Origin of the sequence: Klenkia sp. PcliD-1-E, from assembly GCF_024124375.1 — a bacterium.
GTDB lineage: Bacteria > Actinomycetota > Actinomycetes > Mycobacteriales > Geodermatophilaceae > Klenkia.
In genome coordinates this window covers 1-57,671 of sequence record NZ_JAMXRZ010000003.1, presented here as the reverse complement: position 1 = coordinate 57,671, position 57,671 = coordinate 1, and the positions used below count along the sequence as shown (strand labels likewise).

The window sequence follows — 57,671 nt, the reverse complement described above, 5'->3', positions numbered from 1 at the left end:
GGCCTTGCCACCGCGCTTCTCCTTCAGGACCGCCACCTCGTGGACGAGCCTGATGACGTTGTCGTCGTTCATGGAGGCGCCGACCACGAACAGGTGGCGGGTCAGCAGCGTTGCTTGCAGGACCGCGGCCAGCGGGCGCTGCTCGGCGTCGTAACGAACGAACGATCGACGGTCCAGGACCACGGTGTCCGGCTCGCTGGCGTCCCCGTGCAGCTTGAGGAGCCACCGTCCCGAGTCGCCTTCTGCTTGCTCCCCCTTCGGGAGCAGCACTCGAGGCCGAGCGCCGGACGCGCTCTCGACGGCGCGTTCATAGAGGTCGTCGAAGTTCGTGGTGATCGCGTTGGCGACATCCAGGGCAGCGAGCAGTGCATGGCTGAGCGCGAACCGAGCCGGCGTGCCGATCACGTCGGCGACCCGCTCACCCAGCGAGTGCGTCTCGCCGCTCGACTTGCCGAATGCTCGCCGCAGCACCTCGGCGGCGTCCAGCGGGTTCATGCGGCCGAGGGCCCCGGCTCCACCAGGCAGGCGCACGTCCTCGGCCAAGCGCGCCAGCAGACCATTCCAGAGCGGGAGACCCGCAGCGACCCCTGTCCCGGCTCCCATGAAGAGCGCGAGCTGGCCGCGCCGTGCCAGGTCGCCCAGTCGACGAGCATCTTCCTGGAGGTGCTCGGCGAGTCCCCGCGCAGGAGCACTGCGCCGGAGAGACTGAAGAGCTGAGTAGTCGGAGGCCGCTCTCGCGACGATGACCACGTCCAGGCCGTGCAGTTCGGCTGCGTCCTGGCATGCCTTCAGCAGCTCCCCGACCACTTCACCGCGCTGACCATCGAGGCCACCGCCGTCCACCCCGAAGACGGGTACCGCCACCCTCCTCGGTCGCGCGGGAGTCAGGTGCTCGGCGCCCTGAGAAGCGATGGCATCCAGAACTTCGCGGACGCCATCAGCGACCCAGGACGGCCCTGCACTTCCTCGAGACCCGACGGCGAGCAGCCACCGCCCTGGCTCGCCGCCGGTACCCGACGCAAGTCGGGTCCATCGCCCCTGTGCATCCTCCGGTCGTGCGGCTGACCGATCCGCTTCGGACCTCCACCCCAACGCAGGCCACCACGACCTGCGAACGCCGGTGGCCCCCCGGCCATCTGTGGAGACGACGAGGTCATCGCACACGATGCCCTCGATGCTGCTGCGGACGACGAATACGTGACCAGTCACAGATCCTCCTCAGGTACCCATCGCTCATCCATGACGGCGGTCATTTCACAGGGTGGAGCGCGAGCGCTCTGAGCAGCTCTGCACCACCAACGGATGTCATCTACTCGTGCAGCATGACAACGACGATCGCACGCGGTTGCGCGCCGAACGCCGCGAACGGGTCCTGACGGAATTTGGACGCTGAGACGACCTGCGGCTGAGTGTCAGAGGCGATGCCGGATGGCGGATCGCTGAGGAGGGCGCTCCATCGCCCAGACATCCGCGTAGATGTTCTCCACGCAGGGCCAGATGCGCTCGATCCCTGCCTCCATCGAATCAATCGACTCGGCCCAATCGTCGTAGAGGACGAACTCGTGCGGAATGATCCGGCCGGACGCGTCCCTGCGACTGAGTGGATCGTCGATCCGGAAGGCAACCCGCGCCTTACCAGGTACGAACTGATTCCCATCACCTAGTCCACTGAAGGCCAGCTCGTAGTCGTGGAGTGGGTCACCGCGCCCTGCGCCGAGGAGGAACCGAAACCCCCAGGTGTGTCCCCGCGTGGCCCAGATGACGCACTCGGCGAGTGGGGACGAGGGCATCACTTCTGTGCCCTGAGGATGCGGTCCTCCACCCCCTGCTCCAGATCCATTTTGAACTGGGTCAGCATGGCGCGGAGGTGCTGGTTCTGGGCCCGGGCATGTTCGTTCACCTCCTTCAACTTTGGGCCAGCGACCTTGACCGCCGCCGCCAAGAGAGGCAGGACCTTCGCGAGGAAATCTGCACGCTTGTCGGCTTTGGCGAACTTCTTCAGGAGCTTGTCCACGCCCGAGAACTTCGCTCCGGTGAGAGCGGCAGCGATGACATCAGCACCGTCCGCCAAGGAGTCGACCACCTTGCGCGGAAGGGTCATCCGCTCCTCCCACAGCACTCGACGTTCCAGAGGCAGCAGAGAAGCGATGGGGAGGATGAGGTCTAGTCCGACACGACTGGTGACGTCGATGGCCGGACCACCTGACTGGGCAGCCCCCAGCTCGAACTTGGCTGACGAGAGCAGCATGAAGTCCTCCCCGACGGACAGCGCCTCCGGCGCCTCGACCAGATCGGCTATCGCGGACCTGAGTCTGTCCATGTCGTCTGCTGCAGTGCGGATGAGGAGGTCGCGGAAGTTGTCCACGTCCCACTCGCTGAGGAGGTCCGACTTCGACAAGCTGAGAATCCAGATCCGTGGGAACTCGACGAGCGGACCCTTGTCCCCCAGCAGGTCGGGCTTCAGTCTCACGAGCGATTGACGGAAGTTCCCGATCAGCGACTTGAGGTACCGCTCCTCTTCACCTCGATAGTCGAGCAGCTTCTGGCCATCGACGAGCAGCAGCGCGACATCGGAGCTGAGGAGGGTCCTGAACGTGTCGGTGCGACGTCGACGCTCCTCCTCGCTGTCCGGGTCCTCCTCGAACCATTCACCCGGGTAGTCGTGCCAGACCAGGTGCAGCTCGTCGAAGGGTCGCTTGCTCTGTGATTCTTGGTTGTCGTTCTTCAGCTTGATCGCGAAGTCGTACGTAGTGTTGGCGAAACGGGTCTGCGACGGCAGAGTCGAACTGTCCCGCATCCCCAGGTAGTTCTGGTAGAGGCGGTTGCCCTGCCCCGCCTTCTGCGCCACGACGTCCCACAGGTCGTTCTTGAAAGAACCTTCTTGCGTCGGCCCGAAGAAGGAGGAGACCAGAACGGTCTTCCCCGAACCTGACTCACCGAATACAGCGATGCTCTGTCGACGGATTCGAGGATAACCGGGCATGGCGCCAACCTATCCCGGCCGTCCGGACGGCGCGGCCGGGACGGACGAGCGTCGGGGTCCCACTTGGGCGCGAAGCCCGTTCTTCGATCTGCGGCCGAGGTCACACGTGCACCGGTACATCACAGAAGCTCACCGTTCCTCTTCGTAGCCGAGGTCCATCAGGCGCTGCCGGGCGACTGCAATCTCCCGACGGGAGAACAGCGATGCGAAGTCGGGGTCCACGACAGCCCATTCGACGCTGTGCTCGATCATGTCCTCCTGGTCCAGCCGCCGCAGGAGCCGAAGTGGCTCCGACCGGCCCACGATGTACTTCGCGAAGTCCACCGCACCCAGTGCGTCCAACCGTTCGCGGTACCACTCGTTCAGCAATGGGTTAGCGGCAGCGACACCCGAAGCGATCCTCGATCGGAAAGCCTCAGCCGGGTCGGGCAGCGCATCCGCAGCGTCCCGGCGGTGAGGCATCGCGGCTGACGGCGTCAAATTGCCGGACTGCACCCTTGCCGGGTCCGCCGCGATCAAGTCGGTGCCCCTGCGATGGACTGCTCCGGCCGTCTCCGCGCGCGAGACCGCGGCGGACACCGCGGACTGGATGTCTGCGCCGGCTCGACGCCACCGGTACAGGTTCCGCACAGCGGCCAGCACTGCCTCGTCGGTCATGACACCCGCATCGCGCACGAGCAGCGTCACCGCCAGATCCATCTCGGCGGGCGGGACGTGGCCGACCTTCCGAACAGCATCGTCGTCGGCCGGGACGCGGACGGTCTCCGCGGTCCGCCCGGAGATGCTGAGGAAGTCCCGGTCATCGCGGATGACGCGCAGGCCGTCGACCTGGACACGCGACAGCACCCAATCCACGTTGCCCTGGATGAGGGCACCCGCTCGGCCGATGTCCCAATCCGTCCTCAGGAGCTCTAAGAGCCGGTCCCGGTGCATCGGGGCCTCGGCCCTCAACACCCGCTCGATGTAGGCCCGCAGCGCCGGTCGGGACTCCGCCGCACCGGGCGCGAAGCCGCTGAACTCACCACGCGTGCGCCCGTAGCCGACTGCGCTCGGTAGCGGCACGGCCCACGCCGGAGGTGCATCGAAGTCGATCTCCTCCTCGATGACCTGCACCGGTGCCGACACTCGCGGCTGGGGCACGGTGGGAACTGGTTCATCAGCCACCGCAGCGTCGATGGCGGCCTTCAGACGTCGGATTGATCCGTTGCGATCACGCACCCAGGTGAGACCCCAGATGCGGTGCATCCGCCACCCGAGGCCCTCCAGGACTTGCTGCCTGAGACGGTCCCGATCACGCGCTGATTTCGCGGAGTGGTACTGGGCGCCGTCGCACTCGATACCCAGGACGTACTCACCCGGTCGCTCCGGATGCGTCACCGCCAGGTCGATGCGGTAGCCAGCGCTTCCCACCTGCGGTGTTGCCTGGTACCCCATCGACCGCACCACATCCAGCACGTCCTCCTCGAAAGGGCTCTCGGGTGCGGCGTCGCCGTCGACGGCACTGACTGCGAGGGCCGTTCGCCCACGGGCCGCGTAGTCGAGGTAGGCCTTCAAATGGGGAATCCCTCCCTGGTCCGGATCCGGGGCAGGGAATTCGTCGTTGGTGATCTGCGAGGCCCGGAACGACGAGACGACCTCTACCTTGCGACGGGCACGTGTGATGGCCACGTTGAGACGGCGCCAGCCGGACTTCTTGTTCAGAGGGCCGAAGTTCATCGTGAACTTGCCGTCGGCGTCCGGGCCGTAGCCGACGCTGAAGATGGTGATGTCCCGCTCGTCGCCCTGGACGTTCTCGAGGCTCTTCACGAAGAACCCGTCCAGGCGGTCCGTCTGGGTGAGCAGCTGACCCAGGACGGGCTCGTCAGCCGCCCGCCGCTCGAGGGCTGCGAGCACTGCGTCTTCCTGGGCGGCCGAGAAGGTGATGACACCCATCGACAGGCTCGGGTTCCGCACCACGTGGTGCAGGACCCTGTCCACGACCGCTTCGGCCTCGATGGGGTTGTCCCGCGTCGTCCCCCGCTGGTAGATGCCCTCGACCACGAAGCTCTCGATGCCCAGGTCGTCGGCTGCGAACGTTGCGCCCGGGAAGGTGTGCAGCCGGCCCTCGTACACGCGGTGATTGGAATACGTGATCAGCGATTCGTGCTGGCTCCGGTAGTGCCAGTCGAGCCCGAGGCTGGGAATGGTCCCGGCCGCCTTGGCGAGATCGAGCACCGAGCCGAAGGAGTCCGGCGCCGACTCGTCGTCCTCGGCCACGTCGTCGTCCGTCGAACCGAAGAAGTTGGTGGGCGGGAGCTGCCGCTGATCGCCGGCGACGATCAGCGCGGAGCCTCGGTAGACGCAGTTGATGGCGTCCCACGGCAGCACCTGTGAGGCCTCGTCGAAGATGACGACGTCGAACCGCATGTCGGCGGGCAGGTACTGGGACACGGCCAGCGGGCTCATCATGAAGCACGGCTTGAGCTGGCGAAGCAGTCCTGCCGTCTCGCTGATCAGTTGCCTGATCGGCTTGTGGCGGGACTTCTTCATCGCTTCCCGCTGGATGATCCCCGCAGCTGGCGAGTGGAGGGACGCCGGTCGCAGTGCGTTGCACGCGTCTACGACGTCAGCGAAGCGTTGTTCGACCAGTTGTGCGTCGAGGCCTCGAAAATGCTCGACCAGGGCATCCCTGTCTGCTGGAGTGTGCCGCTCCAGTCTGTCGTCCGACCGGACGATGGCGTCCACCCAAGCCAGCAGCACCGCTCGTTCGATGAGCGGCGCGACCTGATCGGCGGGGCGAGCCTGGTCGACGATCTCATCCACCACCTTGCCCAGCTTGACGGCGAACCACGCCCGCTGCCGGGTGTACTGCTCGAAGACAGGCACCTGGTTGAGTGCTGTGTCCGCCATCTCCTGCAGCAGCTCCACGGCTGCTACGAGGTCGGATGCAAGGTCGTCGGTCAGCTCTCGCCGGCGAGCGGGGACGAAGACCTCGACCAGCAGCGGGCGGTGCTCACTCCACGCCGTCAGCCGTCCTTCCAGTTCGGCCGAGGTGATGGTGAGGGAGTCGAGCGATTGCGCAACCACGGGCTCGGCCTTCCCACCGAGCAGCGCTCGCACCGATTCCGCCCAGGTGAGGCACCCCCCGAGGCCGGCCCAATCGGTGTCGATCCCGTCGTAGGCAGGACCGAGCTCTTCCCTGTCCGCATCGAAGGCCTCGAGGATCGCGGAGCTCGTGGCGTCCCGGTCCGCAGCCTCGACGAGGATGCTCCGGACCTCAGCCAGCGACAGATCACGACCCACGATCGTGGCCACGTGGTCGGACGCCTGCTGGACGGGGCGCAAGGCTTCGGCGAGGCCCTCCGCCCACGTGGCCAGATCGACGACCCGCAGGCCGGTCAGATGGTTGGTGAACTGTCCGAACCTTTGGTGGACCTCGCCCCAGAGCTGCGCGACGGCGTTCCTGAGCTCGGTCCCGATCGTGCTCAGCAGCGGGTCCGGCTGCCCGTGAGCGCCGAGCTGGTTGGCCAGGGCGGGGACGTCGAGGTCACGTCCCGCGATCTGGACGGCTCGTCGTGCAACTTCCAACGCGGCGCTGACGCGGTCGAAGTCCGTGTCGACGCTTCGGTAGTATGAGCCAAGGCCCGCCGCGCGGTCCTGCTCACCGTGCGACAGAGCGCGCTCTGCCTGCTGCCACGCAGCCGCCTCCTCCAGTCGCGCCCGCACGTCGGCGTTGGCCTTCCCCGTGACCGTCACGGCCTTCAACGCCCTGCGGTCGGCCCGGGCCTGGCTGGAGAAACGACCGAATCCTGTGTGCGACTCAGCAAACCGGCGATGGAGGGCATGGAGATCCAGCTCGAGGGCCGCAGGCGTGAAGACCTCGTCGATGGACGCTCGCCTCTCGCGCACAGTCACGACAAGAGTTCTCAGCACGGCCTCGGACTCGGCGAGGGCGGCGTGGAGGTGCGGGTTGAACCATTCGTTGAGCGGGCGCGCCGCCGAGGTGCCGAGAGCAGCCAGGTCGGCGAGGCGGTGCGCGACCTCCAGGCTGGGCCCATCCGCTCCGAACCCCAGATCCACCCCGAGTCGACGGGCATGCTGATCGATCTCGACCAGCCTCGGCGGCAGAGCCGTCAACCAGGCCACCAGCTGTGCGACCTCGCTCGCCACCACGGCGTCGCCGACCGCCCAGCCGAACCGGCCGTCGTCGTGCAGCCCCTCGGTCTGGACGACGAGCTCGCTCTCCAGGGCCCCGTGCCGCGGACCTGCAGTGCGCTCCAGCTCGGCCTGAGCAGCCATGAACTCCTCGACAGCCTGCTTGCGCGCCGTCAGACGGGCACGCTTCTCGCTCAGGGCTGCACCGTCCAGGCACAACCACTCGACGAGGGCGTGGCGCGGACGCTGCTCAGCCAGCGCCAGGAGGGAGATTCGACGGCGCACCGCGTCGTGCGAGCGCGGGAAGCTTCGACCGATCTCGGTGTCCACCGCGTCGACGAGGTCGACGAGCGACGATCCTGCGGCCGCGGCGGCGTGCGCCCTGCGCTGCAGGTCATCGACGTCGACCCGGGAGCCCGGCACGATGTCGAGATCTCGCCACAGGAAGTCCGGACCGGCGGTGACCGGATCCCAGACACGGCTCAGCCGTACCGCCCGATCGCGGATCTCGGCGAGTTCGTGCTCGCGTAGGTCGAGCCATCCCTCCCTGTAGGGCACGGTGACCCCCGTGTAGGCGGCCAGCTGGGTCGTCCTGCCGAGGACCTGGAACAAGGTCTGCCCGAGGAGCTCCCGCTGCTCGTTCATCGCGGCTGCGAACGCTGTGAGCTGCGTCCGGTCGGCGACGAGGGAGCTGCGTTGGGCACCGCTGAAGCCGGTCGACACCCGAGTCCGCTTGGTCAGGGCGGAGTGGAGCTGACCCGCGACTTGCTTGCGGGTCGCAGCATGGCTGTGCAGCTCCAGGATGAACGGGTCAAGTCCCTTTGCTGTCAGGCGGTTGCGGACGACGTCCAGCGCGGCGGCCTTCTCGCTGACGAACAGAACCGACTTGCCCGCCGCCATCAACTCGGCGATGACGTTGGCGATCGTCTGGCTCTTGCCCGTTCCCGGCGGGCCGTCCATCACGAAGCTCTTGCCGTCGCGAGCGGCGATGATGCAGCGCCGTTGCGTGCTGTCCGCATCCAGAATTGACATCATCTGCTCGGGTGGCAGCACCCGGTCGACGTCGTCGTAGATCGTGGTGTCGAAGGCGTAGTCCTGGCCCGAAGGTGCGTCAGGACCGAGCGCCAGCACCTGGACCATCGGGTCGGCGAGGACCGTCGCGCCGTTCTCCTGGAGGTCTCGGTAGATGGCCTCTTTGTGGAAGCTGAACGTGGTCAGCACGGCGCGCTGGGTGACCTGCATCCGGTGGTCGCCCGCGACGGCGGCTGCCACCTGCTGTAGGTAGCCCTCGACGTCCGTCGAGTCGATGTCCGCAGGCGGCAGTGCGATGCCGAACAGCTGCTCCATCACCAGACCGAGTGCCGGGTTGAGGACCACGTCGTCCTCGGTGGCGGCGAGTGTCCAGTGTGATGCATCGCCGGCTCGGCTGAGCCGCACGGGCAGCAGGAGCAAGGGGCTCTCGGCCGGCTTGTCGTCCGCGTCGACCCATGAGAGGAACCCGATGCCGAGGTACAGGCTCCAGAACCCGCGGTCCGCGAAGGTCTGCTGGCTGACCTGGTCGAGGCGCCGCAACGAAGCTGGTAGGTCCTTCTCGGACTTGTTGGTCACCTCGACGACGACGCGACCGTCCCGCGGGAGCGGCCGGTGCTCGGACTCCTCCCCCGGCACCGCGGTTCCTCGGACCGCAACGTCACCCGACCCCAGGGCCTCCCACAGGTTCGACAGGCGGCTCGGCTGCACCTCGAGCGACGCCGACTTGGTGTGCTTGAAGTAGACGAGCCGCTGACGCCGGTCGACCGCGACCAGGGCGCTCTTCCACGCCTCGAGTTGGCGGTTGAGCTTCGCCTCGGCGTCGCGCGTCAACAGCTGGGGTACAGGGCGCGAAGCTGTCATCGTCGGGTGCTCCTCGCGAGGCGGTGAACCAGCGAAACAACCAGCTCGCGGTCGTCGTCGTCCAGCATGTCGATGAGTTCGGCCAAGCCAGGGCTTGCCGTCGGCTTCGTCAGGTCCTCGACGTCGTCCGTCTCGTCGACGTCCGCTCGGTCGGCGTGGACCTCGTGCGGCAGGAGGTGCCCTAGACCGGGGGGAAGGTCCTCCGTGCAGATCAACCTGAGGAGCTGGGTGCAGCGGGTCATCGCCACGTAGAGACGGCGAAGGCCGTCGGCACCCGCGGCCGCGATGGCGGACGGTTCGACGACGTACACCGCGTCGAACTCCAGTCCTTTCACCATGGACACCGGGACGACGGTCAGCGCCCGCCCGAAGTCCTCTGCCGCACCGTCGCCGACGCGGTCAGCAAACTCCGCGGTGAGAGCCTCGTACACCTCCGCGTGGTTTTCATCAGCGACGACGACGGCGGTGGTCAGACCCGCATCGACGTCCGCGCTCGCCAGCGTCACCACAGTTGCGAGGAGGTCGGCGTCCGACTGCGCCGCCACATGGACCGTCGGTACTCCCAAGCCCTGACGGACCGAGCGGGGTACTGCGAGGTCCGGTGCGATGTGCGGTAGCAGGCCGGCTGCCAGCTCGACCACGGGGCCGGGCACCCGGTAGCCGACGGCGAGTTCCTCGATCTGCGCCGGCTGGTCGTGCAGGTGGACCGTCAGCTCCTGCCACTCATCGCGGATCCACTGGCCGGTGGCCTGGGCCAGGTCGCCGAGGAGCGTGAACGACCCGCTCGGACAGCGCCGGGCCAGCGCTCGGGCCTGCATGGGTGAGAGGTCCTGCGCCTCGTCCACGACGACGTGTCCGTAGGAGCGGCCCTCGCCGTTCAGGAGGTAGGAGAGCTCGTCGAGGCAGAACAGGTCCGCGGCCGTCCAGGGCTCGTCGTTGATCGAGGAGCGCGGCTCACGGAAGAGCAGAGCCCGTTCATCGACCGAGAGCACCCCCGCTGTCGCGTCGACCAACCATGTCTGGGTGCCATAGACGCCGCGCAGCATTTCCTCAGGTGTGAGCGTCGGCCACATCCGGTCCAGAGCGTTCGTGAAGGTGGAGAGCCTCCTCAGCGCCGGCTCGGTCGCGATGACCGCACGCCCGGCCGCCGCTTGAGCCTCCGAGTAGGCGCGGAAAGCGGCAGCCGACAAAGCCTGCCGCAGCACGTCGCGGGCCTGGTTGTGCGGAAGGCGACGCGACGCCGCGTCAGCGACGAGCTGCCGGACCTCGTCGCCCGTCAGCGACGCCCTCGCACCACCGAGCGCGAACTCGAGGTCACCATCGGCCCACCCGCGACGCGCGTCGAGCGCCCGGCGCAGCACCGCACTCATCGCGGCGCTGCCCTTGATGCGTGCTGTCTCCGGGCTCTCCGAACCAGTCGCCAACGCCTCCCCCGCGTAGAGAGACCCGAGGTCGACCTGCAGCACGTCGGATGCGTCCAGCGACGGGAGGACACCGCTCATGTAGCTGAGGAAAGCGGTGGAGGGCGCGACGACCAGGATCCCGGTCCGCCTCAGGTCGGCGTCGTTGAACGCCTGCCAGGCCGCCCGGTGGAGGCCCACGACCGTCTTGCCCGTCCCGGGCCCGCCTTGGACGACGAGCACTCCCTCCCGAGGTGCACGAATGGCGCGGAACTGCTCGGCCTGGATCGTGGCCACGACCTCGCGCATGACGCCATCACGAGACCGGTCCAGCTCGATCAGCAGGGCGTCGCTGAGCGGAGTCGGGCCGTCCGACCGGCCGGCAAGGACGTCGACTGCTGTCGATGCGGTGATCTCGTCGACGACCTGGGACAAGAGCCGGTCCTGCTCGACGAAGACCCGCTTGAGCGCGAGACCGCATGGTTGGGCAGGGCTGGCCTCGTAGAACACCTGCGCCGCCGGGGAGTGCCAACCTGCGACGAGGAGGTTCTTCGTCTCGTCGTGCACACGGCGCCGACCGATGTAGAGCGGCTCTTCGTGCGGTCGGTCTACACGACCGAAGACGAGCTGCCCGGATCCGCGCGAGTTCCGCAGGAGGTCCAACGCACGCTTGAGGGCGAAGGACGTGGCGCGGTTGCCTTCCTCGTACGTGTTGTAGGTGACCTCGACCGCGGCGAGCCCCTTGTCGAGCATCTCGTAGGCGGTGGACACGTAGGCCTGCTCGAGCTCGTGCTCCGGGTGCCTAGTCAGCGCGGCCGCGCTGACTGATGTCCCGCCCTGCAACGACTGACCTTCGACTGCGGTGCGCCCCGACAACGATCTCCCCCATGTGGCTGCGACCAACCTCGTTCCGCAACCTTGCCATCCCGTCACGACAGATCTCGATACTGAGCGCCTCCACCTCACCCGGTTGTGGCGCACGGCCCGAGGTGCGAGAAGACCGCGGACCGAAGTCGGTGGAGAATGCGTTGTCTCAAGAGGGGTCAATTCATCCACTTGCGGCCCAGGAGACGCGAGGATGGCCTTTGCCGGTTCTCGAATGCATCCGCACCAGCGAGAACGCATCCGCCTTGCCACGCCTGCGGTCGCGGCGTGAACCCCGGTCGACCGGAGGTTGGAAACCGGATTAACGCGCCCTCTGCGACTGCCGCTTCTGGCTCTTGCTGCACCAAGACCGACTAGTTCGCGGCCAGGCACCTGGCACCGCACGCATGCCTATCGCCGCTTGTGACCAGATAGTGTCGATACGTGATCACGGGGGCTCGCGAAGGCACGGCTCGACAGGCAGATGACCTGACAGGCACACGCATGGTGCCGCAGCAAGGCCAAATCGCACAGGTGCGTGGGTCGACCTGGGCAGTCACGGACGTACGCGTCCAGGGGCTGCCGCGCAGCGGAGCAGACGACGCCGTCACGGGCCTCCAGCACGCCGTCACTCTGCAATCCCTCGAAGAGGATCGGCTCGGCCAGGAGCTCCAGGTGGTCTGGGAGCTTGAGCAGGGTCGTTCACTGCGGCCAGAGCTCGGCCTGCCCGCCACGATCGACGCGGAACGCTTCGATGATCCCAGCCGCCTCGCTGCCTTCATCGACGCCCTCCGCTGGGGCGCGATCACCTCGGCTGACTCGCAGGTCGTGCAGGCACCCTTCCGCAGCGGGGCGAACGTCGAGGCCTACCAGCTGGAGCCGCTGCGACGAGCCCTTCGCGAGTCGCGGGCCAACTTGCTCCTTGCCGACGACGTCGGCCTCGGCAAGACCATCGAGGCCGGCCTGGTCGTCCAGGAGCTCTTCCTCCGTCACCGCGCTCGCACTGCGATCATCGTCTGCCCGGCCGGCCTCGCTCTGAAGTGGCAGGACGAGATGATCGATAAGTTCGGCCTCGACTTCACGATCATCAACTCCGAGACGATGCGCGAAGTCCGGCGCAGCCATGTCCTGCACGCAAACCCGTTCACGCTCTTCCCACGGATCATCGTCTCGATGTCCTGGCTGCCCGGGCAGCGTGCTCAACGACTCCTGCGCGACGTGTACGCGCAGACGGCGAAGGGTGAGGGCGCCCGTCGGTTCGCCTACGACATCCTGATCGTCGACGAGGCGCACCACGTCGCCCCGTCGAGCCCGCAGCGCGTCGACAAGCTCAACATCACGCGGCGCGGCTACGCGGTCGACTCGCAGCGCACCCACGCCGTCCGGGAGCTCGCCGAGAAGTGCGAGCACCGTCTCTTCCTCAGTGCCACCCCGCACAACGGCTACGTCGAGTCGTTCACCGCGCTGCTGGAGATGATCGACCCACAGCGCTTCGTCCGCGGGTCCCACATCGATCAGTCGGCCCTCAAGGAAGTCGCCGTGCGGCGCCTCAAGAGCACGCTGAAAGAGGCCAAGGGGTTCAAGGAGCGGCAGGTCACGGCGCTGCCGTTCGAGCCCACCGCTTCCGAGGAGGAGGCGTACGAGCGCCTCCTCGACTTCACCAGCCGGCGCGACAAGGCGGTCGCGACGGGCGACGGCGCCGCCGAGCAGGCACGCGACTTGGCGACGCTGCTGCTGAAGAAGCGCTTCTTCTCCTCCCCCGTCGCCTTCGCCAAGACCGTGGACGTCTACCTCCAGACGCGGTTGCGAGGCGTCGACGCGGACCTGAGCGGCGACTACGACGACGTCCTGGGCGCCGACGCCGATGACCTCGAGGAGGGCAGGTCCGACCAGACGGAGCTGCTCACCCTCGCCAGCACCCGGCGCAAGCTCCCGCCCCTCACGGACGAGGACGTCGAGGACCTCCGTTGGCTGAGCAACTGGGGGCACGACTTCGACGGCACCGTCGACTCCCGACTCGCCGCGCTCGTCCGGCACCTGGACGGCGTCCTGCTCGCGGGTGAGCACTGGTTGGACGAGCGCATCGTCGTCTTCACCGAGTACGTGGACACGCTGACATGGATCCGGGACAACCTCCTCCAGCACGGCTACGACGTCGAGCGCATCGCCATCATCGACGGATCCACCGACCCCGAACAGCGGGAGATCACCCGGGCCGAGTTCAACGAGCCGCCCAGCAAGACCAAGGTTCGCGTCCTGCTCGCCACCGACGCCGCCGGCGAGGGCATCGACCTCCAGGCGCACTGCCACCGGCTGTTCAACTACGACATCCCGTTCAACCCGAACCGGCTGGAGCAGCGCATCGGTCGGGTCGACCGCTACGGCCAGGACCACCAGCCCGACATCCGGCACTTCAAGCCGCTCGGCGGTCGGTCCGGCCTGGCGTCCGACGTCCACTTCCTGGCACTCGTGGCGACGAAGATCGCCCGGGTGGAGCTCGACCTGGGTTCCGCGAACGAGATCATCGCCCCGGACATCCAGCGGCAGCTCGCCGGCTCCGTCATGGCCATCCGCTCGGAGAAGGACGTCCCCAAGGGCGACCACGCGATCAACGAGATGCTCCTCGGTCAGCGGCAGGTGAACGCCGAGCTGACCGCCCTCGAGACGCAGCTGCAGGAGGACCGCGAGAGCCTGCACCTCCGACCGATGAACCTTCGTCGAGTGGTCGAGACGGCGCTCGAACTCGACATGCAGCCGCCCTTGATCCCCACGCACGCGGAAGAGGACGACGACGCCGTCTTCGAGCTCCCCGACCTCGCGCGCTCGTGGGAACCGGTGACGCGTGGCCTCGCCAGCCGGCTGGAGCCAGAGCGCTTGCGTCCCATCACGTTCGACCAGGACGTCGCCCGAGCCACCACCGATGTCGTCCACGCCCACCTCGGTCACCCGCTGCTCCAGCGGTCCACGCGCCTGCTGCGATCGGCCTTGTGGGGCGGAGAGACTGACCTGAGCCGCGTCAGCGCCGTCGTCGTCCCGGGGCTCGACGAGTCGTTTGCCGCCGCGGTGGTCCGGTTGGTCCTCGTCGGCCGCGGCGGCATCCGGCTGCACGAGGAGGTCTTCCTCGCCGGCACGCGGCTGAACCGCCGGCAGCAGGTCGGGGTCGAGAAGGCTGAAGACCTTCTGGCCCGAGCTCTGGACGGCGACGAGCTGACCGAGGCGCCGGACGACGTGCGGAAGGGACTCGCTACGGCCTGGGACGACGACGCAGGTCTGCGAGCCCGCGTCGAGGAGGCCATCCGGACCCGGGTCGAGAAGCGGACACAGGACGTCGAAGCGCGGCTGGCGAAGCGGCGCGAAGAGGACCTCGCCCGCGTCGACGCCATCTTCACCCGGTTCGGCCAGACGCTACGCGAGTCCATCGCCGAGGCGGAGAAGCTGCAGGAGGAGGCGGAAGCCATGTTGTTCGACGTGGAGCAGCACCAGTCGGAGAGGGATCTGAGGCAGATGCGGGTGCGGCTCGACGAGCTCGACGAGGAGCGCCGCCGCGAGAGGCGTGCGGTGGAGACCCGCTATGAGGACGTCAAGCCGTGGCCCTTTCCCGCCGCGGTCCTCTTCGCCATCAGCCCCGCCGACGCGGAGCAGGGGGTGGCGGTCCGATGAGGCGTCGACCGCCGAGCGTGTCGCAGCTGCACCAGGATTGGCTGGCCCAGGTCGAGACCGACGGCCCCTTCCTGTCCCTGCCCGTCCTCAAGGACATCTGGCCCGACGGGATGGACCGGCTCAGCGACGTCGACGACCGACTGGTCGCGTTCAAGGAGAATCACGCTGCCTGGGAGACGGCGTTCGACCGTTCCCGATTCGGTTCGGTCGAGGAGTACGACCGCGCCGTCGCTTCCTGGATCGACGTGGTCCTCGACGACCTCGCGCTTTGGGGACCCCATCGGGTCGCGGCGGCGGACGTCCCCGGTGATCTGGTCGTCCGCTCTCCCGGCGAGACGATCACGGTGCGTCCCGACGGTGGGCTCGGCGGCCGGGACGGCGAGCTGGTGTGCCTGCTCCGCCTTGTAGCGCCGACGGAGAGCCTGAACGCAGCGGGCGTGGACGGCTGGTCGGCCAGCGAGGTCGATCGCATGGCCGCGCTGCTGCGCAAGGCGGACGTCGCGATCGGCGTGGTGACCGACGGCCGCTGGTGGGCAGTGGTCTGGACCGGTGACGGGACCACCACCGGCTCGGGCGTGGTGGATGCGCTGACGTGGCGGGAGGAGCCGCAGCTGCGCGATGCGTTCCTGACGCTGGTCAACGCCTCGACGCTGCGGCACAAGAACTCGGAGCGCCGGCTCCCGCGGCTGTTCGAGCGGAGCGTGCTCGAGGCCGAGGAGATCACCGAGGCGCTCGGCGTTCAGGTGCGCCAGTCCGTCGAGTTGCTGGTCCAGTCATTCTCCGAGGCGAGGCTCGGGGCGCGAGCCAAGGGCTCGGTCGACCCACTCTGCAAAGACCCGGACGAGATTTACCAGGCGGCGGTCACGGTGATGATGCGGGTGGTCTTCCTGCTCTTCGCCGAGGAGCGCGGGATGCTGCCCACCCCCGAGCTATACCGAGCCGCCTACGGGATCAGCGACCTGCTCGACGACCTGCAAGGTCGCGCCCAAGCGGAGGGCGAGGAAAGCCTCGACCACTCGTCGGACGTCTGGCACCGCCTGCTCGCGGTCAGCACCGCCCTCTACGGCGGGGCGAACTTCGACGAGGTCCGGATGCCGGCCTACGGCGGATCTCTTTTCGACCCGCAGCGGTTCCCATGGCTGACCGCCGAGCGCCCCGACGGCGGCCTCAGCCTCCGGGTGTCCGACCGCGTCATGCTGCACGTGCTGGGGTCGGTGCAGGTGGCCAAGGTCGGCGGCCAAGCACGCCGGATCTCCTTCCGGGACGTTGACGTCGAGCAGATCGGCTACATCTACGAAGGCCTGCTCGGCTACACCTGCCGCGAGGTCGACCACGAGGTCGTCCTCGGACTGGTCGGCAAGGACGGCGAAGAGCCCGAGATCGACCTGGACACGCTCGCTGACATCTACGACGAGTCGACCGGCGCCAAGAACTTCGCCGCCCGGCTCACCGAGTGGGTCAAGACGACACAGCCCGCGGCGAAGCCCGTCTCGGCCGTCAAGCTGGCCAAGTTGCACGACGCTGCGGTCGACGAGGCGGAAATGAACCGCCTGCTAAAGCCCGTCGCTGGCCACGACCCCGACCTGCTAAGCGCACTGATCGACTGGTCCAACTACATCCGCCGGGACCTTCGCGACCTGCCCTATGTCATCCCGCGCGGTGGCCTCGTCGTGGCGGAGACTCCGTCGCGCAAGAACGCCGGGGCGCACTACACCCCGCGGTCCCTGGCCGAGGAGGTCGTGCTCCACGCGCTGCAGCCGCTGGTCTACGAGCCTGGCCCGCTGCAGACCAACGACGAGGACGCCTGGCGACTGAAGTCGAGCTCGGCAATTCTCGACCTCAAGGTCGCTGACATAGCCGCTGGCTCCGGCGCCTTCCTGGTCGCTGCTGCTCGCTACCTTGCCGACCGCCTGGTCGAGGCCTGGACCTCGGAACGCATCGTCGACGGCGACCACGTCGACGGCAGCCTCCGCACCCGAGCCATCCGCGAGGTCATCGCGCACTGCCTCTACGGCGCCGACATCAACGGCATGGCCGTCGAGATGTGCAAGCTCTCCCTCTGGCTGGTCTCCCTCGATCCGACCAGGCCGTTCTCGTTCGTCGACGACAAGATCTTTCAAGGCAACTCCCTGCTCGGCCTCACAATGCTCGACCAGCTGCGCTATCTGCATATCGCTCCGGACACGAGGCGAGCCAAGCAGCTCAACGCGTTCGTCGACGCGGAGAGCGTGCTGCAGGAGGTCATCCGGATCCGCCACCAACTTGCCACCACCGTCGACGAGGACGACCCGCAGCGCACTCGAACCGGGAAGCGCCGCCTGCTCGAACAGTCCGATCGTGTCAGCGAGAAGCTTCGGTTGATCGCCGATGCCATCGTGGCTACCGCGCTCCGCCTCGGCGGCAAGACCGGCAACGCCCTCGACGACGCCTACACCGCCCTCGAAGGCGCCCTCATCGAAGCCTTCCCCGCCGATGGCAGCAGCGGCGACGTCACCGCACTCGACCGCATTATCGATCAAGGGCTCGCCCCTACCGTTCCGACGGACTACCGACAGTGGGAGCCCCTCCATTGGATCATCGAAGCCCCCGACGTCATCCTCGAACACGGCGGCTTCGACGCCATGATCGGCAACCCACCATTTCTTGGAGGCCAAAAACTCACTTCCGCTTTTGGTGACAATCTTCGCGAGTTGCTGGTTTGGCAACTAGGAGGCGGGAAGCGAGGCAGCGCGGATCTAGTCGCCTACTTCTTCCGCCGGGCAGCGGCTCTCCTCAACGACGCCGGCAGCCTTGGCCTCATCGGCACGAACTCAATCGCTCAGGGGGTGTCCCGAGAAGTTGGCCTGAGCGGCATCGTGGCTGAGGGATTCCACATCCTCCGGGCAATCCGCAGCAGCGCCTGGCCAACCAAGAATGCCGCGCTCGAATATGCGGCCGTGTGGGCCTCCCGCCGGTCCGCTCAGAATGGTGTACTTCTTTGGGTTGACGGAGAGCAAGCATCCGTCATCTCCACCATGCTGGAAGCCGCCGGCCGCGTCTCCGGGGACGCGATTCGACTTCCCGAGAATGAAGGAATCGCTTTCCAAGGAGTTATCGTCCTCGGTCGAGGCTTCGTACTTACCGCCGAAGAGGCCGCCGCGATAACCCGCACCGATCCTCGGTGTACAGACGTCGTATTCCCATACCTAAATGGTGAAGACCTAAACTCGAGAAGCGACGGCGGCGCGAGTCGTTGGATCATCAACTTCGGAAATCGCTCCCTTGAACAAGCCGAACAGTACGGTCCCGCATTCGAAAGGGTCCTTCACAGGGTGAAGCCCGACCGCGACGGGAGTAGTCGCTCGGCCCGCAGGGACCGCTGGTGGCTATATGCGGAGCCCGCGCTTGGTATGCACCGAGCCATCAGGGACCTTGACCAAGTGATTGCGATCGCACAGGTGAGCAAGACGCTGATGCCGATGCTCGTGTCGCCCAAGCAGGTCCTGGACGCAGCCCTTGTAGTTTTCGCCTCAAATGACTTCGCCGATCTCGCGGTACTGAGCTCAGCGCCACATCGCATGTGGGCACTCCGTTACGGAATCACGATGCGGGCCGACGCTCGCTACACACCAACAACCTGCTTCGAACCCTTCCCTCGGCCTCCTGCAACTCCGCGCCTGCGTAGCGTCGGTGAAGTTCTCCACCGCGAACGACGGGAGATCATGCAGCGGCGCGGACTGGGGCTCACTAAGCTGTATAACCTTGTCAACGATCCTTCGTGCTCCGAGGACGTGGACGTGACACGGATACGCGATATCCACGCTCGCCTAGACGAAGCCGTCGCAGACTCCTACGGCTGGTCAGACATCGAGCTCAATCACGGCTTTCACGAGTACAAGAAGGTCGTCCGTTACACCATCGATTCCGTAGCTCGGGTCGAGGTCCTTGATCGTCTGCTGGATGAGAATCACCGCCGAGCAGCGGCGGAAGGCGAGGCGGTCGTCGGCCGGGAAAGGCTCTTCTAATGGCCCGCGAATCTTCCACGGTCGTCCGCACGGAGCTTATCGGTATCGTCCGAGACGAGCTTCTCGGTCCACGTGGCGACAAGGACGGGGAGATCCCAGCTAGCCCCCGCGCCATGTACGCCGTGGGAGGACTCGCTCCGGTCACCATCGATCCCTCCCTTGCGCGGCTGGACTCCGACGTCGACGACGCCGAAAGTCAGGGAGTCGATGGCGCTCCGGTGCAGGCGATCAGCGATGCGGACCCGGACCACCCCGGTCAACCTGGTGTGCCCGTGCCAACGGATGAGGACTTTGCGACCGCGGATTCGGACGACGAGGAAGACGCAGGTCCGAAGGGCGCCCTGACACATCCCTCATCAATGGGCCTGAGGTTCCAGGTGCCGGTTGACGCCGCCGCGCTCGTCGTCACGGCGTCATGGGGGCGGTACGGGAGTTTCCAGCGCCTCAACGAGGAGACAGGTCGCAAGCGGACGTGGTTCCGGCGGACCCCCGTCGAGGTGGCGAAGGAAGTCGACCTCGCGGGCACGGACGCTCGCCGAAACGAGGTCTTGGAGCTGGATCAGGATGTCAGCCTCCGGGTTGAGGTCTTCCCGCTGGGCGATCGCCTGATCGTTGAGCTGGCGCTGAGCAACGACCGGGTGACCGGCGTCGACGCCCCGCCCGGGGACTGGCTGTTCCAGACCGAGCTCAGCGTCGAGGCGATGGACGGCTCCGCCTGTTTCCTACCCAGCCGCGACGTCTGCGAGCCGGGCTATCAAGAGGCCGACCCGGAGCGGCGTCGCCTGGATCTGCAGTACAAGCACAAGCTTGAGTACGCGGTCGGCCGCACCTGCTCCGTCGACTGGAAGGAAGCGGGCGACCAACGGCGAGCCACCAAGGTCATGACCACGTGGCTGCCGACGGCGGACGTCCCGCAGACGGTCGCGGGCGCTGCCGGCCAGACGGTGACGGCGATGCGCGTCCTGGCCGACATCGAGGCCGGCGACATCCGCCAGGCACTCGAGCCGATGGTCTCCGGCTACGTCACGTGGCTGGGAGAGGACCAGGAGAAGGCAGCGCGTTCCCTCCCCGACCACCTCAAGAAGACGGCGTCCGATGCGATCGGCGATGCGCGCATCGCTGCGTCCAGACTGGAGGCCGGCCTCGCGCTCCTGGAGAGCGACCCGGACACGCTGAAGGCGTTCCGGTTCATGAACCGCGCCATGCGCGACCAGCGCATCCGCTCGCAGGTCGCGGCCAAGCGAGCCGCCAAGGCGGGCGTGACAGTCGAGCAGGCCATCGCCGAGGTGGAGGCCGAGGGCGACAAGGCCGCCTCGTGGCGACCGTTCCAGTTGGCGTTCATCGTCATGCAGCTGCCGGCGCTCGTGGACCCAACCGACCCCTACCGCAGCGGCGATGACGCTCGCGTCGAACTCCTCTTCTTCCCGACCGGTGGCGGCAAGACCGAGGCATACCTAGGTCTGGCTGCCTTCACCTTCGCGATCCGGCGACTGCAGGGCACTGTCCAGGGCGGCGACGGAGAGCTCGACGGCGGTGACGGCGTCGCCGTCCTCATGCGCTACACCCTCCGTCTCCTGACTTCCCAGCAGTTCCAGCGTGCGGCGGCGCTCGTGTGCGCGGCCGAGCTGATCCGTCAGGAGGACGCGGCGACCTGGGGCAGCGACCCCTTCCGCATTGGGCTGTGGGTCGGCAGCAGCGTCAGCCCGAAGCGCTTCACCGAGGCACAGGCGCAGGTGCAACTGGCCAAGTCCGAGGACGGCAGGGCCCACGGCCTGACCGTCCTGCAGATCAAGCGCTGCCCCTGGTGCGGGACGCCGATCGACCCGAAGCGCGACGTCGACGCCGTCGCCACGACGCAGCGGATCCACGTCTACTGCGGCGACCGCGACGAGGAGTGCCCGTTCTCCGGACGCGGACCGGAGGACGAGGGGCTCCCCATCCTCACCGTCGACGAGGAGATCTACAGGCATCCGCCAACGTTCCTGCTCGCCACCGTCGACAAGTTCGCGCGGCTGGCGCGCGAGGGCGAGGCCGCGAGCCTCTTCGGCTACGTCGCCGAACGGTGCGAGCGGCACGGCTACCGCCATCCCGACGCCCGCGGCGACTTCTGCAAGGGCCAGAAGCACAACGCGATTACGAAGGGCGGCGTCGCCTACCCGGCCGTGGAGGTCCGGCCGGTGCCGCGCTTGCGGCCACCGGACCTGATCATCCAGGACGAGCTGCACCTGATCACCGGAGCGCTGGGGACGGCGGTCGGCGTCTTCGAGAACGTCGTCGACGTCCTCTGCTCATGGTCCCGCGACGGCCAGGCGGTCCTGCCGCTGATCGTTGCCTCCACGGCGACGGTGCGAAAGGCCGAGGACCAGGTTCGCAACCTGTACGGGCGCGGCGTCGATGTCTTCCCACCCCAGGTTCTCGACGTCCGGCACACGTACTTCTCCCGGGAGCTCGAGGTCACCCCGGACCAACCCGGCCGGAAGTACCTCGGTGTCTGCGCGCACGGCATCCGGCTCACGCTCGCCGAGATCCGCATCGCGGAGGTCCTCCTGCTAGCCGGGCAGAAGCTGCTCGACGAGCACGGCAAGGCAGCCGACCCGTACATGACGTCGGTCGCTTACTTCAGTGCGACCCGTGAGCTGGCCGGCATGCGCCGGTACCTCGACGACGACGTCACCACGCGCGTGTCGGGCAACACGGAACCCTTCCCCCGACGGACGACGGACTTCTCCCGCCTCCAGATCGGCGAGCTGACCTCCCGCATCTCGTCATCGGAGATCGGCGCGACGCTCGACAGGCTGGCCCTTGAGTTCGACCCGGAGCGCTGGAGCACGGTAGGCAAGGCGGCCTTCGCGAAGGCCATGCAGGACGGGAAGGTGAAGGGCGGCTTCGTCCAACAGCCGTACGACTTCGTGCTCGCCACGTCGATGCTCCAGGTCGGGGTCGACGTCCCCCGCCTCGGTCTCATGCTCGTCGTCGGGCAGCCGAAGAACACCGCGGAGTACATCCAGGCCTCGTCCCGCGTCGGACGCGACAAGGACAAGCCAGGTCTTGTCGTGTCGCTCGCCAACTGGTCGAGGCCGCGGAACATGGCGCACTTCGAGCAGTTTCGGCACTACCACGAGACCTTCTACGCCCAGGTGGAGGCACTCAGCGTCACCCCGTTCTCGGAGGCAGCGCTCGAGCGAGGCTTGATGGGGGTGCTGGTCAGCGCAGCCCGCGTGATGGACGTCGGCCGGCCTGACTCCCTCTCCCCCGAGCTCGGCGCCGGCCGGATCCTCGACGGGACACATCGCCTGGACGAGATCATCGATCGGCTCACCGAGCGCGCGTCGCGGGCCTACCTGGAGCCCGATTTCGACGAGCGGGTCCGGGCCAAGCTCGTCCAGCGGAGGGACCGCTGGTTCGGTCGCGCCCAGGAAGAGCAGGGCGGGCTGGTGTACGAGCGGTCGACTGACAAGAACCAGACCACCCAGCCGATGCTCATCAGCCCCGAGGTGCGCACGACCACGCCCAACCAGAAGGTGTTCGTCGTCGCGAACTCGATGCGCGAGGTGCAACCGGAGATCAACCTGCTCGTCAGCCCGAGCCCGGACCGACTGGCCGCGAAGGAGCCCGTCGACGCTCCGGGTTGGAACTTCACACCGCCTGTCGAGGAGGACGCATGACCGCCGTGTCGAAGGTTCCCGTCCTTGCCACCGGTTCACCCGAGCCGATGCTGGCAAGCGTCGAGCAGGAGCTCGATCCGATCGCCGACGTCGAGGACAACAAGCCGAAGAACCGGGCGAAGGTCGGCGCCGTCCGGCCGTCCGCGCTGCTCTACACGCAAGGCATCGGCTCGACGGTCGACCTGCCGCACCTCTCGGTCATGCCGCACGGCCTCGACGACTGGGAGCGCATATACCGGCGACGCCCGACGCCTCCGGAGACGATCGTCGAGCCTCGCCTGCTGCAGGTCGTCCAGGCCCATCTCGGAAAGACCGTGCATGAGCTCCGCAAGCCGCCGTGGGCGTCCGCCGAGATCGGGCAGAAGGACTCGGCGACGGACCTGGGCATCCCCGGACGGATCTTTCCGCAGTGGCTGCGGTGCACGGGCTGCGGCCTGCTCGGTCAGGTGTCGGACGGCGTCAGCTTCGAGTACCGGAACACCAACCCGTTTCGACCAGACCAGGCAGAGTTCGTGCATCTCAAGTGCACGGGTTGGTCCGAGGGCGGCACCGTCAAGCGCAAGCCGCGGGACCGCACCGCCGTACCCGCCCGTTACCTCATCGCCTGCCAGAAGGGGCACCTGGACGAGTTCCCCTACGTCGCGTGGGTGCACCGAGGCGAGAAGTGTCCTTCAGCGGCTCGACCGCGACTGCGCATGCGGGAGTGGAAGAGCAACATCGGTCCGGACGTCCAGATCATGTGCCAGGCCTGCAAGCAGAAGCGCGGCATGCTCGAGGCGACTGCTCGCGGAGCCGACACGAAGCTGCCCCGCTGCCGCGGGCGTCACCCGCACCTCGACGCCTTCTTCAAATGCCAGGAGCAGGGACGCCTCATGCTCCTCGGCGCCGCCAATCAGTGGTTCTCGAACACGGTGAGCGCTCTCTCCCTGCCGCGCGAGGACCAGGCTTCGGCGTCCGAGCTGGCTCCCGCCATCGCGTCCTTGCCGAAGCAGGTCCTGGCAGCGGTCCCCGGCCCCGACAGCATGGGCCTGTTCAAGCAGCTGGCGGCATTGAACGGGCTGCACGGACTGGACGACGTCGACGACGTCGTCCTCTGGGACGCTGTCCAGATCGCGACCGGCCAGGCGGTCGACGAGGACGACAGCGACCGTGCCGCCACTCGTCGCGACCCTCGCACGCTGCTGGCGCCTGAGTGGACCGTGCTGAGCGATCCATCGAAGTTCACCAAGTACAGCGGCAGCCACGACTTCAAGGCGGACTCACGCAAGGTCGCGGACGAGCTGCAGCCCTCTGTGACCGCAGTAGTCGCCGTCGAACGACTGAAGAAGGTCAACGCCTTCATAGGGTTCACCCGGATCGACGCCTTCGACCGCATCGACGACGCCTCCGACCGCGTCGCACCCCTCACCCGCACCGGCGCGGCATCGTGGGTGCCGGCCACCGAGGACCGCGGTGAAGGGGTGTTCATCCAGTTCGACGAGGCCCGCGTCGCCGCCTGGGAAGCCGACGTGTTGGACCGTCCAGTCTGGCAGCGCTACAAGGAGGCGCACAGACTCAACTTCCTGCGCCGCACCAGCAAGACAGCAGCGGAGATCGATCCGGACGGCCGCTTCCCGTCTCCGCGCTACTGGGCCATCCACACGCTCTCGCACCTGTTGATCCGCGAGATGGCGATGTCCAGCGGCTACGGGTCGGCCAGCCTGACCGAACGCATCTTCGCCTGGCCCGGCGACGACGACGTCCAACCGGCGGCGGGGCTCCTCGTCAGCACGACGTCCTCTGACAGCGAAGGCACCCTCGGTGGCCTCGTCGAGCTGGCCAAGCCGGCGAAGCTGCAGAAGGTCGTGCTGGACGCCCTCCGACGCGGCACCCGCTGCTCGTCCGACCCGATCTGTTCGCACCGAGCACCGTGCGGCAAGGAGGACTTCCTGCACGGCGCGGCATGCCATTTCTGCCTGTTCGTCAGCGAGACCAGCTGTGAGCGCACCAACCGCTTCCTCGACCGCCGGATGGTCCTCGACCTGGTCTCTGATCCGAGCACCTGGACGCCCGGACTCTTCGCCGGGCTGTGCGAAGAGGACGCCGGATGAGGGCCGCCGCTGACCTCGGCGCCTTCCTGACCAAGGATGAGGCGAAGCGGATCGGCGGATCTCTCGACCTCGGCCACGGCCTCCTCCATCAGGCCGTCAAGAGCATTCACGCGGATCGTCGTGAGCGCGTGCTCGAGCTACTCGACGCCGCACTCGCCGCTCTCGCAGGCGACGTCCGTGCTTTGTCCGCCGTGCTGTCGGCGCTGAGCGGTGTTCCTCGCGCCGCGCGACCGCAGCTGGTGTGGACGTCACCGAGCCTGCCGCACAGCGAAGGTCGCACGACCCTCGCCGCTTCACAGTTGATCAATGAGGCGCAGTCCTACGTCTACGCCGCCACCTACTCGGCGACCATGGGATCGTCGTACGTAGCGGCGCTCCGAGAGGCAGTCGCCCGCGGCGTCGCAGTGACGCTGGTCGTCGACCAGGCGCGGCAAGCCAAGACAGCCACGCAGCTGGCCGGGAAGCTCGCCGGCGCTCGCATCTGGACGATGAGCCCGCCCGGGGTGGGCGAGTACGCCGTGCAGCACTCCAAGATCGTCATGATCGACGGGCTCGCGGCGCTCGTGACCAGTGCGAACTTCTCCTCCGCTGCCGCAGAGACAAATCTCGAGTGCGGCGTCCTGTTGCGCGACGCCGCACTGGCCACGTCGATCAAGACCCACCTCGACCAGCTGCACGAGAACCAGTTCTTGGTGGACTACTCCGCCTGACGTGGGTGGACGCGCCGCCGGCCGGTCCCTCGCGTGGAACGCTGTGCGCGTGACCGCGAGGACCCCCCAGCCCGGCCCGCATCCCGGGTCCTCCAGCGCCGAGATGTCCCGGCGCATGGGCAGCGTCAAGAAGCGCGACAACGGCCCGGAGATGGCCGTACGTCGGCTGCTGCACGCCGCCGGACTCCGCTACCGAGTGACCTGGCCGGTCCCCGGCCAGCGCCGGCGGACGATCGACATAGCCTTCACGCGCGCACGACTCGCCGTTTTCGTCGACGGATGCTTCTGGCACGGCTGCCCCCTCCACGCGACGTCACCCAAGGCCAACGCAGCTTGGTGGGCCGAGAAGATCTCGACCAATCAAGCCCGCGACGCAGACGTGACCTCTCAGCTGGAGGACATGGGCTGGACGGTGCTGCGCTTCTGGGAGCACGAGGCGCCGGAGGATGTTGCATCAACCATCGTCGGACGGATCATGTCTCCCGATGACGCGATCCGATCAGGTCGCTGACAGCGCCACGTGCTCGTCGAGTGCAGACATGAATTCGACCGAGTACCTGAGATTGCTGCGCAGCAACCGGTCGCGGAAGCCTCTGGTCGCTCTGTGCGACAACGGCTCCTGCCCGTGGGCAAGCAGCACGTCGGCCAGGTGTTGGTAGCTAGCTTCTGGAGATCGCGGCCACTCGGAGACCTCGACGTCCCATCTCCGCCCGTCGAGGTGGCATGCAGACTTCGGCCAGGCGGCCCCATCCGAGTGATGCTTCCTATGGGGTGTGACGTCCTGCTCCCCAGCTGCCAGCATGCCTTCACCGATCCACCGCGCCACCGGGACGCTGACGGCGTTTCCCACCAGTTTCCAGCGGTCGCGCACGGGCGCGTTCGCGGTCCACCCGGCAGGAAATCCCTGGAGCACCTCCGCCGACTCGATCGACGGCCGCACGATGGACATCCCCGGCTCGCTGTCGCACATCCACACGGCCGGCGGGCTGGGAATGCTGACGGTCGTGGAGCCCTTCAAGGTCGGCACTGCGTCGATCGCCCACCCGACGCCGCGGTTGCCCTCGGTCCAGTAGAAGCCATACGCACTATCGCGTGCGGCTCCGGAGGCTGCACCGTCCGGGTCCTCGGACGGCAGGTCATCGCGGAAGAGGATCGCTGCTGGGTCGTGGACGGCCGATGCAAGCAGGTACACGCGCTTGCGTCGCTGCGGCAGTCCGAAGGAGCGGGAGTCGATGGTTCGGTAAGCCCACGCGTACCCAGCGGCCTCCAAGGACGCGGTGATTTCCCGGATTGCCGCTCCCCGGCCGAGGCGAAGCATGTTCGGCACGTTCTCGATCAGCACCCACTCGGGACTGGCCGTCCGGAGGAGCTGGAGCACGTGACGGATCAGGCCGGAGGCGAGTCCTTCCAGGCCTGACGTGCGGCCCGCTTGCGACAAGTCGGTGCACGGGAATCCGGCGGTGACGATCGTGGCATCGCGCAGATCCCGCAGTCCGATCACATCGCCGTGTAGATCTGAGTCGCCGAAGCGGTGGGCCAGAACGGATCGCGCGGACGGCCACCACTCGTAGAACTCAGAAGGCTCGTCAAATCCTGCTTGTTGCAACCCGAGCTCCATGCCACCGACCCCAGCGAACAGTCCGAGGATCGAGTGAGCCACGACGTGCAGCCTTCCATGGTGAGCGCCGACCTCGACGCCGCCCCGCCCCACGCGACCTCGACTCCAGGTCACCTCTCCGATGCCGTCCCCGACGCTCCCCGTTGCTGAAGAACGCGGATCGCTGGAGGCTCCGCTCATGACCGGAGCGGTATCAGAGCGGGACGTCAGGGCAGCGGCGCTCGAATGGCTCAGAGCCGTGACCCTCGACGGCACCATCCCCATCACCCGGGCCCAGCTGCGAGACGACTTCCGCGTCGCCGGCGACCGGTTCCCGTTGGTAGACGCCGGTCGTGGGATTCGGCGCCCGAAAGGATGGTCGTCGGCCCTGAGCATCCTGACTGCGGTCCCGGAGGGTGCACCATCGCGGCCGTACGACGATTCGGAGGGCCCCGACGGTCTGCACAGGTACAAGCTCCGTCGGGACCAGGGAGGCGCGGCGGAGAACGAGGGGCTCCGCCGCGCGATGCTGGAGCAGGCACCGTTGATGTGGTTCTACGGCATTCGTCCCGCCATCTTCCAGGCCATCTCCCCGGTGTACCTCATCGCCGAGGAGCCGGAACAGTCACAGTTCGTCATGGCCCTGACCGAGGAGCAACGGAGCGTCCAACCCGGCAGCCGCGTTGAACAGACGATCCGCCAGTACATGCTGGCGCTGACCAAGCGTCGACTGCACCAACCGCTGTTCGCGAGCCAGGTGATGGTTGCCTACGAGACTCGCTGCACCGTCTGCTCCCTCAACCACCGAGAGCTGCTCGATGCTGCTCACATCATCCCCGATTCACAACCAGGCGGGGACGCCGTCGTGCCCAACGGACTGGCGCTCTGCAAGCTTCACCATGCCGCCTACGACCGCAACATCCTCGGGATCCGACCCGACTACACGGTCGAGATCCACCGTCGACTGCTCGACGAGGTCGACGGCCCGATGCTGCGCCACGGCTTGCAGGAACACCACGGTCGGCCGTTGATGACACTTCCGTCGATCCGACGCGAACGGCCGGACTCGGACCGGTTGATGGAGCGCTATGCACAGTTCCGAGCGGCTTGACCAGGCACGTCGGGAAAGCGCGGCTGTCGACCGCCGACCTCAGCGGGTCGGAGCCTCTGGCAGCTCCCTGACCCCAAGCCGCTTCTGGAGGCGACCACGCAGGAGTCCTTTCCGGACCTCGTAGAAGTCCATGAACCCGGTGACGTCGTCGGGCAGGACACCGAGATCATTCTGTTCGACGTAGGCAGCCTTCTTGTCGGGCGTTGTGAAGGCCTGGTCGAGCCAGGCCGCCGGCAGCACCGCTTGCTTCTCCACATTCGCCAACCCTTGGAGCAGCTGCAGGTTGGGCAGTCGGTCGACGGCGTCCATGAAGGCGTCCAGCTGTTGCGTAGGAACTCCTGCTTCGGCGAGCCGCTTCCTGGTGAATCTCGATCGCGGGAAGACGTGGTCTTCGTGGAAGACTTTGCTGAGGTCGAGCCCCGGGTAAAGCATCGCCAGCACCGGGAAGGTCCGCTGACCGCCGTACTTGAGCTCCAGCAGCTCGTCGACTTCGGTCGCTTCGAACTCCAACGACTTGCCGATGGCGGCCATCTCGGCCTGGACCGACCGAACGGGGAAGGTCCCACCTTCGTGGGCATCGATCGCCTGCCTGATCCGGGTCAAGGTCGTATCGAGGCCGGACCCCCAGATCCCCCGCTTCATGAGCGACCTGATGATCCAGGCTTGCAGACGTGCTCGATCGTCCGCGGTCGCCGTCGAATCGAGGTAGGCGTCATCGAGCTTCTTCGAAGCCAGGAAGTAGGCCACCGGGATCACGACGCTGTGTGCGGTCAGGCTGCGCGTGGACAGACCCAGGCGGCTCAGCAGCGTCGCTGCCCGCAGGAGCGCAGCCCGGGTCGTGCCCCATGCGGCCTCGACCTTCTGCATGTTCTCCCGCGTGAAATTCGAGACCCGGAATCGCAGGTCGACCCCTGCAACCATCAAAGCGGTCTTGAGGACGACGTCCTTCGAGAAGGAGAACTCGCGGGAACCGCCGGTGTTGAGCTCCTGCACCAGAGCGCGAACCTCTTCGCGAGCATCGTGGTCCTCCCATTGGTTCGTCGCCATGGACAACAGGAGGTCGGAGTAGGAGAGCGTCGTCCCGCCGCTGTTCACCCTCACGAAGATGTCCAGGACCTTGTCCGCGTCTTGCGACCCTTCCAGGTAGTAGTTGATCGGTTGCTTGACCCGCAACGCCTCGAACAGCTCGTACAACCGGTTGTACGCACCGGTCTCGTTGAGGTCTATTCCTCGTGTAGCTAGGGTCTTCATCAGTGCGGGCCCGGCGTCCCCCAGGCTGAAGACGTCGCCGACTCTGAACCACTTGTCCGGCTCCCCGTCCGCCGGCTTCGCCTCCTGGTCAGTGAGGAACCGCAGGTCGTAGCGGAGCGACAGGTCGCCGTGATCTGGATCTTCCAGAAGGTTCAGGAAGAGCCGCTTCTTCGGGAAGGCGTCGGGACTGTTCCACCAGGCGTACTTCTTCTTCTCCGCGTGGCTTCCGTATACCGCGATGTTGAGCGCTGTGAGGCGCTGCTGACCGTCGAGGATCGCGACCGTCGGCCGTCCTGCCGGGACTGTCGCCTTCGACGCGAAGGGGTGGTCCCGTTCGTGGAAGTCGGTCAGGAAGTCGTAGAAGACGTAGTCGGAAGCAGTGCCGGCCTGGACCTCCCAGAAGAGGAAGGACCCGATCGGGTAGCCACGCATCAGGCTGTCCAGCAACTGACGGATCTGGTCCGGTCCCCAGACGAACTCCCGCTGGATAGCAGGCAGCAGGTACCGCTTCTCGTGTATGCCTGAAAGCACGTCTTGAACTGTCACTGGTGTCTGGAACGCCATCGATTCCCCCGTTTGCTCGGAGCGCGCGACTTGTGCTGCCTGACGCGCGCGTGTCGTCGCTAGCCAAACCCAAGTCGACGATAGGGGACTCTGCCCGGAGACCCACGCGGAGCGCTCGGCTCAGCTGATCAGGCCAGTCCATCGCCCCCGGCGGAGATGCTCAGCAGCCGCGCTTCGCGACCTCCAGGCGCACCATTCGCTCATTGATCGCCTCGATCTCGCAGACGACGAAGTTCTCCTCGACGAGGATTCCGAACGCTGCATCCTCGGCGTGGGCACTGGCTTCGACACCAGCCTCGGCCAGTGCAGTCCTGGCGTCGGGAAGGGTCATCCCGCGTACGTCCGGGCCGACCGGATCAGCCCCGCAGCCCGTCGCCAGACCGGCAACAACGATCATCAGCAGAACAGTCTTCTTCACGACTACCTCCAGTGTCGGCGGGCGGCTCTCGAATCGAAACCACTCCGGCCGATCATTGGGGCTCGCTGTGAACACCGTTGCAGGCGCGCCGTCCATCAGTCCACCGACTCACTTTCAGCTCCTTCAGTCACACGCGTACCGACCGGGGTCGGTGCACGTGCTGCGGAGCGTCATCGACCACGCAGTACGGCGGCGGTCAGCGCCGGCGGGGCGTCGTCGGCACGGATGTTGGTCCCCGGCGGCACGATCGCGTCGATGGCGTCCAGGACGTCGTCCGACAGCTCGACGTCCACCGCCGGCAGCTGACTGGTCAGCTGCTCCATCGTCCGCGGGCCGATGATCGACGACGTCACCCCCGGGTGCCGGATCGTGAACGCGATCGCTAGCTGCGGCAGGCTCACCCCGGCCTGCTCGGCCACCCCGGCCAGCGCGTCGACGGCGTCCAGCTTGCGCTGCTTGACCGGGTCCGACAGGTCGTAGCGCGAGGCCATCCGGCCGCCCATCGCCCACGCGCGGTGCGTCTCCGGCGCGTCCGCGCCCTTGCGCCACTTGCCCGACAGCCACCCGCCGGCCAGCGGGCTCCACACCAGCGTGCCCATGCCGTACTCCTGGGTCACCGGCAGCAGCTCGCGCTCAATCCCCCGCACCTTCTTCGAGGGCGGAACGTGGCTGGGTCACCTCAGCCGCAGCGCCTTGAACTCCGCCGCCTGACCGGCGATCGCCTTCTCCGTGGGCAGCCGCTCCATTGACGACGCCCCAAAGAACCCGGCGACCCCGGTGGTGTGCTCCAGCACGTACTGCGCGTCGGCGGGCTCGGCAATCGGCCCGCCATGGCACAGCACCAGCACGTCGTCCCGCACGCCCACCGCGGCGTCCCGCAGCTCCTGCACCCGCGCCACCGCGTCGTCCAAGGTCATCGCCGTCTGCGCTCCGATGGTCCCGCTGGTGGTCAGCCCCATGTGCGGAACCAGCACGTCGGCCCCCGCCTGGGCCATAGCGACCGCCTGCTCGGCGTCGAACACGTAGGGCGCCGTCACCAGCCCACGCTCGTGCGCGGCCCGGATCATCTCGACCTCCAGGTCGAAGCCCATCCCGGTCTCCTCGAGGTTCGCCCGGAACGAGCCGTCGATCAGCCCGACCGTCGGGAAGTTCTGCACCCCGGCGAAGCCGATCCGCACCAGCTCGTCGAGGAACGGACCCATCAGCCGGAACGGGTCGGTGCCGCACACCCCGGCGAGCACCGGGGTGTCCCGCACGACCGGCAGCACCTCGCGGGCCATGTCGACCACGATCGCGTTCGCGTCGCCGTAGGGCATCAGCCCGGCCAGCGACCCGCGGCCGGCCATCCGGTAGCGCCCCGAGTTGTAGATGATCAGCAGGTCGACCCCGCCGGCCTCCGCAGCCTTCGCCGACAGGCCCGTGCCGGCGCCCGCGCCGATGATCGGCCGGCCTGCTGCCGCGGTCTCCAGCAGGCGGGCGCGTGCGGTCGCGGCGTCCATCAGTTCCCTCCAGCGGTGATCAGGGAGTGCAGCCGCTCGGCGGCCAGCCGGCCGAAGCCGGGGTCGTTGATCGCGCCGTCCCAGTCGGTGACCTCGACGTCCGTGCCGGTCAGGCCCTCCCGGACCGCGGTGAAGAGCGCGTCGTCCGCCTCGGGGTCGGCGAACGGACCGCCGGGGACGTCGATGCCGGACACACCGCCCACCGGCAACAGCACCTCGGCCGGACCGGTGGCCGCGGCCAGCTTGGCCGCGACCCGCCGTCCCAGCTCCGCACTCTCCGCAGGCGTGGTGCGCATCAGCGTGACGGTGGGGTTGTGCACCAGGAACTGCCGGTCGGCGAACTCGGCGGGCACCGTCTCCCGGCCACCGAAGTTGACCATGTCCAGCGCGCCGACGCTCACCACCTGGGGGATGCCGCGGCGCCCCGCCGCCTCGAGTCGGTGCGGACCCGCGGTGAGCACCCCGCCCACCAGGTCGTCGGCGAGCTCGGTGGTGGTCAGGTCGAGCACCCCGGCGAGCAGCCCGTCGTCGACCAGCCCCTCCATGGCGCGCCCGCCGGCGCCGGTCGCGTGGAAGACCAGCACCTCGTAGCCGAGCTCGGTCAGCCGGCCGCGGGCCTCGTCGACCGCAGGCGTGGTGAGCCCGAACATGCTCGCGCCGATCAGCGGCTTCTCGTCGGCCGCCGGCTCCGCCGTCCGTCGCTCGTAGGCCGCCGCCATGCCGGCCGCCGCGGCCGCGGCGTTGCCGAGCACCGCCCGCGAGATCGAGTTCAGCCCCGAGATGTCGACGACGGAGTACATGAGCGTGACGTCGGACTGCCCCACGTACGGCGCGACGTCCCCCGCCGCCATGGTGGACACCAGCAGCTTCGGGACGCCGACCGGCAACGCCTGCATCGCCGGCGCCGCGATCGACGAGCCCCCGGACCCGCCGACGGCGAGCACGGCGTGCAGCCGTCCCTGCTCGAACAGCTCCCGGACGACGACCGCCGCGCCCCGGCCCATCGCGTCCATCACCGCCCCGCGGTCCCGCGCCTCCAGCAGCGGCCCGACGTCCACGCCCGACCGTGCGGCCACGTCGGACGACGGGACGTCCGCCGGCGAGCTGTCGGTGAAGCTGCCGACGTCAATTGACACCACCGCGCACCCGGCGGCCTCCAGCTGCGCGCGCAGCCAGCGGTACTCCTCGCCCTTGGTGTCGAGCGTGCCCAGCAGAACCACGGTCGCCATCGACCGCCTCCTCGTCGTCGAAGGGGTGGAACGGTCAGCGGCGCCGCAGGGACGCGTCGGTGAGCGCGGGCGGGGCGTAGCCGGCGTCGTCGGCGCGGATGTTGGTCCCCGGCGGCACGATCGCGTCGATGGCGTCCAGGACGTCGTCCGACAGCTCGACGTCCACCGCCGGGAGCTGACTCGTCAGCTGCTCCATCGTCCGCGGACCGATGATCGACGACGTCACCCCCGGGTGCCGGATCGTGAACGCGATCGCCAGCTGCGGCAGGCTCACCCCCGCCTGCTCGGCCACCCCGGCCAGCGCGTCGGCGGCGTCCAGCTTGCGCTGGTTGACCGGGTCCGAGAGGTCGTAGCGCGAGGCCATCCGGCCGCCCATCGCCGACGCGCGGTGCGTCTCCGGCGCATCGGCGCCCTTGCGCCACTTGCCCGACAGCCATCCGCCGGCCAGCGGGCTCCACACCAGCGTGCCCATCCCGTACTCCTGGGTCACCGGCAGCAGCTCGCGCTCGATCCCGCGCACCAGCATCGAGTACGGGGGCTGCTCAGTCACGAACCGACCGCTGTGCCGCACCGAGGCCGCCCACTGCGCCTGCACCACCTGCGACGGCAGGAACGTCGAGGACCCGAAGTAGCGGATCTTCCCCGCCCGCTGCAGGTCGGTCAGCGCATCGAGTGTCTCTTCGATCTCCGTCTCCGGCGACGGGCGGTGGATCTGGTACAGGTCGATGTGGTCGGTCTGCAGCCGCCGCAGGCTGTTCTCCACCTCGGTCACCAGCCACCGCCGGCTGTTGCCCTGCTGGTTGGGGTCCTCCCCCATCGCGCCGTGCGCCTTGGTCGCCAGCACCACGTTCTCCCGCCGTCCACCGGCGAGCGCCTTGCCGACGATCTCCTCGCTCTCCCCCGCCGAGTACACGTCCGCGGTGTCCACGAAGTTGATCCCGGCGTCGAGCGCGGCGTGGATGATCCGCACCGACTCGTCATGGTCGGGGTTGCCCCACGCCCCGAACATCATCGCCCCCAGGCAGAGCGGGCTGACCTTCACACCAGTGCGTCCGAGCGTGCGCATCTCCATGGTGGTTGCACGTCCCCACCATCGCGACGGGCAAACCAGGTCAGCGGTCCCGCCTGTCGAAGGCCGCCCGCACTCTCGCCGGGATGCGGCCCTTCGCGCTCACCGCGATGCCCTGCGCCGCGGCCCATGCCCTGATCTGCGCAGGCGTCGCCTCGGGCTCGGGGACCGCTCCACCGGGTGCGCACGTCGACTCCAGCCCCGCCGTCGCCGCCGCGCCCGACAGCTCGGCCAGGCACGCACCCAGCCACCGGTACGCCCACTCCTGCGCCAGCGGCCGGGTCTCGCAGAACACCACCGGCACGCTCGGGAACCGGGCCTGCGCCTCCGCCAGCGCCTCGGCGGCCGCCGCGCCCCGCGCGTTCTCCAGCGCGAACAGTCGGCTGTAGCGGTCCTCGACCACGACCGCCGCCCGGGGCAGCCCCGCGAGCTCGGCCAGGGCGTAGGTCAGCCGCGTAGACAGCAGGCTGTTCCCCAGGTCCGCGACGCTCTTCCGCTCGACCGCGGCCAGCACCTCGCCGTCCGCACCGCAGACCGCGTAGTCCCCGGCCGACAGCCGGCGCCGGGTCGTCGTCGCCTGCTGGTGGCCGAAGCTCCACGGGTACTTCTCGCCGGTGTCCACAACGATCTCCAGCACCTGACCGGACGCCCGCGCGGTGGGCACCGACACCCGCGGCCGGGCCTGCTTCGTCGTCGACGGCGACTGCCAGAAGATCATCTCGCGGCCGCGGGCCCGGGTGAGGACCAGCTGCGAGCGGTTCATCCGCGACCGCGCCAGCACCAGGTCGATGGCCGGTCCGCGCCGCGAGCAGCTGCGCACCTCGTGCCGCTCGATGACCTCGGCGTCGGCGGGCCAGCTCTCGGCGCGGTGGCAGTACACCTTCGTCGCCCCCGGCCACGTCTCCCGGGTCTTCAGGACGATGCCGTCGGCACCGAGCGGCACCCGCACCAGGTAGGGCAGCGACGAGTCGGGCTCGGGGTTGCGGGCCACGAGGAGGTCGTCCGGCACGCGGGCAGGCGTGCACGGCGGGGTTGACAGCATCACTATCGATAGTGATGCTCTCGACATGCGTATCGCCGAGCTGGCCGAACGGAGCGGGGTCAGCGCCGCCTCGATCAAGTGGTACGTCAGCGAGGGCCTGCTGCCGGCCGGCGAGCGCACCAGCTACAACCAGACCTCCTACGACGACGACCACCTCGCCCGGCTCCGGCTCATCCGCTCCCTCGTCGAGGTCGGCGGGCTCTCCGTCGCCGCCGCGAAGGACGTCCTCGCCGCCGCCGACGACCCCGACCACCCGTTCGGCAACACCCTCGGCATCGCCCAGGCCTCGCTCCCCCGCGTCGCCGCCCCGCCGTCGGAGGAGTCGCTTCGCCGGGTGGCCGACGTCGCCCGCCGCCAGGGCTGGACCGTGCACGACGGCAACCCCGGCCTGGTCGCGGCTGCCGCCGTCCTGGACCGCTACCTGGCGCTGGGACGCGACGACCTGGCCGCCGTCCTGCCCGCCTACGCCCGAGCCGCCGAGGTGGTCGCCGAGGCCGACCTCGACACCGTCTCCACGAAGCTGGACGCCGGCCCCGCGACCGCCGCCCAGACCGTCGTCGTCGGCACCGTGCTCGGCGACGCCCTCCTCGCCGGACTCCGCCGCATGGCGCAGGAGAGCGAGTCCATCCGCCGTTTCGGAACCGGGAGCCCGTCATGACCGCCGTCCTCGATCGCCCCACCACCACCGCACCCCGCCTGGACCGGGTGCTGCTCGCCGTCGCCGTCGTCATGGCCGCGACCGCCGTCGTCACCGCCGTCCTGGCGGTGGTCGACCCGGTGCAGATCGCCGGCCGCAACGGCTGGCTCAAGCCGCTGAAGTTCTCCATCTCGATCGCCGTCTACGCGCTCACCATCGCCTGGCTGCTCACCCTGCTGCCCGCCCGCCGGCAGCGCCTGGGCCGGGGCATCGCCTGGGTCATCGCGATCGCCATGGCCGTGGAGATGGCCGCCATCGTCGGCGCCGTCGCTGCCGGCACCACCAGCCACTTCAACGTCTCGACGCCGTTCCGCACCGCGGTGTGGGCGTCCATGGGCACCGCGATCGCCGCCGTCTGGCTGGTCAACCTCCTGCTCGCCGTCCTGCTGTGGCGCTCGGTCGAGGACCCGTCCCGACGGCTGGCGATCCGGGCCGGGCTGGTCATCGGGCTGGCCGGCATGGCCGTGGCGTTCCTGATGACGTCGCCAACCGCCGATCAGCTCTCGGACTTCCAGGGCATCGCCGGGGCGCACGCGGTCGGGGTGCCGGACGACGGGCCAGGCCTGCCGCTGCTGGGCTGGTCCACCACCGGCGGGGACCTGCGGGTGCCGCACTTCGTCGGCATGCACGCCCTGCAGGCGCTGCCGCTGCTCGCCTTGGGCCTGGAGGCGCTGCGCCGGCGGGTGCCCGCGCTGGCCGCTCCGCGCACCCGTTTCCGGGTGATCGCGGCCGCGTCGGTGGGCTGTGCCGGACTGGTCGCGTTCCTGACCTGGCAGGCGCTGGCCGGGATCCCGGTCACCGGCTTCCTGGGCTGAGCACTTCACCTGGATCGGGGCGGTAGCTGCCACGACCCAGCCGACGCGTCCCCGGCCGGGGGGGGGACGCGGTCAGGCCGGCCCGGTGACGAAGGTGCACCGGGGTCCGTTCGCACGAGCAAGGCGCCGGTCCAGGGTCCACAAGGGCGCACCGAGCTCTTCCGCCAAGGCGACGTAGGCGGCGTCGTACGGCGTCACCGAGGAGTGCAACGCCCACACCCGTCCGGCCACGGCACGGAGGTCGAAGACGTCCACCGGCAGTTCCATCGCCTCGCGGTGCACGAGCGCGCCGAGGTCCTCGGACAGCTGCCCGGACAGCACCCGGCGTCGGATGACGCTGGACACCTCGATGTACAGATGAGCCGGGCCGGCCAGGGAATCACCCCGCAGGCCGGCGCTCGCCCACTCCCCGTCCGGCCCGTCGTCGATGAGTGCAGCGACCACCACGGACGAGTCGACGACGATCGTCATCGCCGGTCGGCGTCCCGTGCTTCCAAGATCTCCGCCGCGGGGAAGCGGGTACCGGTGGCATGCACCCGTGCGCGAACGCGCGACCAGTAGTCCTGCGGATCAGGTCGATCCGCCAGCGCGTTCAGCTGGGCGCGCACGTACTCCTGGAGGGACTGACCCGCCCGCGCAGCGCGAGCCGCGAGCTCGTCACGCGTGCTGACGGGGACATCCCTGATGGTCATCGAGACGGGCACACTTGCAATCTAGCAGCGCAACATCCGAATTGGCAGCGACGTCAGTGCCCCGATGTGCGCGCCTCCTCCCGCCACCGCTTGCGGGCGGCGGCCACCACGGCGTGCATGGGGTGCGAGCGGTTCTCGGCCTGGTTCAGCGGCGGCTCCAGCTCGGCGATGACGTCGGCCTCGACCGTCCAGGGCTCCGGGTGCTCGGCCCAACTCAGGTGCAGGGTCACCGCCATCCACTCCGACAGCGCCAGCTCGTCCCGGTTGACCAGCACCGGCCGCGTCGTCCAGCGGCTGCGCCAGCCCTGCTGCTCCACCAGCAGCGCCGCCAGCGACCGGCGCAGGGTGGAGGACCCCGTCGTCCCCCGGATGTGGTCGCCGACCACCCGCGACCGCAGGGTCGCCGCCGACGTCGGGCCGTTCGGCGCGATGCCGACGTACAGCAGCTGAACCTGTGCGGTCGGGTGCCTCGGGCCGGAGACGCCGGGCAGCGCGCCGAACCGGCCCCACCAGGCGTACAGGCCGGGCGCTTTCGGGACCGCGTCGGGCACCTCGGGCACCGGGACGGGCACCGAGCGGCGGGCGTCGAGCACGGGGTCCACCGGCCCAGTCAACCGCCCTGCGAGCATGGTCCGGTGCGTACCCGCCTCGTCGTCCTCGGCGCCGCGCTCGCGCTGACCGCCTGCAGCTCCTCCGCACCCGACGACGCCCCGCAGGCCGACCTGCCCGGCGGCGTCCTGCTCGACCAGGTGCAGGACGTCGACACCGGGCTCGCCATGACCGGCGGCACCGGCCGGCTGCTGCAGGCCGCGCTCGACAGCACCGACACGCCCGTGCTGCTGAGCACCACCGAGACCGGCGGCGCACCGGGGCTCACCCGCGGCACCGACCTCGCCGCCCGCGCGCCGATCACGTCGCTCGGCCAGACCGGCGGCGTGGCCGAGATGGGCATCGCCCCCGACGACACGGCCGTGCTCCTGGGGGACGCCGCCGACGGGCCCGCGGTCATCCGGGTCGCCCCCGACGGCACCGAGCAGGTGCTGCCGGTGACCTTGCCGGAGGCGGCCGGGATCAGCTCGCTGTCCTCGGTCTCCCCGCGCGCGGTCGACCTCACCCCCGACGCCTCGCGCGCCGTCGTCGTCAGCACCCCGACCGACTACTCCCAGGGCACGCCCCTCGCCACCGGCACGCTGCAGGTCGCCGTCCTGGACACCACCACCGGGACGACGACGCAGACCGCCCAGGTGCAGCTCGCCCCGCCGGCCGCCGAGATCCCCGGTGCCGACCCGGCGGTCGCCGTCGAGGACACCCTGGTCACCGCCGACGGCAGCGTCCTGGTCGCCGTCGGCCTGGCCGGCCAGCAGTCGCAGCTGCTGCGGTTCGACCCGTCGCTCATCCCGGGGGCGAAGGCGCCCTACGACCGACCCGATGTCGACGGCACCACCTTCCTGGCCGCGGACGACGACGGCACCGCCTACCTGACCCAGACCGCCGCCGGCGTCCAGCTGCTGCGCGTGCCGGTCGGCGCGACCGCACCGGAGGAGGTCGCGGTTCTGGCCGACGGCCCGGCCACCGTGACCGGACTGGTGGCCACCGGCGGCTACGCCTACCTGACCGGCATCACCGACACCGATCTCGGTCAGACGGTGCGGGCGGTCGACCTGGCCACCGGCGACATCACCCCGGCCACCGGGTTCTGCCGCGAGGGGTCGGGCTCCGTGCCCGCCCTCGGCAGCTCCGGTGCGACGCTGCTGGTGTCGGCGCTGTGCAGCGACGAGTCCACCAACGAGCAGCACCTCTACCTGTTCCGGGCGCCCTGACGGACGTCGCCCGGCCCGGGCCTACCGCTGGGCCGCGCCCTCCAGCTCGCGCTCGCTGCGCTCCCGCGCGGCCCGCTCGGCGTCGTGGTCGATGCCGCGGCTGAACAGGTAGTAGGCGCCGCCGGCGACCCCCAGGCCCACGGCGAAGGACAGGTCCGCGCCGCCGATGGCCGCGGCGACCGGGCCGGTGTAGAGCCCGGGCAGGGAGAAGAACGGCACCATGGCCAGCACGCCGAGCACGTAGGCGATCAGCCCGCGCCAGGACCACCGGCGGTAGATCCCGTCGGGGTTGAAGATCTCGGTGATCGCGTACTTCCCGTGCCGGACGGCGTAGAAGTCGACCAGGTTGACCGCCGTCCAGGGGACCAGGAAGTACAGCATGAACAGCACGAAGTTGTTGAAGCTGCCCAGGTAGTCGGCCGGGATGAGCAGCGCGACCACGACGGTGAGCACGCCGACGACGGTCAGCCCGACGACCCGCGGCGTCTGGGTGGCCTTGACCCGGCGGAAGGCGTCCAGGCCGCTGATGCCGGTGAGCATCGCGCCGTAGGCGTTGACGCCCATGATCGAGATCAGCGCCACCGCCGACACCAGCACCACGATGGTCCCGAACCCGGGGAACAGCTCGTCGCCGACCTGCTTGATCGTCCCGACGGCGTCGACCTCGGGCAGTCGGCTGGCCAGCAGCGACCCCAGCCCCATCAGCCAGATCGCCGACCCGGCCGCGCCCAGGTAGGTGAAGAAGATCAGCTTCGGCGCGGAGGAGTCCGCCGGCAGGTAGCGGGAGTAGTCCGAGACGTAGACCGCGTAGCTGATGTTGTAGCCCGCGGCCAAGGAGAACTGCACCAGGAACGCGGTCAGGTCGAAGCCCGGGGTCGCGGCCACGGCCGGTGCGGCCGGCAGCGTGAAGGCGATGACCGTGGTGATCGCGAACGCGACGATCAGCACGTAGGTCAGCCAGCGCTGCACCAGGTGCAGCAGGTCGTGGCCGACCACGGCGATGAGGATGGACAGCGCCGTCAGCACCGGGTACCAGAACCACCGGACGTCGGGCAGCACCAGCGCCAGCCCGTCGGTGGCCAGGATGACGTCGAAGACCATGAACCCGACGTAGACGAACACCGTCGCCAGGAACGGCAGGATCACGCCGCGGCTGCCGAACTGCGCCCGCGACTGGATCATCTGCGGCAGCCCCATCCGCGGGCCCTGGTTGGCGTGGAAGGCCATGAAGAAGGTGCCCACGCCCGCGCCCAGCACGATGGCCAGGAACGAGACCAGCGCCGACAGCCCGAGCTCGGGGCCGATGAACCCGATGACCAGGGTGGGCAGCACGAAGTTGCCGGTGAACCAGAACGGGGCCTGGTGCCACACCTTGCCGCGCCGCTCGGCCCGGGGGACGTAGTCGATCGAGCGCTGCTCGAGGACGCGGCGGGGCTCGGCGGACGTGGGGTCGTGGGCCATGCTCACTCCTGGGTCGGTGGGAACTCGGGGTGGCCCGGCGCGGTCCGGGGCCAGGGGTGGTGCTGCTCCCACCGCGCGGCCAGCTGCAGCAGGCCGATGTCGGCCCAGCGCGGCATGGTCACCTGCAGGCCGAAGCGCTCCCCCGTGGGCAGGGCGCCCGCGGGCAGCGAGACCGCCGGCAGGCCGGTCATGTTCTGCACGGCGGTGGAGTAGACGTCGGCGCCGAGCAGGCCCGGTGCCCGCCCGGGGACCTCCCCGCGCGGACCCCACCCGGGCACGGCGACGGTCGGGGTGACCAGCGCGGTGCCGGCAGCCAGGACGTCGTCCAGCCGGCGGACGGCGGCGTACCGGCGACGCCGGGCCGCCAGGTACTCATCGGCCGGGACGGCGAGGCCGGTGGTGAGGAACTCCGCGGTGGTGGGGTGCAGCTGGTCCGCACCCTGCTCGATGCGCGTGCGCCCGAAGACCGAGGCGTGCTCGGCCGCGGCCAGGGTGAACCAGTCCTCGTCGGGCGACCAGCCGGGGAAGAAGTCGCCGGGCTGCCACCGCTCCAGCGGGACGCCGAGCAGGCGGGCCAGGTCCTCCGCGCGGCGGGCGAGCTGGTCGGCGACGTCGGCGGGCAGGGGTCCCAGCTCGTCGGTGCGGTCGGCCACGACGACCCGCTGCGGCAGCCCGGCCGAGGGCAGCGGGACGGGCAGCGCGGTGGGGTCCCCGGCGTGCGGCCCGGCCAGCACCTCCAGCTGCAGCGCCAGGTCGGCGACCGTGGTGGCCATCAGGCCCTCGGTGTGGAAGTCGATCCAGTCGGGGTCGCCGTCCCGGGCAATGACGCCGTTGGTGGGCTTGAACCCCAGCAGGCCGCAGAAGGCGGCGGGGATGCGGGCCGAGCCCGCGCCGTCCCCGGCGGTGACCAGCGGCGCCAGACCCGCGGCCAGCGCCGCGGCCGACCCGCCGCTGGACCCGCCCGGGGACAGCGCCGGGTCCCACGGGTTGGTGGTGGCGCCGTGCACGGGGTTGTCGGTGAACCCCTCGATGCAGAACTCGGGCTGGTTGGTCTTGCCGACGACCAGGGCACCCGCGGCGCGCAGCCGGGCCACGACCAGGCTGTCGCGGGCGGCCGGCGGGGCGTCGGCGAACCAGCGGGAACCGTGCGTGGTGACCATGCCCGCGACGTCGTGGGTGTCCTTGACCAGCAGCGGCACGCCGGTCAGCGGGCGGGGGACGGCGTCCCCGGCGGCGACGGCGCGGTCCAGCGCGTCGGCCTCCTGCCGCACCTGCTCGGCCCGCAGCGCCACGACGGCGCCCAGGTCGGCGTGCTCGGAGACCCGGGCCAGGCACAGCTCGACGAGCGCGCGGGCGCTGGTGCTCCCGTCGGCGACCGCCTGGGCGAGGTCGTGCAGCACGGCGACCTCCTCGTCGGGTGACGGCAGGACGCTACGTGGGAGTTGTGCAGCAGGCAACCATCGTCACCTCTCAGGCAACTCGCCGAGGGACGAAGACGCCGTCCACCACGGTCGTCAGGTGCTGCGCAGCCGCGCGGCCTGGCGCTGCAGGTGGTCCCGCTCGGCGGTGTTGGTCGCGGCCCGCGCGGCCTCGGCGTAGAGCTCGGCGGCGCGGCCCGGGTCGCCGTCCTTCTCGTGCAGGTGCGCGGCGACCGCCGCCCACCGCGGCAGCGACGGGTCCAGCTCGGCGAGCGCGGCCAGGCCGGCGCGCGGGCCGTCGGCCTCCCCCACCGCCACCGCACGGTTCAGCCGCGCCACCGGCGACCCGGTCAGCGCGACCAGCTCGTCGTACCACTCCACGACCTGCACCCAGTCGGTCTCCGCGGCCGAGGCCGCGTCGCAGTGCAGCGCCGCGATCGCCGCCTGCGCCTGGTACTCCCCCAGCCGATCCTGGGCCAGCGCCCCCTGCAGCAGGTCGACCCCCTCCGCGATCAGCCGGGTGTCCCAGAGCGACCGGTCCTGCGCCGCCAGCGGCACCAGCGCGCCGTCCGCCGAGAACCGGGCCGGACGGCGGGCCGCGTGCAGCAGCATCAGCGCCAGCAGCCCGGCGACCTCGGGGTGGTCGTACGCGTCGTGCAGCTGCCGGGTGAGCCGGACCGCCTCGGCGACCAGGTCGACGTCCCCGCCGTAGCCCTCGTTGAACACCAGGTACAGCGTCCGCAGCACGGTCGCGACGTCGCCGGGTGCGTCCAGCCGGACGCCGGACACCGTCCGCTTCGCCCGGCTGATCCGCTGCGCCATCGTCGCCTCGGGCACCAGGTAGGCCTCGGCGATCTGCCGGGTGGTCAGCCCACCCACCGCGCGCAGCGTCAGCGCCACCGCCGACGACGGGGTCAGCGACGGGTGCGCGCAGAGGAAGTACAGCTGCAGCGAGTCGTCCCGGCCGGGCACCTCGACCGGTTCCTCGGGCGCCGGCTCCCGGCGCCGGCGGGCGACGTCCGAGCGGACGGCGTCCAGGTACCGGCGCCACGCGACGGTGACCAGCCACGCCCGGACGTCCCGCGGCGGGTCCGCCGCCCAGGTGCGCAGGCCCTCGACCAGCGCGTCCTGGACGGCGTCCTCGGCCGCGGCGAAGTCCGCACCCCGGCGGACCAGCGCCGCCAGCACCTGCGGGACGGCGGCCCGCAGGTCGGCTGCGTCGGGGTGGGTCACTCCGTGACGGTCGGCGGCTCGCTCATCACCGGCCGCAGCTCCAGCCACTCCCCCAGCGGCCGCCCGCCCGCGCCGGGCGCCGAGGACAGCTCACCGGCGAGCTCCAGTGCCCGGCCGTGGTCGGCGACGTCGATGATCATCCAGCCGGCGATCAGGTCCTTGGTCTCGGCGAACGGGCCGTCGGTGACCGGCGGCTTGCCCTCGCCGTCGAAGCGGACCCAGGTGCCCTCCGGCGCCAGCGCGTCGGCGGAGACGAACTCGCCGGTGTCCTGCAGCCGCTCGGCGAAGTCGCGCATGAACTGGATGTGGTCGGCCCACTCCTGCGGCGTCCACCGGTCGCCCGGGACGTCGTTGGTGGGGGCCGGCGCGCCGCGGTAGTGCTTGAGCATCAGGTACTTCGGCATGGTCGTCTCCTCGCATCCGTGCGGCCCATCCTGGCCGCATCCACCCGGGGGACGGAACCGGGTCGCCGTCCTCGACATCGCCGTCCCCGCTACGGTCGGGCATGGCCATCGACCCCCGCGGCAGCGACCTGAAGCGGCTCCTCGCCGAGGACCCCGGCGGACCCGTCGTCATGCTCAACCTGCTGCGCTTCGCCGAGGGCGGGCGCGAGTCCTACGACCGGTACGCGGCCGCGCTGAAGGAGACCTTCCTACCCCGCTACGGCGGCGAGGTCGTCTACGCCGGGGACGGCGGCACCCCGCTGGTGGCCGAGGAGGGCCAGGCCTGGGACGTCGTCCTGCTCGTGCGCTACCCCAGCCGCGAGGCGTTCAGCGCGATGGTGGCCGACCCCGAGTACCAGCAGGTCACCCACTTCCGCAGCGAGGCGCTCACCGAGGCGGTGCTGCAGCCGACGACCCCGCGGTAGTCGGCGGGGGCGTCCGGCCGGGGTGCTCGCTACCGGCCGCTGAACCGCTCGCCGAGCACCACGACGAGCGCGAGGACTCCGATGACCAGGCAGGAGCAGGTCAGCACCGCGATCGGCAGGCCCGCCTGGCGCACCCCTGTCAGGTCGCCGCGCTCGGTCAGGGAGTGGTGCGTGGCCCGGTAGCGGCGTGCCGCGGCACCGGCCACGAGCAGCGCCTGGAGCAGGCCGACCGCGGCGAGCGCCAACCCCCACACGCCGAACACCGGGGTGGCCAGCCGACCGACGGTCACCGCACCCAGCGCCAGGGCCAACGTCGTGCGCCGCCAGGCCAGGGCGGTGCGCTCGGCCTGCAGCCCGACGTCGAACACGTGACCGGGGGACCCGGCGGGCCCGGAGGTCACCGCAGGAGGAGCCCGACGAGCACGAGCAGGCCCGCCAGGACCACCCCGACCGCGACCGGCAACCCCAGACGCGGCGGGGGGAGCGGTCGCGACGTCCGCATCGCGCGCTCGGTGGTCACCCAGCCCCACCAGGCCTGCACGGGTGCCAGCAGACCCAGCGCGATGAAGACCAGGGCACTGGCCAACCGGAGTCCCTCCGCGATGGGCAGGTCGAGGGCCTCGAGCGCCACCCCGGCCGCCAGCAGGGCCAGCGATGTCCGCACCCAAGCCAGGAACGTGCGCTCGTTGGCCATGCTGAACCGGGGGTCGGGCTCCTCCCCCGTCCCGTAGACCCGCCGTGGGAAGCGGCGGTCGGGGGCCGGGCGCATGGCCTCTTCGCGCTCGCTGTCCACGCCTGGAACTCCTCGGACCCGCCGGACGGATGAGCGGGCACCGCCCGTGAGCGGATCGTGCCATGCGGGCGGCGGCTGACCCGACAGCCGGTCCCCGCTCCGGCGCCCGCTCGACGGGTGCGGGAGCCTGGGGCATGCGCACCCGACTCGCCGTCCTGGCCGGCCTGCTCGCGCTCACCGCCTGCGGCCGGCCCACCGGCGGGGTCGCCGGCCCCGCCCCCGACGCCCCCGCCCTGCCCACCGACGACGCCGCGCTGGTGCTGCGGGTGGCCCTGACCGGCGGGTTCAGCACCCCGTCGGCGCTGCTGTCCCGGCTCCCCCTGGTCAGCGTCTACCGCGACGGCCGGGTGGTCACCGAGGGCCCGGTGATCGCGATCTACCCGCCGCCGGCCTGGCCCAACGTGCAGGTGAACCAGGTCGACGACGCCACCCTGACCGACCTGGTGCAGGCCGCCGTCGACGCCGGGGTGGGCGACGCCGTCGACCTCGGCAACCCAGGGATCGCCGACGCCACCACCACCGTGCTCACGCTGACCACCGCGGAGGGCACCCGCACCACCGAGGTGTACGCCCTGGGCGAGGCGGCCGGCGACCCCGCCGTCACCCCCGAGCAGACCGCGGCCCGCGCGGAGCTGGCCGCCCTCGTCGAGCGGCTCACCGGCCTCCCCGAGGACGGCCGCAGCGAGCCGTTCACCCCGGCCGCGGTCGTCGCCCTCGCCGGCGAGTACGCCGGCGACCCCGAGCTGCCCCGCGATGCGGTCACCTGGCCCGGCCCGCCGCTGCCCGGGGAGACCGTCGCCCCCGGCACCGGCTGCACCGTCGCCACCGGCGAGCAGGCGAGCGCGGTGGTGGCCGCCGCGCAGGCCGCCGACACGCTGACCCCGTGGACCGACGGCACCGCCACCTGGTCGCTGGCGTTCCGGCCGCTGCTGCCCGACGAGACCGGCTGCGACGACCTGACCGGGTGACACCCTCGACGGGGTGAGCACCTGGTCAAGCGGCGGTGCCGGCCCGCCGACACGGGTCCCATGATGCGTCCGGCCCCGTTCCGCCCCCGCTCGGCGCTGGTCGCCGCGGCGGGTGTGGTCGTGGTCGTGCTCTCCGCCGTCCCGCCGACCCGCGTGCCGACCGTGCTCGCGGTCTCCGCGGTGGCCGCCGCGGCACCCCTGGTGGGGGTGGTGCGGCACCGGCCCGCCCGGCCCGAGCCGTGGCTGGCCGTCGCGGCGATGCTGACCTGCTGGGGCCTGGCGCTGGCGCTCGCGGCACCCGCCTACCCGGTCGCGCTCGCCCTGCAGGCCGCCGGGATCGCCGTGGCCGGCGGCCTGTTCGCGGTCATCTTCGCCCGCCAGCGCCGCTCGGGACCTCAGGACCGCAGACGGTCCCGCCGGGAGACCTGGGGACGACGCACCGACCGGCTGATGGTCGCGCTGGTCATCGGCCTGGCGCTGGCCCAGTCGGCCACCAGCCTGCTGGACCCCGCCCTGCCCTGGCCGACGGCGTTCGCCCCCGTGGACCTGGTGCTGGTCTGCCTCCTGCTGCGCTTCACCGCCTCCCGCGCCGACCTGGGCCCCAGCATGCGGCTGCTGGTGGCTGGCGGCGTGACCGCCGCGGTCTACGACTGCCTGTGCGCGAACACCGGCGTCCGGGTCCTGGGCCCGGAGCCGGTCCAGAACGTGGTCTGGACGGTCGCCGTCCTGCTCTTCACCGCCGGGTCGCTGCACCCGGGCATGACCACCGCCTTCTCCCCGCGCCGGCTGGCCCGGCTGCGCTCGGAGTCCGCCCGGCTGCTGGGGTCCACCCCGCTGCTGCTCGTGCCCGTGGCGCTGTCCCTGCTCGACGGCGCGCGGGTGCTGCCCACCGCCGCCTACCTCGCCACCGCGGCCGCCGTCGCGGCACTGGCCATCGTCCGCGGTGCGCAGACGATCCGGGCCAGCGAGCGGCTCGCCCGCCGCGACCCGCTCACCGGGCTGGCCAACCGACGCGGCCTGCGGGTGGCCTTCGACGACCTCGTCCCGACCACCGCCGACCCCGCGCTGCCGGTGGGCCGCCTCGCGGTGCTCGACCTCGACGACTTCAAGCACGTCAACGACACCTACGGCCACGAGACCGGCGACCACCTGCTGGTCGCCGTCGGCGGCCGGCTCGCCGACGCGATCGGCGGCGGGGGCACCGTCGCCCGCTCCGGCGGTGACGAGTTCGTGCTGCTGCTGCGCCCCGCCGCCCCCGACGTCGGCGACCTGCTGCACGCCGCGTTCGCCGACCCCGTGGCCCTGGGCGAGCTGTCCTTCGGGGTCCGCGCCAGTGCCGGCTGGGTCGAGCTCACCGGCGCCAGCGAGCTGCCGCTGGCCCTGGCCGACGCCGACGTCGCCCTCTACGCCAGCAAGGACGGCGACCGGGGCGGCGCCACCCGGTTCGCCCCCGAGCAGCGGGAACAGGTGCTGGGCAGCCTCGCCCTGGGCGCCGACCTGCGCCGCCTCGTCAGCGGCGACCCCGCGGCCGGCGAGCTGGTGCTGCACTACCAGCCGCTGGTCGCGCTGCCCGACCGCCGCGTGCGCGGCTGCGAGGCGCTGGTCCGCTGGCGGCACCCCGAGCGCGGCCTGCTGTCCCCCGACACCTTCCTGCCGGTCGCCGAGGCCCAGGGCCACGGCGCCGCGATCGACGCCTGGGTGCTCCGCGAGGCCTGCCGGTCGGCGCTCACCTGGCCCGACCCGACCTGGACGGTGAGCGTCAACCTCGGCCGCTCGTCGATGGTCTGCCCCGACCTCGCCGCCCGCGTGCGGACCACCCTCGCCGCGACCGGCCTGCCGGCCGGCCGCCTGCACCTGGAGATCACCGAGCACGACCAGCTGCCCGCCGACGCCGCCGTGCTGGCCCTGCACGAGCTGGCCGCCGACGGCGTCGGCGTCGCGCTGGACGACTTCGGCACCGGCTACACCTCGGTCGCCTACCTGCAGCGCTACCCGATCAGCGTGCTCAAGCTCGACCGCTCGGTCACCGGTGCCGACGCCTCGGTCGCCCTGCTGCGCGGCCTGGTGGGCCTGGCCGACGCGCTGGGCACCACCGTGCTGGCCGAGGGCATCGAGACCGACGAGCAGTGCGCCCGGCTGGCCGGCCTCGGGGTCGACGCCGGCCAGGGCTGGCTGTTCGGCCGCCCGATGACCGCCGACCGCCTGGCGGACCTGGCGGCACCCGTCGGGAACCCCACGTAGCTCAATAGTCACACCCCGGAGCGCCCCGCCGGGTCGAGCCGCAGCGGAGACCTACCCTCGCGCCGATCACGACGGACCACGGAGCAGGCCGGGAGGGGTGGCATGCAGGTCGACGACGTCCAGGCGCTGCAGCAGCACGCGGCCTGGCGCCTGCTCCGCGCCGACGACGCCCCCCTCGTCGTCGCCTTCCTCGCCCGGGTCTTCACCGACGGCGGCGCGCACGGCCTGCCCGCCGGCGAGCTCGCCGACCGCCTCGCCGACCTGCTCGCCGAGCTCGACGGCACCCCCCGCGTGCCGGTCGACGCCCGCGGCTACCTCGACGGCTGGGCCGGCCCGGACGGCGGCTGGCTGCGCGCCTGGTACCCGCCCGGCTCCGACGAGCCGCTCATGGACGCCACGCCCGCCGCCGAGCTCGCCGTCGCCTTCGTCCGCGGCCTGGCACCCCGGCCCCTCGTCGACACCGCCGCCCGGCTGGGCACCGTCGTCGACCAGCTGCGCGCGCTGGCGACCGAGGACGCCGAGCCCACCGCCCAGCGCGACCGCTACCTGCACGCCACCGCCACCGCGACCGGTCTGCTGGCCGACCTGCGTGCGGTGGAGGCCGCCTTCCGCGACCGCGACCGGGAGCTGCGCGCCGCCATCGCCGCCGGGGACGGCGCCCTGGCCGCGGACGTCGTCGCCGGCCGCCGGGGGATCGCCGGGACCGACCAGGGCCGCAGCTTCCACGCCTGCTACGACCGGCTGCTCTCCCCCCGCCTGCAGGACGAGCTCACCGACCTGCTCGACCGGGTGCACGCCCTGCCCGCGCTGCGCACCTGCACCGACCCCCGCATGCGCCGCATCCGGCACGACCTGGTCGCCGCCGCCCAGCACACCCGGCAGGTGCTGCGCGGCCTGGTCGACGCGCTGCGCACCGGCCTGGACGAGCAGGTGCGGCACGAGGACCGGCGCGTGCTCGACCTCGTCGCCGGCATCGAGGACCGCGCCCGGGTGCTCTCGGCGGGGCTGGCCGACCTGGACGGGTTCGCCGTCGAGCTCGACGACCTGCACCCCACCGTCGTCCTGCCGATGGAGCGCCACCTCTACGCCCCGCCCCGCCGCGCCGCCGTCGACAGCGCCCGGCCCCCGGCCGGCGAGGAGGACTTCGCCGCCGCCGCGCTGTTCGACCAGGTGCAGGTCGACCCGGTCCCGCTGAGCGCGCACGTGCGCCGCGCGCTGCTGCAGCGGCCCCGGGTCGAGCTCGCGACCGTGCTCGAGCAGCACCCGCTGCAGCACGGGCTGGCCGAGCTCGTCGCCTACCTGTCGCTGCGCGACGAGGCCTTCGACGTCGTCCTGCCCACGCCTTCCGCCGACGACCAGCCCGGGGACGACGACACCGTCACCTGGACCGACCCCGACGGCCGCGCCCGCACCGCCACCCTGCCCCGCGTGGTCTACGCCCGCCGCGACACCGACCCCCGCGCCGGCTCCCGGCACCCCGCCGGCCGCCGCGCCCACCCCGCCGTCCCGACCGTGCTCGCGGAGGACCCCCGATGACCGCCCTGCTGCCCGACACCGGCACCGAGGCCCGGCCCGCCCGGGCCGAGCTCAGCCTGCCGCTGGTGGTGACCTCGCTGATGCGCGGCGTCGTCTACCGCGAGACGGCCCCGGAGGTGTGGCGGCACCTGCTCGCCCTGCAGCCCGACCTGCGCGACCACGTCGCCGTCCTGGGCCTGGTGCCGGTGGTCGACGAGACCGAGGGCTTCGCGTTCCTGCGGCAGCGGCCCGAGGAGGAGCCCGACGGCGTCCCCGTGCCCCGCCTGGTCGCCCGCCGCTCGCTGTCGTTCCCGGTGAGCCTGCTACTGGCGCTGCTGCGCCGCCGGCTGGCCGCCGCCGACGCCGGCGAGGCCGGCAGCCGGCTGGTGCTGTCCCGGATGGAGATCGTCGACCTGCTGGCCGACGTCCTGCCCGACCCCGGCCGGCGCAACCGGCTCGTCGAGCAGGTCGACGGGCACGTCGCCAAGGCCGTCGAGCTCGGCTTCCTGCGCCGGATGCCCGGCCCGGACGGCGGGTTCGAGGTCCGCCGGGTGCTCAAGGCCTTCGTCGACGCGCAGTGGCTGGCCGACTTCGACGCCAAGCTCGCCGAGTACGCCGCCGCCACCCAGCAGCTCCAGCCCGCCGTGGAGGACCTCCCGTGACCGCTCTCCCACCGGTGCCGCACCTGCTGCTCACCACCGAGGACGACGGGCCCGCCCCCCGCGCCGGGTTCCGCCTCGACCGGCTCGAGCTGCTCAACTGGGGCACCTTCGACCGCAAGGTGTGGACGCTGCGCGCCGACGGGCAGAACACGCTGCTCACCGGCGACATCGGGTCGGGCAAGTCGACCATCGTCGACGCGCTGAGCACCCTGCTGCTGCCCGCCGCCCGGGTCTCCTACAACGAGGCCGCCGGGGCCCCCACCCGCGAGCGGGACCTGCGCTCCTACGTGCAGGGCCACTGGCGGGCCGAGCGCACCGGCGCGACCGGCGGCACCCGCACCGTCGGGCTGCGCCCGGGCAGCACCTGGACCGCGCTGCTGGCGGTGTTCCGCAACGAGGGCCTGGACGAGGTCGTCACCCTCGGCCAGGTGTTCTGGCTGCGCTCGGGCGAGGTCGGCCAGCCCGACCGGTTCCACCTCGTCGCCGACCGCGACCTCTCCATCGCCGGCGACCTGGCCGACTTCGGCAGCGACCCGCAGGCGCTGCGCCGCCGGCTGGCCGCGCGGCCCGACGTCGAGGTGTTCGGCACCTTCACCGAGTACGGCCGCGCCTACCGCGGCCGGCTGGGCATCGCGAGCGAGCAGGCGATGGACCTGTTCCACCAGACCGTGTCGATGAAGACCGTCGGCGACCTGGGCGGCTTCGTCCGCAGCCACCTGCTCGAACCCGGCGACTCCGCCGGCTGGGTCGACCGGCTGCTGGGTCACGTCGACCACCTCACCCGCGCGCACGACGCCGTCGTCACCGGCCGCGCCCAGCTCGCCCAGCTGCGCCCCGTCCTCGCCGACGCCGACCGGCACGCCGTCCTCACCGAGCAGATCGCCACCGTCGACGCCGACCTGGCCGCGCTCCCCCGCTGGGCGGACACCCTGCGGGAGAAGCTGCTGGCCGCCCGCGCCACCACCCAGCGCGCCGAGGTCGCCACCGTCGACCGGGCGCTGACCCAGGGCATCACCAACCTCGACCTGGCCCGCGCCCGCGAGCTGTCGCTGACCATGCAGCGCACCGGCCACGGCGGCGAGCGGCTGCGCTACATCGACGAGCAGCTGCTGGAGCTGGAGGAGGCCCGCCGCGAGCGACGCACCCGCGCCGGGGTCTTCGCCGGGCTGCTGGAGGCCACCGGCCTGGACCCGGTCGCCGACGGCGAGGACTTCGTCGTCCGGCGCACCGAGATCGCCGAGGCCCTCGCCCGCGCCGTGGAGAGCGAGGCCGATGCCGAGGACCGGCTCGCCGAGGTCGAGGTCGCCCTGGCCGCGCTGCGCTCCCGCGCCGCCGGCATCGGCCACGAGCTGACCGGGCTGCGCGGGCGCACCGGCGCCGTCCCCCGGGAGCAGACCCTGCTGCGCGACCGGCTGGCCGCCGCCCTCGGGGTGGACACCGAGGTGCTGCCCTTCGCCGGCGAGCTGGTGCGGGTCTCCCCCGTGCACGCCGAGTGGCTGCCGGCCGCCGAGCGGGTGCTACGTGGGTTCGCGCTCACCCTGCTGGTCCCCGCCGACCGCTACGCCGAGGTCTGCGCCTGGGTCGAGGACGCCGACCTCGGCGCGCAGCTGGCCTACCTGCCGGTGCCGGCCGAGCTGCCCACCACCGCCCCCATGCCCGCGCCGCAGTCGCTGGCCGCGGTGCTGGAGGTCCGGTCCACCCCGCTGGCGGCCTGGGTGGAGGGCCAGCTGGCCCGCCGCGCGGCGCACCTGCGCGTGGACGACGTCGCGGAGTTCGCCCGCACCCCCGTCGCGGTCACCCGCACCGGGCAGGTCAAGGACCGCACCGGCCGGCACGCCCTGGACGACCGGCACCCCGCCGGCGACCCGGCGCACCGGGTGCTCGGGTGGGACGCCGCCGGCAAGATCCGCGCGCTGACCGCCGCGGAGAACGCGCTGCTGCCGCAGCTGACCGAGCTCACCGCCGCCCGCGACGCCGTCCGGGCCGAGCGGGCCCGCGCCGCCGCCCGCGGCCGCGACCTCGCGCAGCTGTCGGCCTACGACAGCTGGCGGGCGCTGGACTGGCAGGGCGCCATCCGGGAGATCGCCGAGCTCGGCCGCGAGCGCGACCTGCTCATCGCGGCGTCCGGGGTGCTGTTCGGCCTGGACGGCGCCATGGACGACGTCCGCCGCGACATCGTCTCCCTGGCCACCGCCCAGGCCACCCTGCAGCAGCGCCGCGGCGCGGCCGCCTACGCCCTGGGCGAGACGTTCTCGGTGCTGGAGGCCGTGCGCCGCCGGCTGGCCGGCTACCCCGTCGCCGGCGACGCCCCCGACGTGCAGCCTGCCCGCCTGGCCGTGGACGACGGCTCAGCGGTCGCCCGGGCGCTGCGCATCGACCGGTCGCTGAGCGCTCCCGAGCGGCTGGACCGCCGGGCGCTGGTCGCCTCGGTGCCGGTGACCGACCTGGCCGACGTCGACGAGCGCGAGCGGAACATGCGCGCCCTGCTGGAGCGCGAGCGCACCACCCAGGTGTCGGTGCGCGCCGAGGTCGAGGAGCGGATGGTGCGCGCGATGGCCGCCTTCCGCGCCCAGCACCCCGACGTCGCCGCGTCCCTGGACGCCTCGCGCGGCGCCGTGGAGGCCTTCCGCGCGCTGCACGAGCGGCTGCGCACCGACCAGCTGCCCCGCGCCGAGGCCACCTTCACCGCGCTGCTGGAGCAGGACACCGTGCGCGACGTCGCCGGGTTCCTCGCCGAGCTGGAGCGGCGTGCCGACCAGGTCACCGAGCGGGTCGCGGCGATCAACGGGTCGCTGCACGACATCGACTACCACCCCGGCCGCTACCTGGCCCTGGAGGCCCGGCGCACCGACGCCCCCGAGGTCGCGGACTTCCGCGCCGACCTGCGGGCCTGCGCCGACGCCGGCGAGACCGACCCGGAGGAGCGCTTCGCCCGGGTCGCCCGGGTGGTGCACCGGCTGCGCGGCCGCGCCGGGCACGTCGCCGAGGACCGCCGCTGGGCGCGGCTGGTCACCGACGTCCGCGCCTGGTTCGAGTTCACCGCGACCGAGCGGTGGCGGCACGACGACGCCGAGCACGAGACGCACACCGACGCCGGCGGCAAGTCCGGCGGCCAGAAGGAGAAGCTGGCCTACACCGTGCTCGCCGCCTCGCTGGCCCACCAGTTCGGCATCGACCCGGCCGCGCCGATGGCCCGCGACTTCCGGTTCGTGGTCATCGACGAGGCGTTCGGGCGGGGCTCGGACGACTCCACCCGGTTCGCCCTGGACCTCTTCGCCCGGCTGGGCCTGCAGCTGCTCGTCGTCACCCCGCTGCAGAAGATCCACACCATCGAGCCCTACGTGGCGTCGCTGGCCTACGTGGACAACCAGCAGGGCGACGAGTCGCGGCTGCAGTGCCTCACCGTCGCCGACTACCGGGCCCGGCGGGCGCTGGCCCGCTCCGTCACCGCCTGATCGCGTCGGTCAGGGCGGCGGCGAACGCGACCGGGTCGCCGCCCTGTCCGGGGTGGAACCCGCCGTGCCCGCCGGGGAAGATCAGCAGCGGCAGGCCGTGCTCGGCGGCGACCGCGCGCGACGTCCGGCCGGTCATCGCCCCGCCCGACCATGCGCCGACGCCGACCGCCACCTGGCCCTCGGGCAGCGCACCGACCCGGTGCTCGATGAGCGTGCCCAGGCCCAGCACCAGCCGGGTCATCGACCGCTGGTCGGCCTCGGACGGCGGCGGCGGGGCCGGCGCCCCGGGCGGCGGTGCGAACCCGTTCTGCTGGGCGAACAGCCCCATCGCCGGGAACAGGCCCTGGTCCCGGTACACCTGCTGCACCTGCCCCGCGTTGGCCCGCTGCTCGGCCGCGTCGTCGAGGTAGGTGATCAGGGGCGGCTCGTGCGCGACCACGGTGCGCACCTGCTCGGGGTGCGTGGCGGCCAGCTCCAGCGCCGTGATCCCGCCGCCGCTGGAGCCGAACACGTCGGCCGGCTCGGTGGTGACCGCAGCCAGCACCCGGGACAGGTCGTCGGCCAGGGTCGCGACGTCCGGCGGCTCGGTGGGGTCGGTCATCGTGGAGTCCCCGGTGCCGCGCGGGTCGTGCAGCACGACGGTGTGCGACCCGGCCAGCTGCTGCGCCAGCGGGCGGAACCCGTCGGCGGGCATCGGGTGGCCGATCAGCGCCAGCACCGGGCCGCTGCCGAGCACCTCGTAGGACAGGACGGCGCCCGGGGCGTCGATCGTGTGGGTGGTCACCGCAGGAGTGTGCCGCGCTACAGCTCCGGGATGCACACCCCGGCGCCGAGCTGCGCGAGACCGGCGAGGTCGCCGTCGGCGAAGTCGAGCACCTCGCCGGACGTGGTGGAGGCCATCAGCTGGTCGGAGTCCCAGACGTGGGCCAGCCCGACCACGTGGCCGAGCTCGTGCAGCAGGATGGCCCGGCCCACGGCGGCGTCCCCGCCGGCGGCCAGCTCGGCGTACTCGGGCCCGTCCAGGGTGACGCTGCCGGTCACCCAGGCCAGCGGCCCGCCCTCGGGCCCGGCCGAGGCGCTGCCGCCGAGCCCCGCGACGTCGCCGGCCAGGGCCGGTTCCTGCTCCGGGGTGCGCCAGCCGACCAGAACCGGCGCCCACCGGTCGCCGTAGCGGTCGGGCTGGTAGGCCGCGCGGTCGCCGCCGGGCAGCTCGTCGGTGAGGCCCTCGTAGCGGAACTGCAGCCCGGTCACCTCGGTCATCCGGGCCAGCGCGTCGACCAGCAGCGGCTCGGCGTCCGCGGGCGCCCCGTCGGGGCTGAGCACGACCGCGACCGGCCGACACGGGTCCCAGGCGACCGGGGTGGTGCCGTCCTCCTGCTTCGCCACGAACGCGTAGACGTCGCTGTCGGGGGCCGCGGGCGGCGCACCGAGCGGTTCGTCGGACTCCTCGACGCCGGGGCTGGGCACGGTGCGCGGCGCCGCGTCGGCGGTGACCGCCGGGCGGGCCTGCGGCACGGGCAGGGGGTCCCCGGTGCGCAGCCACCAACCACCGGCGACCAGCCCGACGACGGCGACGAGCACCACGAACGCCCGCAGCACCCGCGACCCGCGACGCGGCGGGGCCGGCACCGGTGCCGGCGGCGGCCAGGCGTGCGGCGGCAGCGCGTACCGCTGCGTCGCCGGGTCCTCGGTCATCCCCTCCAGTGTGCGGGACCGCTCGCCCGGACCGGCGTCACACGCCGAGGTGCGCCAGCGCCTGGACCAGCAGGTGGCTCTGCCCGTTGGCCAGCTCGGCGAGGACACCGGGGTCGCGGGCCTCGTCGGGGGTGAACCAGGTGAGCTCCAGCGCGTCCTGCTGCGGCTCGCAGTCGCCCTCGACGGGGACCACGTAGGCCAGCGAGACCGCGTGCTGCCGGGGGTCGTGGAACGGGGTGACCCCGGGGGTCGGGAAGTACTCGGCGATGGTGAACGGCTGCGGCGAGACCGGCACCCGGGGCAGGGCGAGCGGGCCGAGGTCCTTCTCCAGGTGCCGCAGCAGCGCCGCCCGCACCCGCTCGTGGTAGAGCACCCGGCCCGAGACCAGCGCCCGCTTGATCTGCCCGTCCTCGCCCGCGCGCAGCAGCAGCCCGATCTTGGTCACCGCCCCGTGGTCGTCCACCCGGACCGGGACGGCGTCGACGTAGAGGATCGGCAGCCGCTCGCGGGCCGAGTCCATCTCCTCCCGGGAGAGCCAGCCGGCGTCGGTCAGGGTGGTCGCCTCGGTCATGGGCACAGTCTGGTCGACGGCGGGCCGGTTCAGCTGCAGCGGGGTCCGCTGCGCGGGCCGAGCTCGGCCAGCCCCTCCAGGTCCCCCTGCTGGTACACCCGCCCCCGCGACCCGCCGGCGTCCATCAGCTGGCTCGGGTCGTCGACGTGGTCCAGGCCGACGAGGTGGCCGAGCTCGTGCAGCAGCACCCCGCGGGCCTGCTCGCGGGAGGCCGCGGCGAACCAGTCGGCGTCCAGGGAGACCTGGCCGCGGGTGTACACGCCGCCGGTGACCACCGGTCGCGCCCAGGCGAGGGCCTCGCCGTCGCGGTACAGCTGCTCGTCGGCGGTGGGCACCCAGGAGACGAGGACCTCCGCGCCGGCCGGCAGGACGTCGACCGCGCTGGCCGACGTGGGGCTGACCCGGGTGGCCCCGACGGCCTGGAAGGTCAGGCCGGTGGCGTCCTCCACGGAGTCGACCGCGTCGGTCAGCAGCTCCAGCGCGCCGGCGGGGGCGTGGTCCCAGTTGACGGCGTAGCCGATCGGGCTGCACGGGTCCCAGGTGACCGGGGTGCCGTCGGGGTGCTCCTGGATGAAGGCGTGCGCACCCGGCTCCAGCGCCTGCGCCGACGACGTCGTCCGCGCCACCAGCAGGGCGGCGGCCACCGGCACCTCGACGGCGAGGACGACGAGGGCGGCGGCCCGGAGGCGGGAGCGGCGGCGCGGGGAGGTCACCGGCACATCGTGGTGCCGGAACCCGCCCGCGCTCACGCTGCGTCACCGCATCGGTGGCCGGCACCACCCGGTCGGGGGTCACCCTGCTGCCCTCACCCCGCGGTCGGCAGCGGCTCCTGCGGGCAGGTGCCGAGGATGCCCGCCATCGCGTCGTGCTCGGCCTGCGTGGTCCACAGGCCGTAGGCGACCTTGACCGCGACCTGGCGGGCGACGTAGGCGCAGCGGTACCCGCGGTCGGGCGGCAGCCAGGTCGCGGCGTCGCCGTCGCGCTTCTGCGCGTTGAGCGTGCCGTCGACGGCCAGCAGGTTGAGCGGGTCGTTGGCGAAGGCGACCCGGGTGGCGGCGTCCCAGCCCTGGGCACCGGTCTGCCAGCTGTTGGACAGCGCCACCACGTGGTCGATCTGCACGGCCTCGCTGGTGCCCTGCCCGCGCTGGAAGAGGATCGTGGCGCCGGAGTACGGGTCGACCAGGACCCCACTGGTGACGACGCAGTCGCGGGTGCCCGGGCGGAACTGCTCGGCGGTGAGGTCGCGGGCCAGCACGTCGTTGCGGGTGTCGCAGCCGTTGCGGTCGGTGTCGACCCAGCCCTCGCCGTACTGGTCGCGGGTGTAGCCGGTCTGCGGGGCCCGGCCCTTGACCGGCAGCTGCGCCAGCGCCGCCAGCACGGTGCCCGGCTCGGCGGCGACCGGCGCGGCGTCCGTCGTCGTGGTCGGGGCCGTCGCGGGCGGCTGGGTCGAGGGCGCCGAGGGGGACGGCGGCACCTGGGTGCTGGCGGTGGGGACCGGCGGCGGGGCGGGGTCCTCGCCGCCCAGCACGCCGAACCCGACGCCCAGCAGCACCGCCAGCGCGCACACCGCCGACAGCAGGGCGC

42 protein-coding genes (1 of these 42 running past the window's edge) are annotated in these 57,671 nt (G+C 71.1%); 16 read left to right on the top strand and 26 right to left on the bottom strand.

Annotated elements, in window-relative coordinates; all coding sequences use genetic code 11:
* The 4 genes from NH342_RS01520 to NH342_RS01505 all read right to left on the bottom strand — a co-directional run.
* Window positions 1-864 carry the 5' portion of an SIR2 family protein gene (locus tag NH342_RS01520; RefSeq protein WP_253010556.1) on the bottom strand. It extends 384 nt beyond the left edge of the window, so the window shows 864 of its 1,248 coding nt (coding positions 1-864); the start codon lies at window positions 862-864; its stop codon lies off the left edge, out of view.
* A 925-nt stretch (window positions 865-1,789) separates the two neighbouring features.
* Entirely contained in the window at window positions 1,790-2,983 is a 1,194-nt protein-coding gene (locus NH342_RS01515; RefSeq protein ID WP_253010554.1) for an ATP/GTP-binding protein, read from the bottom strand.
* Between the two features lie 129 nt (window positions 2,984-3,112).
* Window positions 3,113-8,980: a DUF3320 domain-containing protein gene (locus NH342_RS01510; protein ID WP_253010552.1), complete on the bottom strand. Its 5,868-nt coding sequence runs from the start codon at window positions 8,978-8,980 to the stop codon at window positions 3,113-3,115.
* Window positions 8,981-9,006: 26 nt separating this feature from the next.
* The gene (locus NH342_RS01505) at window positions 9,007-11,181 is read right to left on the bottom strand and encodes an ATP-binding domain-containing protein (RefSeq protein WP_253010550.1); all 2,175 of its coding nucleotides are present in this window, start codon (window positions 11,179-11,181) and stop codon (window positions 9,007-9,009) included.
* A gap of 537 nt (window positions 11,182-11,718) precedes the next feature.
* Between NH342_RS01505 and drmD the strand changes: the two genes are divergently transcribed.
* The 6 genes from drmD to NH342_RS01475 all read left to right on the top strand — a co-directional run bounded on the left by drmD (window position 11,719) and on the right by NH342_RS01475 (window position 25,914).
* On the top strand, window positions 11,719-14,934 hold the full coding sequence (drmD, locus tag NH342_RS01500; RefSeq protein ID WP_253010547.1) for a DISARM system SNF2-like helicase DrmD: 3,216 nt from the start codon (window positions 11,719-11,721) through the stop codon (window positions 14,932-14,934).
* 17 nt (window positions 14,935-14,951) lie between these two features.
* Window positions 14,952-18,938 carry an Eco57I restriction-modification methylase domain-containing protein gene (locus NH342_RS01495; protein ID WP_253010545.1) on the top strand — a complete coding sequence of 1,329 codons (3,987 nt, stop codon included), beginning with the start codon at window positions 14,952-14,954 and terminating at the stop codon, window positions 18,936-18,938.
* Window positions 18,938-22,603, top strand: coding sequence for a DISARM system helicase DrmA (drmA, locus tag NH342_RS01490; protein WP_253010542.1), 3,666 nt, complete (start codon window positions 18,938-18,940; stop codon window positions 22,601-22,603). The genes NH342_RS01495 and drmA overlap by 1 nt, the downstream gene beginning before the upstream one ends.
* Window positions 22,600-24,693 carry a DUF1998 domain-containing protein gene (gene drmB, locus NH342_RS01485; RefSeq protein WP_253010540.1) on the top strand — a complete coding sequence of 698 codons (2,094 nt, stop codon included), beginning with the start codon at window positions 22,600-22,602 and terminating at the stop codon, window positions 24,691-24,693. Before drmA ends, drmB begins: the two co-directional genes overlap by 4 nt.
* Complete coding sequence (gene drmC / locus NH342_RS01480; protein WP_253010538.1) at window positions 24,690-25,403, top strand: DISARM system phospholipase D-like protein DrmC; 714 nt, start codon at window positions 24,690-24,692, stop codon at window positions 25,401-25,403. Before drmB ends, drmC begins: the two co-directional genes overlap by 4 nt.
* 103 nt (window positions 25,404-25,506) lie before the next feature.
* Window positions 25,507-25,914, top strand: coding sequence for a very short patch repair endonuclease (locus NH342_RS01475; RefSeq protein WP_256479145.1), 408 nt, complete (start codon window positions 25,507-25,509; stop codon window positions 25,912-25,914).
* Here NH342_RS01475 and NH342_RS01470 read toward each other — a convergent pair.
* Window positions 25,903-27,063 carry a DNA cytosine methyltransferase gene (locus NH342_RS01470; RefSeq protein WP_253010534.1) on the bottom strand — a complete coding sequence of 387 codons (1,161 nt, stop codon included), beginning with the start codon at window positions 27,061-27,063 and terminating at the stop codon, window positions 25,903-25,905. The genes NH342_RS01475 and NH342_RS01470 overlap by 12 nt on opposite strands.
* A 196-nt stretch (window positions 27,064-27,259) precedes the next feature.
* Between NH342_RS01470 and NH342_RS24005 the strand changes: the two genes are divergently transcribed.
* The gene (locus tag NH342_RS24005) at window positions 27,260-28,111 is read left to right on the top strand and encodes an HNH endonuclease (protein WP_253010532.1); all 852 of its coding nucleotides are present in this window, start codon (window positions 27,260-27,262) and stop codon (window positions 28,109-28,111) included.
* 39 nt (window positions 28,112-28,150) lie between these two features.
* On the opposite strand, the gene NH342_RS01460 is transcribed toward NH342_RS24005, so the two are convergent.
* The 7 genes from NH342_RS01460 to NH342_RS01430 form a co-directional block, all read right to left on the bottom strand.
* Entirely contained in the window at window positions 28,151-29,926 is a 1,776-nt protein-coding gene (locus NH342_RS01460; protein ID WP_253010530.1) for a DUF262 domain-containing protein, read from the bottom strand.
* 160 nt (window positions 29,927-30,086) lie between these two features.
* On the bottom strand, window positions 30,087-30,344 hold the full coding sequence (locus NH342_RS01455; protein WP_253010528.1) for a hypothetical protein: 258 nt from the start codon (window positions 30,342-30,344) through the stop codon (window positions 30,087-30,089).
* 170 nt (window positions 30,345-30,514) lie between these two features.
* Window positions 30,515-30,991, bottom strand: coding sequence for an aldo/keto reductase (locus NH342_RS01450; protein ID WP_253010526.1), 477 nt, complete (start codon window positions 30,989-30,991; stop codon window positions 30,515-30,517).
* A gap of 27 nt (window positions 30,992-31,018) precedes the next feature.
* Window positions 31,019-31,843: a phosphoenolpyruvate hydrolase family protein gene (locus NH342_RS01445; protein ID WP_253010524.1), complete on the bottom strand. Its 825-nt coding sequence runs from the start codon at window positions 31,841-31,843 to the stop codon at window positions 31,019-31,021.
* On the bottom strand, window positions 31,843-33,072 hold the full coding sequence (locus tag NH342_RS01440; RefSeq protein ID WP_253010522.1) for a Tm-1-like ATP-binding domain-containing protein: 1,230 nt from the start codon (window positions 33,070-33,072) through the stop codon (window positions 31,843-31,845). Before NH342_RS01440 ends, NH342_RS01445 begins: the two co-directional genes overlap by 1 nt.
* Before the next feature lie 34 nt (window positions 33,073-33,106).
* The gene (locus NH342_RS01435) at window positions 33,107-34,138 is read right to left on the bottom strand and encodes an aldo/keto reductase (RefSeq protein WP_253010520.1); all 1,032 of its coding nucleotides are present in this window, start codon (window positions 34,136-34,138) and stop codon (window positions 33,107-33,109) included.
* 46 nt (window positions 34,139-34,184) lie between these two features.
* Window positions 34,185-35,150 carry a histone-like nucleoid-structuring protein Lsr2 gene (locus NH342_RS01430; RefSeq protein WP_253010518.1) on the bottom strand — a complete coding sequence of 322 codons (966 nt, stop codon included), beginning with the start codon at window positions 35,148-35,150 and terminating at the stop codon, window positions 34,185-34,187.
* 58 nt (window positions 35,151-35,208) lie between these two features.
* Between NH342_RS01430 and NH342_RS01425 the strand changes: the two genes are divergently transcribed.
* Together NH342_RS01425 and NH342_RS01420 are read left to right on the top strand one after the other, a co-directional pair.
* Window positions 35,209-35,841, top strand: coding sequence for a MerR family transcriptional regulator (locus NH342_RS01425; RefSeq protein WP_253010516.1), 633 nt, complete (start codon window positions 35,209-35,211; stop codon window positions 35,839-35,841).
* Entirely contained in the window at window positions 35,838-36,695 is an 858-nt protein-coding gene (locus NH342_RS01420) for a hypothetical protein (RefSeq protein WP_253010514.1), read from the top strand. Before NH342_RS01425 ends, NH342_RS01420 begins: the two co-directional genes overlap by 4 nt.
* A gap of 72 nt (window positions 36,696-36,767) precedes the next feature.
* On the opposite strand, the gene NH342_RS01415 is transcribed toward NH342_RS01420, so the two are convergent.
* From NH342_RS01415 to NH342_RS01410, 3 genes are read right to left on the bottom strand one after another with little or no spacing between them, the layout of a single operon-like run.
* The gene (locus NH342_RS01415; protein WP_253010512.1) at window positions 36,768-37,166 is read right to left on the bottom strand and encodes a type II toxin-antitoxin system VapC family toxin; all 399 of its coding nucleotides are present in this window, start codon (window positions 37,164-37,166) and stop codon (window positions 36,768-36,770) included.
* Entirely contained in the window at window positions 37,163-37,387 is a 225-nt protein-coding gene (locus tag NH342_RS24450) for a hypothetical protein (protein ID WP_374209407.1), read from the bottom strand. The genes NH342_RS01415 and NH342_RS24450 overlap by 4 nt, the downstream gene beginning before the upstream one ends.
* 53 nt (window positions 37,388-37,440) lie before the next feature.
* Window positions 37,441-37,989: a GIY-YIG nuclease family protein gene (locus NH342_RS01410; protein WP_253010510.1), complete on the bottom strand. Its 549-nt coding sequence runs from the start codon at window positions 37,987-37,989 to the stop codon at window positions 37,441-37,443.
* A 33-nt stretch (window positions 37,990-38,022) separates the two neighbouring features.
* Here NH342_RS01410 and NH342_RS01405 point away from each other — a divergent pair, with 33 nt between their 5' ends.
* A complete protein-coding gene (locus tag NH342_RS01405; protein ID WP_253010508.1) occupies window positions 38,023-39,207 on the top strand; it encodes a hypothetical protein in 1,185 nt (394 codons plus the stop codon).
* Between the two features lie 21 nt (window positions 39,208-39,228).
* On the opposite strand, the gene NH342_RS01400 is transcribed toward NH342_RS01405, so the two are convergent.
* The 4 genes from NH342_RS01400 to NH342_RS01385 all read right to left on the bottom strand — a co-directional run bounded on the left by NH342_RS01400 (window position 39,229) and on the right by NH342_RS01385 (window position 43,723).
* Window positions 39,229-40,668 carry a cytosine permease gene (locus NH342_RS01400; protein WP_253010506.1) on the bottom strand — a complete coding sequence of 480 codons (1,440 nt, stop codon included), beginning with the start codon at window positions 40,666-40,668 and terminating at the stop codon, window positions 39,229-39,231.
* A gap of 2 nt (window positions 40,669-40,670) precedes the next feature.
* Entirely contained in the window at window positions 40,671-42,068 is a 1,398-nt protein-coding gene (locus NH342_RS01395; RefSeq protein ID WP_253010504.1) for an amidase, read from the bottom strand.
* Between the two features lie 114 nt (window positions 42,069-42,182).
* Window positions 42,183-43,319: an RNA polymerase sigma factor gene (locus NH342_RS01390; protein ID WP_253010502.1), complete on the bottom strand. Its 1,137-nt coding sequence runs from the start codon at window positions 43,317-43,319 to the stop codon at window positions 42,183-42,185.
* Window positions 43,316-43,723 carry a YciI family protein gene (locus tag NH342_RS01385; protein WP_253010500.1) on the bottom strand — a complete coding sequence of 136 codons (408 nt, stop codon included), beginning with the start codon at window positions 43,721-43,723 and terminating at the stop codon, window positions 43,316-43,318. The genes NH342_RS01390 and NH342_RS01385 overlap by 4 nt, the downstream gene beginning before the upstream one ends.
* Window positions 43,724-43,824: 101 nt before the next feature.
* Here NH342_RS01385 and NH342_RS01380 point away from each other — a divergent pair, with 101 nt between their 5' ends.
* Window positions 43,825-44,187: a DUF1330 domain-containing protein gene (locus tag NH342_RS01380; protein WP_253010498.1), complete on the top strand. Its 363-nt coding sequence runs from the start codon at window positions 43,825-43,827 to the stop codon at window positions 44,185-44,187.
* 29 nt (window positions 44,188-44,216) lie between these two features.
* On the opposite strand, the gene NH342_RS01375 is transcribed toward NH342_RS01380, so the two are convergent.
* On the bottom strand, window positions 44,217-44,588 hold the full coding sequence (locus NH342_RS01375) for a DUF202 domain-containing protein (RefSeq protein WP_253010496.1): 372 nt from the start codon (window positions 44,586-44,588) through the stop codon (window positions 44,217-44,219).
* Window positions 44,585-44,980, bottom strand: a complete 396-nt coding sequence (locus NH342_RS01370) for a DUF202 domain-containing protein (protein ID WP_308200588.1) — start codon at window positions 44,978-44,980, stop codon at window positions 44,585-44,587. Before NH342_RS01370 ends, NH342_RS01375 begins: the two co-directional genes overlap by 4 nt.
* A 134-nt stretch (window positions 44,981-45,114) precedes the next feature.
* Between NH342_RS01370 and NH342_RS01365 the strand changes: the two genes are divergently transcribed.
* The 5 genes from NH342_RS01365 to NH342_RS01345 all read left to right on the top strand — a co-directional run bounded on the left by NH342_RS01365 (window position 45,115) and on the right by NH342_RS01345 (window position 53,821).
* Entirely contained in the window at window positions 45,115-45,948 is an 834-nt protein-coding gene (locus tag NH342_RS01365; protein WP_253010493.1) for a hypothetical protein, read from the top strand.
* A 63-nt stretch (window positions 45,949-46,011) separates the two neighbouring features.
* The gene (locus NH342_RS01360; RefSeq protein ID WP_253010491.1) at window positions 46,012-48,189 is read left to right on the top strand and encodes a bifunctional diguanylate cyclase/phosphodiesterase; all 2,178 of its coding nucleotides are present in this window, start codon (window positions 46,012-46,014) and stop codon (window positions 48,187-48,189) included.
* Between the two features lie 102 nt (window positions 48,190-48,291).
* A complete protein-coding gene (locus NH342_RS01355; RefSeq protein ID WP_253010489.1) occupies window positions 48,292-49,725 on the top strand; it encodes a DUF3375 family protein in 1,434 nt (477 codons plus the stop codon).
* The gene (locus NH342_RS01350; RefSeq protein ID WP_253010487.1) at window positions 49,722-50,366 is read left to right on the top strand and encodes a DUF4194 domain-containing protein; all 645 of its coding nucleotides are present in this window, start codon (window positions 49,722-49,724) and stop codon (window positions 50,364-50,366) included. The genes NH342_RS01355 and NH342_RS01350 overlap by 4 nt, the downstream gene beginning before the upstream one ends.
* Window positions 50,363-53,821: an ATP-binding protein gene (locus tag NH342_RS01345; protein WP_253010485.1), complete on the top strand. Its 3,459-nt coding sequence runs from the start codon at window positions 50,363-50,365 to the stop codon at window positions 53,819-53,821. Before NH342_RS01350 ends, NH342_RS01345 begins: the two co-directional genes overlap by 4 nt.
* Here NH342_RS01345 and NH342_RS01340 read toward each other — a convergent pair.
* The 5 genes from NH342_RS01340 to NH342_RS01320 all read right to left on the bottom strand — a co-directional run.
* Window positions 53,811-54,605 (bottom strand): alpha/beta fold hydrolase, encoded by a 795-nt coding sequence (locus tag NH342_RS01340; RefSeq protein ID WP_253010483.1) that lies wholly within the window; start codon window positions 54,603-54,605, stop codon window positions 53,811-53,813. The two genes, NH342_RS01345 and NH342_RS01340, sit on opposite strands and share 11 nt — an antisense overlap.
* 17 nt (window positions 54,606-54,622) lie before the next feature.
* A complete protein-coding gene (locus tag NH342_RS01335) occupies window positions 54,623-55,516 on the bottom strand; it encodes a peptidase (protein ID WP_253010481.1) in 894 nt (297 codons plus the stop codon).
* A 37-nt stretch (window positions 55,517-55,553) separates the two neighbouring features.
* On the bottom strand, window positions 55,554-56,087 hold the full coding sequence (locus NH342_RS01330) for an NUDIX hydrolase family protein (protein WP_253010479.1): 534 nt from the start codon (window positions 56,085-56,087) through the stop codon (window positions 55,554-55,556).
* Between the two features lie 29 nt (window positions 56,088-56,116).
* Entirely contained in the window at window positions 56,117-56,800 is a 684-nt protein-coding gene (locus NH342_RS24000) for a matrixin family metalloprotease (protein ID WP_253010477.1), read from the bottom strand.
* Window positions 56,801-56,892: 92 nt separating this feature from the next.
* Window positions 56,893-57,671, bottom strand: a 779-nt coding sequence (locus NH342_RS01320; protein WP_308200586.1) for an HNH endonuclease family protein, incomplete at its 5' end; no start/stop codon positions are given.

Excerpts from the sequence above, each read along its gene's own strand:
- NH342_RS01360 (WP_253010491.1), top strand. The coding sequence starts at position 46,012 with ATGCGTCCGGCCCCGTTCCGCCCCCGCTCGGCGCTGGTCGCCGCGGCG.
- NH342_RS01415 (WP_253010512.1), bottom strand. The coding sequence starts at position 37,166 with ATGACGATCGTCGTCGACTCGTCCGTGGTGGTCGCTGCACTCATCGAC.
- NH342_RS01385 (WP_253010500.1), bottom strand. The coding sequence starts at position 43,723 with ATGCCGAAGTACCTGATGCTCAAGCACTACCGCGGCGCGCCGGCCCCC.
- NH342_RS01440 (WP_253010522.1), bottom strand. The coding sequence starts at position 33,072 with ATGGCGACCGTGGTTCTGCTGGGCACGCTCGACACCAAGGGCGAGGAG.
- NH342_RS01355 (WP_253010489.1), top strand. The coding sequence starts at position 48,292 with ATGCAGGTCGACGACGTCCAGGCGCTGCAGCAGCACGCGGCCTGGCGC.
- NH342_RS01400 (WP_253010506.1), bottom strand. The coding sequence starts at position 40,668 with ATGGCCCACGACCCCACGTCCGCCGAGCCCCGCCGCGTCCTCGAGCAG.
- NH342_RS01365 (WP_253010493.1), top strand. The coding sequence starts at position 45,115 with ATGCGCACCCGACTCGCCGTCCTGGCCGGCCTGCTCGCGCTCACCGCC.
- NH342_RS01420 (WP_253010514.1), top strand. The coding sequence starts at position 35,838 with ATGACCGCCGTCCTCGATCGCCCCACCACCACCGCACCCCGCCTGGAC.
- NH342_RS01380 (WP_253010498.1), top strand. The coding sequence starts at position 43,825 with ATGGCCATCGACCCCCGCGGCAGCGACCTGAAGCGGCTCCTCGCCGAG.
- NH342_RS01460 (WP_253010530.1), bottom strand. The coding sequence starts at position 29,926 with ATGGCGTTCCAGACACCAGTGACAGTTCAAGACGTGCTTTCAGGCATA.
- NH342_RS01435 (WP_253010520.1), bottom strand. The coding sequence starts at position 34,138 with ATGCGCACGCTCGGACGCACTGGTGTGAAGGTCAGCCCGCTCTGCCTG.
- drmA (WP_253010542.1), top strand. The coding sequence starts at position 18,938 with ATGGCCCGCGAATCTTCCACGGTCGTCCGCACGGAGCTTATCGGTATC.
- NH342_RS01350 (WP_253010487.1), top strand. The coding sequence starts at position 49,722 with ATGACCGCCCTGCTGCCCGACACCGGCACCGAGGCCCGGCCCGCCCGG.
- NH342_RS01515 (WP_253010554.1), bottom strand. The coding sequence starts at position 2,983 with ATGCCCGGTTATCCTCGAATCCGTCGACAGAGCATCGCTGTATTCGGT.
- NH342_RS01335 (WP_253010481.1), bottom strand. The coding sequence starts at position 55,516 with ATGACCGAGGACCCGGCGACGCAGCGGTACGCGCTGCCGCCGCACGCC.
- drmC (WP_253010538.1), top strand. The coding sequence starts at position 24,690 with ATGAGGGCCGCCGCTGACCTCGGCGCCTTCCTGACCAAGGATGAGGCG.
- NH342_RS01425 (WP_253010516.1), top strand. The coding sequence starts at position 35,209 with ATGCGTATCGCCGAGCTGGCCGAACGGAGCGGGGTCAGCGCCGCCTCG.
- NH342_RS24450 (WP_374209407.1), bottom strand. The coding sequence starts at position 37,387 with ATGACCATCAGGGATGTCCCCGTCAGCACGCGTGACGAGCTCGCGGCT.
- NH342_RS01445 (WP_253010524.1), bottom strand. The coding sequence starts at position 31,843 with ATGGACGCCGCGACCGCACGCGCCCGCCTGCTGGAGACCGCGGCAGCA.
- drmB (WP_253010540.1), top strand. The coding sequence starts at position 22,600 with ATGACCGCCGTGTCGAAGGTTCCCGTCCTTGCCACCGGTTCACCCGAG.
- NH342_RS01330 (WP_253010479.1), bottom strand. The coding sequence starts at position 56,087 with ATGACCGAGGCGACCACCCTGACCGACGCCGGCTGGCTCTCCCGGGAG.
- NH342_RS01475 (WP_256479145.1), top strand. The coding sequence starts at position 25,507 with ATGTCCCGGCGCATGGGCAGCGTCAAGAAGCGCGACAACGGCCCGGAG.